General features: G+C 61.0%; 59 protein-coding genes and 1 pseudogene (2 of these 60 cut by a window edge). 38 read left to right on the top strand and 22 right to left on the bottom strand.

Features of this window, described 5'->3' with window-relative positions; translation table 11 throughout:
- Both NCN05_RS02545 and NCN05_RS02540 read right to left on the bottom strand, forming a co-directional pair.
- Positions 1-354, bottom strand: partial view of a hypothetical protein gene (locus NCN05_RS02545; protein ID WP_250396844.1) — the 5' portion only. 75 nt of this gene lie to the left of the window's left edge; the window shows 354 of its 429 coding nt (coding positions 1-354); the start codon lies at positions 352-354; the stop codon falls past the left edge of the window.
- 3 nt (positions 355-357) lie between these two features.
- Positions 358-843 (bottom strand): pentapeptide repeat-containing protein, encoded by a 486-nt coding sequence (locus NCN05_RS02540; RefSeq protein WP_115009256.1) that lies wholly within the window; start codon positions 841-843, stop codon positions 358-360.
- A 78-nt stretch (positions 844-921) separates the two neighbouring features.
- On the opposite strand from NCN05_RS02540, the gene NCN05_RS02535 reads away from it, so the two are divergent.
- The 8 genes from NCN05_RS02535 to NCN05_RS02500 all read left to right on the top strand — a co-directional run bounded on the left by NCN05_RS02535 (position 922) and on the right by NCN05_RS02500 (position 7,230).
- Complete coding sequence (locus tag NCN05_RS02535) at positions 922-1,284, top strand: YraN family protein (protein ID WP_250396843.1); 363 nt, start codon at positions 922-924, stop codon at positions 1,282-1,284.
- Positions 1,285-1,298: 14 nt separating this feature from the next.
- A complete protein-coding gene (gene rsmA, locus NCN05_RS02530; RefSeq protein ID WP_250396842.1) occupies positions 1,299-2,123 on the top strand; it encodes a 16S rRNA (adenine(1518)-N(6)/adenine(1519)-N(6))-dimethyltransferase RsmA in 825 nt (274 codons plus the stop codon).
- Positions 2,124-2,132: 9 nt separating this feature from the next.
- Positions 2,133-3,056, top strand: a complete 924-nt coding sequence (gene ispE, locus NCN05_RS02525; RefSeq protein WP_250396841.1) for a 4-(cytidine 5'-diphospho)-2-C-methyl-D-erythritol kinase — start codon at positions 2,133-2,135, stop codon at positions 3,054-3,056.
- Positions 3,053-3,370 (top strand): DUF3082 domain-containing protein, encoded by a 318-nt coding sequence (locus NCN05_RS02520; RefSeq protein WP_114989036.1) that lies wholly within the window; start codon positions 3,053-3,055, stop codon positions 3,368-3,370. Before ispE ends, NCN05_RS02520 begins: the two co-directional genes overlap by 4 nt.
- Before the next feature lie 182 nt (positions 3,371-3,552).
- Positions 3,553-4,536, top strand: a complete 984-nt coding sequence (locus NCN05_RS02515; RefSeq protein ID WP_250396840.1) for a pyruvate dehydrogenase complex E1 component subunit beta — start codon at positions 3,553-3,555, stop codon at positions 4,534-4,536.
- 5 nt (positions 4,537-4,541) lie between these two features.
- Positions 4,542-6,023: a protein translocase subunit SecD gene (gene secD, locus NCN05_RS02510; protein ID WP_250396839.1), complete on the top strand. Its 1,482-nt coding sequence runs from the start codon at positions 4,542-4,544 to the stop codon at positions 6,021-6,023.
- Positions 6,024-6,026: 3 nt separating this feature from the next.
- On the top strand, positions 6,027-7,016 hold the full coding sequence (gene secF, locus NCN05_RS02505; protein WP_250396838.1) for a protein translocase subunit SecF: 990 nt from the start codon (positions 6,027-6,029) through the stop codon (positions 7,014-7,016).
- On the top strand, positions 7,009-7,230 hold the full coding sequence (locus NCN05_RS02500) for a hypothetical protein (protein WP_250396837.1): 222 nt from the start codon (positions 7,009-7,011) through the stop codon (positions 7,228-7,230). Before secF ends, NCN05_RS02500 begins: the two co-directional genes overlap by 8 nt.
- Here the strand turns inward: NCN05_RS02500 and NCN05_RS02495 are convergent.
- The gene (locus tag NCN05_RS02495) at positions 7,227-7,448 is read right to left on the bottom strand and encodes a hypothetical protein (RefSeq protein WP_250396836.1); all 222 of its coding nucleotides are present in this window, start codon (positions 7,446-7,448) and stop codon (positions 7,227-7,229) included. The genes NCN05_RS02500 and NCN05_RS02495 overlap by 4 nt on opposite strands.
- Positions 7,449-7,577: 129 nt before the next feature.
- On the opposite strand from NCN05_RS02495, the gene NCN05_RS02490 reads away from it, so the two are divergent.
- Complete coding sequence (locus NCN05_RS02490) at positions 7,578-7,757, top strand: hypothetical protein (protein WP_115132528.1); 180 nt, start codon at positions 7,578-7,580, stop codon at positions 7,755-7,757.
- 149 nt (positions 7,758-7,906) lie between these two features.
- On the opposite strand, the gene NCN05_RS02485 is transcribed toward NCN05_RS02490, so the two are convergent.
- The 4 genes from NCN05_RS02485 to mnmH are packed head-to-tail and all read right to left on the bottom strand — an operon-like array spanning position 7,907 to position 11,426.
- Positions 7,907-8,896: an AI-2E family transporter gene (locus NCN05_RS02485; protein ID WP_250396835.1), complete on the bottom strand. Its 990-nt coding sequence runs from the start codon at positions 8,894-8,896 to the stop codon at positions 7,907-7,909.
- Positions 8,893-9,972, bottom strand: coding sequence for an AI-2E family transporter (locus NCN05_RS02480; RefSeq protein WP_250396834.1), 1,080 nt, complete (start codon positions 9,970-9,972; stop codon positions 8,893-8,895). The genes NCN05_RS02485 and NCN05_RS02480 overlap by 4 nt, the downstream gene beginning before the upstream one ends.
- A complete protein-coding gene (gene psb28, locus NCN05_RS02475; RefSeq protein WP_025362320.1) occupies positions 9,969-10,352 on the bottom strand; it encodes a photosystem II reaction center protein Psb28 in 384 nt (127 codons plus the stop codon). The genes NCN05_RS02480 and psb28 overlap by 4 nt, the downstream gene beginning before the upstream one ends.
- A 30-nt stretch (positions 10,353-10,382) precedes the next feature.
- Complete coding sequence (mnmH, locus tag NCN05_RS02470; RefSeq protein ID WP_250396912.1) at positions 10,383-11,426, bottom strand: tRNA 2-selenouridine(34) synthase MnmH; 1,044 nt, start codon at positions 11,424-11,426, stop codon at positions 10,383-10,385.
- Between the two features lie 39 nt (positions 11,427-11,465).
- Here mnmH and NCN05_RS02465 point away from each other — a divergent pair, with 39 nt between their 5' ends.
- Positions 11,466-12,185 (top strand): GUN4 domain-containing protein, encoded by a 720-nt coding sequence (locus NCN05_RS02465; RefSeq protein WP_250396833.1) that lies wholly within the window; start codon positions 11,466-11,468, stop codon positions 12,183-12,185.
- Between the two features lie 53 nt (positions 12,186-12,238).
- Positions 12,239-12,676: an ATP-binding protein gene (locus NCN05_RS02460; RefSeq protein ID WP_250396832.1), complete on the top strand. Its 438-nt coding sequence runs from the start codon at positions 12,239-12,241 to the stop codon at positions 12,674-12,676.
- Here NCN05_RS02460 and NCN05_RS02455 read toward each other — a convergent pair.
- Complete coding sequence (locus NCN05_RS02455; RefSeq protein WP_250396831.1) at positions 12,636-12,890, bottom strand: DUF6439 family protein; 255 nt, start codon at positions 12,888-12,890, stop codon at positions 12,636-12,638. The two genes, NCN05_RS02460 and NCN05_RS02455, sit on opposite strands and share 41 nt — an antisense overlap.
- A gap of 49 nt (positions 12,891-12,939) precedes the next feature.
- On the opposite strand from NCN05_RS02455, the gene NCN05_RS02450 reads away from it, so the two are divergent.
- On the top strand, positions 12,940-13,209 hold the full coding sequence (locus tag NCN05_RS02450) for a hypothetical protein (RefSeq protein ID WP_250396830.1): 270 nt from the start codon (positions 12,940-12,942) through the stop codon (positions 13,207-13,209).
- Positions 13,210-13,222: 13 nt separating this feature from the next.
- Here NCN05_RS02450 and NCN05_RS02445 read toward each other — a convergent pair whose 3' ends face one another.
- From NCN05_RS02445 to glnA, 3 genes are all read right to left on the bottom strand, one after another.
- Entirely contained in the window at positions 13,223-13,537 is a 315-nt protein-coding gene (locus NCN05_RS02445) for a copper-binding protein (RefSeq protein WP_114989051.1), read from the bottom strand.
- A 74-nt stretch (positions 13,538-13,611) separates the two neighbouring features.
- Positions 13,612-14,685, bottom strand: coding sequence for a class I SAM-dependent methyltransferase (locus tag NCN05_RS02440; RefSeq protein ID WP_250396911.1), 1,074 nt, complete (start codon positions 14,683-14,685; stop codon positions 13,612-13,614).
- Between the two features lie 114 nt (positions 14,686-14,799).
- Positions 14,800-16,221: a type I glutamate--ammonia ligase gene (gene glnA / locus NCN05_RS02435; RefSeq protein ID WP_250396829.1), complete on the bottom strand. Its 1,422-nt coding sequence runs from the start codon at positions 16,219-16,221 to the stop codon at positions 14,800-14,802.
- A 206-nt stretch (positions 16,222-16,427) separates the two neighbouring features.
- Here glnA and NCN05_RS02430 point away from each other — a divergent pair, with 206 nt between their 5' ends.
- Positions 16,428-16,952: an allophycocyanin subunit beta gene (locus NCN05_RS02430; RefSeq protein WP_115008950.1), complete on the top strand. Its 525-nt coding sequence runs from the start codon at positions 16,428-16,430 to the stop codon at positions 16,950-16,952.
- Between the two features lie 95 nt (positions 16,953-17,047).
- Complete coding sequence (locus tag NCN05_RS02425; protein ID WP_186542228.1) at positions 17,048-18,244, top strand: pyridoxal-phosphate-dependent aminotransferase family protein; 1,197 nt, start codon at positions 17,048-17,050, stop codon at positions 18,242-18,244.
- On the opposite strand, the gene NCN05_RS02420 is transcribed toward NCN05_RS02425, so the two are convergent.
- On the bottom strand, positions 18,216-18,719 hold the full coding sequence (locus NCN05_RS02420) for a nucleoside deaminase (protein ID WP_188022167.1): 504 nt from the start codon (positions 18,717-18,719) through the stop codon (positions 18,216-18,218). The two genes, NCN05_RS02425 and NCN05_RS02420, sit on opposite strands and share 29 nt — an antisense overlap.
- Before the next feature lie 40 nt (positions 18,720-18,759).
- On the opposite strand from NCN05_RS02420, the gene NCN05_RS02415 reads away from it, so the two are divergent.
- On the top strand, positions 18,760-20,169 hold the full coding sequence (locus tag NCN05_RS02415) for a pyridoxal phosphate-dependent decarboxylase family protein (RefSeq protein WP_250396828.1): 1,410 nt from the start codon (positions 18,760-18,762) through the stop codon (positions 20,167-20,169).
- Between the two features lie 121 nt (positions 20,170-20,290).
- Here the strand turns inward: NCN05_RS02415 and NCN05_RS02410 are convergent, their stop codons facing one another.
- The 3 genes from NCN05_RS02410 to NCN05_RS02400 are packed head-to-tail and all read right to left on the bottom strand — an operon-like array spanning position 20,291 to position 22,987.
- Positions 20,291-21,880: a YcjF family protein gene (locus NCN05_RS02410; protein WP_115162117.1), complete on the bottom strand. Its 1,590-nt coding sequence runs from the start codon at positions 21,878-21,880 to the stop codon at positions 20,291-20,293.
- Between the two features lie 34 nt (positions 21,881-21,914).
- Positions 21,915-22,421, bottom strand: coding sequence for a signal peptidase II (gene lspA, locus NCN05_RS02405; protein ID WP_250396827.1), 507 nt, complete (start codon positions 22,419-22,421; stop codon positions 21,915-21,917).
- The gene (locus NCN05_RS02400; RefSeq protein WP_250396826.1) at positions 22,418-22,987 is read right to left on the bottom strand and encodes a biotin transporter BioY; all 570 of its coding nucleotides are present in this window, start codon (positions 22,985-22,987) and stop codon (positions 22,418-22,420) included. Before NCN05_RS02400 ends, lspA begins: the two co-directional genes overlap by 4 nt.
- Before the next feature lie 56 nt (positions 22,988-23,043).
- On the opposite strand from NCN05_RS02400, the gene NCN05_RS02395 reads away from it, so the two are divergent.
- Positions 23,044-23,271, top strand: coding sequence for a DUF3148 domain-containing protein (locus tag NCN05_RS02395; protein ID WP_006849608.1), 228 nt, complete (start codon positions 23,044-23,046; stop codon positions 23,269-23,271).
- On the opposite strand, the gene NCN05_RS02390 is transcribed toward NCN05_RS02395, so the two are convergent.
- Complete coding sequence (locus NCN05_RS02390; RefSeq protein WP_250396825.1) at positions 23,268-24,524, bottom strand: M16 family metallopeptidase; 1,257 nt, start codon at positions 24,522-24,524, stop codon at positions 23,268-23,270. The genes NCN05_RS02395 and NCN05_RS02390 overlap by 4 nt on opposite strands.
- Positions 24,521-25,804, bottom strand: coding sequence for a M16 family metallopeptidase (locus tag NCN05_RS02385; protein ID WP_250396824.1), 1,284 nt, complete (start codon positions 25,802-25,804; stop codon positions 24,521-24,523). The genes NCN05_RS02390 and NCN05_RS02385 overlap by 4 nt, the downstream gene beginning before the upstream one ends.
- Before the next feature lie 18 nt (positions 25,805-25,822).
- On the opposite strand from NCN05_RS02385, the gene NCN05_RS02380 reads away from it, so the two are divergent.
- From NCN05_RS02380 to NCN05_RS02330, 11 genes are all read left to right on the top strand, one after another.
- Entirely contained in the window at positions 25,823-26,566 is a 744-nt protein-coding gene (locus tag NCN05_RS02380; protein WP_250396823.1) for a phycocyanobilin:ferredoxin oxidoreductase, read from the top strand.
- The gene (locus tag NCN05_RS02375; RefSeq protein ID WP_250396822.1) at positions 26,566-27,462 is read left to right on the top strand and encodes an HlyD family efflux transporter periplasmic adaptor subunit; all 897 of its coding nucleotides are present in this window, start codon (positions 26,566-26,568) and stop codon (positions 27,460-27,462) included. Before NCN05_RS02380 ends, NCN05_RS02375 begins: the two co-directional genes overlap by 1 nt.
- The gene (gene devC / locus NCN05_RS02370) at positions 27,459-28,628 is read left to right on the top strand and encodes an ABC transporter permease DevC (RefSeq protein ID WP_114989062.1); all 1,170 of its coding nucleotides are present in this window, start codon (positions 27,459-27,461) and stop codon (positions 28,626-28,628) included. The genes NCN05_RS02375 and devC overlap by 4 nt, the downstream gene beginning before the upstream one ends.
- Positions 28,628-29,305: a DevA family ABC transporter ATP-binding protein gene (locus tag NCN05_RS02365; protein ID WP_114989063.1), complete on the top strand. Its 678-nt coding sequence runs from the start codon at positions 28,628-28,630 to the stop codon at positions 29,303-29,305. The genes devC and NCN05_RS02365 overlap by 1 nt, the downstream gene beginning before the upstream one ends.
- 36 nt (positions 29,306-29,341) lie before the next feature.
- The gene (locus tag NCN05_RS02360; protein ID WP_006850288.1) at positions 29,342-29,497 is read left to right on the top strand and encodes an Asl3888 family RNA-binding protein; all 156 of its coding nucleotides are present in this window, start codon (positions 29,342-29,344) and stop codon (positions 29,495-29,497) included.
- Between the two features lie 91 nt (positions 29,498-29,588).
- Positions 29,589-30,521, top strand: a complete 933-nt coding sequence (locus NCN05_RS02355) for a glycosyltransferase family 2 protein (protein WP_250396821.1) — start codon at positions 29,589-29,591, stop codon at positions 30,519-30,521.
- A 130-nt stretch (positions 30,522-30,651) separates the two neighbouring features.
- Positions 30,652-31,368 carry a 30S ribosomal protein S2 gene (gene rpsB, locus NCN05_RS02350; RefSeq protein WP_006850376.1) on the top strand — a complete coding sequence of 239 codons (717 nt, stop codon included), beginning with the start codon at positions 30,652-30,654 and terminating at the stop codon, positions 31,366-31,368.
- Positions 31,369-31,452: 84 nt separating this feature from the next.
- Complete coding sequence (gene tsf / locus NCN05_RS02345; RefSeq protein WP_038555235.1) at positions 31,453-32,115, top strand: translation elongation factor Ts; 663 nt, start codon at positions 31,453-31,455, stop codon at positions 32,113-32,115.
- A 5-nt stretch (positions 32,116-32,120) separates the two neighbouring features.
- The gene (locus NCN05_RS02340) at positions 32,121-33,242 is read left to right on the top strand and encodes a hypothetical protein (RefSeq protein WP_250396820.1); all 1,122 of its coding nucleotides are present in this window, start codon (positions 32,121-32,123) and stop codon (positions 33,240-33,242) included.
- Entirely contained in the window at positions 33,197-35,713 is a 2,517-nt protein-coding gene (gene recG / locus NCN05_RS02335; protein ID WP_284500104.1) for an ATP-dependent DNA helicase RecG, read from the top strand. Before NCN05_RS02340 ends, recG begins: the two co-directional genes overlap by 46 nt.
- A gap of 22 nt (positions 35,714-35,735) precedes the next feature.
- The gene (locus NCN05_RS02330) at positions 35,736-36,437 is read left to right on the top strand and encodes a M15 family metallopeptidase (protein WP_250396819.1); all 702 of its coding nucleotides are present in this window, start codon (positions 35,736-35,738) and stop codon (positions 36,435-36,437) included.
- On the opposite strand, the gene NCN05_RS02325 is transcribed toward NCN05_RS02330, so the two are convergent.
- On the bottom strand, positions 36,401-38,143 hold the full coding sequence (locus NCN05_RS02325) for an NADPH-dependent assimilatory sulfite reductase hemoprotein subunit (RefSeq protein ID WP_284500194.1): 1,743 nt from the start codon (positions 38,141-38,143) through the stop codon (positions 36,401-36,403). The two genes, NCN05_RS02330 and NCN05_RS02325, sit on opposite strands and share 37 nt — an antisense overlap.
- Positions 38,144-38,231: 88 nt before the next feature.
- Between NCN05_RS02325 and glyS the strand changes: the two genes are divergently transcribed.
- On the top strand, positions 38,232-40,397 hold the full coding sequence (glyS, locus tag NCN05_RS02320; protein WP_250396817.1) for a glycine--tRNA ligase subunit beta: 2,166 nt from the start codon (positions 38,232-38,234) through the stop codon (positions 40,395-40,397).
- Positions 40,398-40,447: 50 nt separating this feature from the next.
- The gene (locus NCN05_RS02315) at positions 40,448-40,672 is read left to right on the top strand and encodes a hypothetical protein (protein ID WP_250396816.1); all 225 of its coding nucleotides are present in this window, start codon (positions 40,448-40,450) and stop codon (positions 40,670-40,672) included.
- Between the two features lie 49 nt (positions 40,673-40,721).
- Here the strand turns inward: NCN05_RS02315 and chlP are convergent, their stop codons facing one another.
- Positions 40,722-42,104, bottom strand: coding sequence for a geranylgeranyl reductase (gene chlP / locus NCN05_RS02310; RefSeq protein WP_114989068.1), 1,383 nt, complete (start codon positions 42,102-42,104; stop codon positions 40,722-40,724).
- Between the two features lie 108 nt (positions 42,105-42,212).
- Here chlP and NCN05_RS02305 point away from each other — a divergent pair, with 108 nt between their 5' ends.
- The 5 genes from NCN05_RS02305 to NCN05_RS02285 all read left to right on the top strand — a co-directional run bounded on the left by NCN05_RS02305 (position 42,213) and on the right by NCN05_RS02285 (position 48,745).
- A complete protein-coding gene (locus NCN05_RS02305; RefSeq protein WP_250396815.1) occupies positions 42,213-42,965 on the top strand; it encodes a M15 family metallopeptidase in 753 nt (250 codons plus the stop codon).
- Positions 42,962-45,499 carry a peptidase U32 family protein gene (locus NCN05_RS02300; protein WP_250396814.1) on the top strand — a complete coding sequence of 846 codons (2,538 nt, stop codon included), beginning with the start codon at positions 42,962-42,964 and terminating at the stop codon, positions 45,497-45,499. Before NCN05_RS02305 ends, NCN05_RS02300 begins: the two co-directional genes overlap by 4 nt.
- 266 nt (positions 45,500-45,765) lie before the next feature.
- A complete protein-coding gene (locus tag NCN05_RS02295; protein WP_250396813.1) occupies positions 45,766-46,044 on the top strand; it encodes a hypothetical protein in 279 nt (92 codons plus the stop codon).
- A 268-nt stretch (positions 46,045-46,312) separates the two neighbouring features.
- Positions 46,313-48,010, top strand: a complete 1,698-nt coding sequence (locus NCN05_RS02290; protein WP_250396812.1) for a phage major capsid protein — start codon at positions 46,313-46,315, stop codon at positions 48,008-48,010.
- Positions 48,011-48,037: 27 nt separating this feature from the next.
- Positions 48,038-48,745, top strand: a complete 708-nt coding sequence (locus NCN05_RS02285) for a hypothetical protein (protein WP_250396909.1) — start codon at positions 48,038-48,040, stop codon at positions 48,743-48,745.
- Positions 48,746-49,582: 837 nt separating this feature from the next.
- On the opposite strand, the gene NCN05_RS12490 is transcribed toward NCN05_RS02285, so the two are convergent.
- Positions 49,583-49,717 (bottom strand): hypothetical protein, encoded by a 135-nt coding sequence (locus NCN05_RS12490; protein ID WP_284500103.1) that lies wholly within the window; start codon positions 49,715-49,717, stop codon positions 49,583-49,585.
- Between the two features lie 573 nt (positions 49,718-50,290).
- Here NCN05_RS12490 and NCN05_RS02280 point away from each other — a divergent pair.
- Positions 50,291-50,389: pseudogene (locus NCN05_RS02280) on the top strand (DUF1651 domain-containing protein); the annotation flags it as partial.
- A 270-nt stretch (positions 50,390-50,659) separates the two neighbouring features.
- Here NCN05_RS02280 and NCN05_RS02275 read toward each other — a convergent pair.
- Positions 50,660-51,511, bottom strand: a complete 852-nt coding sequence (locus NCN05_RS02275) for a hypothetical protein (protein WP_250396811.1) — start codon at positions 51,509-51,511, stop codon at positions 50,660-50,662.
- A 112-nt stretch (positions 51,512-51,623) separates the two neighbouring features.
- On the bottom strand, positions 51,624-52,493 hold the full coding sequence (locus tag NCN05_RS02270; protein ID WP_284500102.1) for a recombinase family protein: 870 nt from the start codon (positions 52,491-52,493) through the stop codon (positions 51,624-51,626).
- A gap of 201 nt (positions 52,494-52,694) precedes the next feature.
- On the opposite strand from NCN05_RS02270, the gene typA reads away from it, so the two are divergent.
- From typA to NCN05_RS02255, 3 genes are all read left to right on the top strand, one after another.
- Positions 52,695-54,503 (top strand): translational GTPase TypA, encoded by a 1,809-nt coding sequence (typA, locus tag NCN05_RS02265; protein ID WP_250396809.1) that lies wholly within the window; start codon positions 52,695-52,697, stop codon positions 54,501-54,503.
- Positions 54,503-54,859: a DUF309 domain-containing protein gene (locus tag NCN05_RS02260; RefSeq protein ID WP_250396808.1), complete on the top strand. Its 357-nt coding sequence runs from the start codon at positions 54,503-54,505 to the stop codon at positions 54,857-54,859. Before typA ends, NCN05_RS02260 begins: the two co-directional genes overlap by 1 nt.
- A gap of 110 nt (positions 54,860-54,969) precedes the next feature.
- On the top strand, positions 54,970-55,067 hold the 5' portion of the coding sequence (locus NCN05_RS02255; RefSeq protein WP_502988791.1) for a hypothetical protein. Its footprint extends 280 nt past the window's final position; 98 of the gene's 378 nt are visible here — the first part of the coding sequence; its start codon is at positions 54,970-54,972; its stop codon lies off the right edge, out of view.

The raw sequence follows: 55,067 nt of genomic DNA, 5'->3' as shown, positions 1-55,067 counted from the left end.
GTCCACCTTCGGCCGTTTCGGCTGGGTGTTTTTTCCCGGTCCGGGTTGGCTGCGCGCTGGTGCGGCAAGGGCTGGGGTGGTGTCGTTGTCGTTGAACGGCGATGGTTGGGCCGATGGTTTGCGTTGGGCCTCCAACTGTTTGAGGCGGTCCATGAGGTGCTCAGGAACGGTGCCGTCCTGGCTGGCCTTCATCAGTTCCCGGAAGAGCTCCTCGGGGTTCTTCTCCGTTTCAACGCGATGGCGCACCTGGCTGGCTTTGGGAGCTGACGCAGGCTTCTCCGGTTCCGGCAGGCGTGCAGGGAGTTGACGCCCCAACTCACGCAGGCGCTCGAGGCTGCGGGGATCAAAACTCATGGTTCAGGCGCAACCGAGACTTTCACGGGTGCTGCGGCCCGTGACGGAATTCGTTCCGTCGGCAACGGCGCAGAGGCTTTTGAGTTGGTCCCCGCGCATGGGAACGTCGGTGAAGTCAGCCCCCGTGATCAACACATCGCTGAAGCGGGTGTTGAAGGCAAAAGCCCCCTCCAGCACAGCATCCTCAAGGTTGGTGCCTGTCATCACAGCGGCGTCCAGGGTGGCTTCGCGCAGGTCGGTGCCGCTGAGGTCGGCATCCTGCAGCTTGGCGCCGTAGAGGCTGGCTCCCCGCAGATCAGACCCGGACAGGTTGGCTTCGCGCAGGTTGCTGAGGTTGAAGGTGGCCCCCCGCAGGTCCTTGTTGGAATAGTCGGCACCGATCAGCACCTGTTTGGCCACATCCATCGCGGCGTGGGCCGGAGCCGGCATCAGCCACTGGCATGTGAACACCACCAGAGAGATCAGTACGGCCGTGAAGCGTCTGCCCATGATCGGAACCATCACTGCCGAACCCTAGAACCGTTCCAGGGGGGAATGGTTTGAACCAAGACGTAAGGGTTCAAGCCGGTGGGGTCTCAATGCAGCGGTGGCTGGGCGGAGCAGCAGGCCTTGCAGCAGCTGGAAGCGCAGGGATGGCGGTTGCTGGACCGCAGCTGGCACTGCCGCTGGGGCGAGCTCGATCTGGTGCTGGAGCGGCAGCAGCAGCTGCTGGTGGTGGAGGTGAAGGGCCGTCGCACGGGGCATCGGGACCGCCATGGCCTTGATGCCTTTCATTCCGCCAAACGGCGCCGCATGGCCCGCGCGATCAGTTGCTGGAGAGCTGTGCATCCGGCATCCGCTGAGCACCTGCTCCGGGTCAAGCTGGCCCTCGTTCCCTTGATGACGTCCCGCCGAACGATTCGCTGGATTGATGTGGAGCGGCTGTGCTGATGCACAGTTGACCGATGGGTTTCTCCGGACATCGCGCCCGCAAGCGTTTTGGTCAGCACTGGTTGCGGGACGAATCCGTGCTGCAACGAATCATCGAGGCTGCTGACCTGCAGTCGACCGATCGGGTGTTGGAGGTGGGTCCCGGTCGCGGGGCATTAACCGAGCGTCTGCTGGCCGCGGGGCTGAAGGAGGTGCATGCGATTGAGCTCGACCGCGATCTGGTGGATGGTCTTCAGGAACGTTTTGAGGCTCAGCCTGGGTTCAGCCTCCATCAGGGCGATGTTCTTGAAGCCCCACTGGAATTGAGTGATGGCCGCATCGCCGACAAGGTGGTGGCCAACATTCCTTACAACATCACTGGCCCACTGCTGGAGCGGTTGGTGGGCCGACTGGACCGGCCGGTGGATCCGCCCTACCAACGGCTTGTGTTGCTGGTGCAGAAGGAAGTCGCGGAGCGGATTCGTGCCCGACCCGGCCACAGCAGTTTCAGCGCCCTGAGTGTGCGCATGCAGCTGCTGGCCCGGTGCCGTTCGGTGTGTCCGGTGCCGCCGCGCTGTTTCCAGCCGCCGCCAAAGGTGCAATCGGAAGTAATCTGCCTGGAGCCCCTGCCGGCCGCGGAGCGGGTGGAGCCGGCTCTGGCCGCTCGGGTGGAATCGCTGTTGAGGCAGGCGTTTCTGGCGCGGCGCAAGATGTTGCGCAACACCCTGGCGGGTGTGGCTGAGCCAGACCGCTTGAAGGAGCTGGCGGCCTCCTCGGGTTTCAGCCTGCAGCAACGCCCCCAGGAACTCGCGCCCGCCACCTGGGTCGCCCTGGCCAGGGGTTTGAATCGGGGCGACTGAACAACCACCATGATCACGGTGACGGCCCCGGCCAAAGTCAACCTGCACCTGGAGGTCCTGGGGCTGCGCTCGGACGGTTTCCATGAGCTGGCCATGGTGATGCAGAGCATCGACTTGGCGGATCGCCTGAGCTTTCAGAACACCGCTGATGCACAACTCAGCCTCACCTGCGATGACGCCAGCCTCAGCGTCGGCGACGACAACCTGATCCTCCGGGCGGCCCAGTTGCTGCGGGACCGTTCGGGTTTCAGTGAATTGGGGGCGTCCATTCATCTCGAGAAGCGCATCCCCATCGGTGCTGGCCTGGCTGGTGGCTCCAGCGACGGCGCCGCGGCACTGGTTGGTCTGAATGCTTTGTGGGGCTTGGGCCACAGCCCCGCGGATCTGGAGCGAATGGCCGCTGAGCTCGGTTCAGACATGCCCTTCTGTGTGGCCGGAGGATGTCAGCTCTGCTTCGGGCGAGGCGAACAACTGGAAGCTGTGCCACCAACGCCTCAACCCCTGGCCGTGCTCTTGGTCAAAGACCCCACGGTGAGCGTTTCAACGCCCTGGGCCTACAAGCGTTGCCGTGAGCTCAATCAATCCCACTACCTCGCTGATGAGGCGGCTTTTGAACAACGCCGGCAAGCCTTGCGCAGCGTTGATTGGCTCCAGCCATTGCGCAGCGAGCTGCCACCTCCCCTGCGCAATGACCTGCAGGAGGTGGTTGCTCCTGAAACAGCTGCGGTGCGTTCGGCGCTCGATCTGTTGAACAGCGTTCACGAAAGCCTGGCGGTGGCCATGAGTGGTTCTGGACCCAGTTGTTTCGCGCTGTTCTCCGATCTGGCGTCATGTCGCCAGGCGCAGGATCAGCTCACTCCCCAGCTGGACCGCGCCGGCCTGAAGGCCTGGTCTTGCGCCCTTCGCAGCGATGGCGTGAGGATCGAGGCATGACTGATGTCCCCACACCAGAGAGCCCCGAACCACAGGATCCGCGCAAAGGTCCGCTGAGTTTTCTTTCCGGAGCGCTGACGGCCGGGCTGTTGGCCTGGCTAGCCCTGGGCCTGAGTCGGCGGATGGTGGTGTATTTCGCCGTTCATCCCCCGCACTACAGCTCGCCGATTGCCCAGAACATCGCTGTCACCCTGAAGACCCTTCTGGTGGGTTTGTCCTTCTTGGCCACCTTCAGCACGGGTTTTGTGGCCCTTGGCCTGACCCTGGTGTTTCTTCGCAGTCTCTTTACGGCTCGCGATCAGAACCCTGCCTAGCGTCCGCTCATTGCCAGGGTTTGGATGACGCCCCACGACCTCGGCCAGCTGGCGTTGCTGCTGTCTCCGGCCATGCTGCTTTCCGTTTTGTTGTTGTTCACCTTCGCGGCGGGCGGTTGACCCTGCGCTGACTGAGATAGCTTGGCCTCACCACCCGGATTGGCCGGGATCACTGTGACGCCGTGGCAGGAACACTTCTCTTCAACGCCCTCCGGGAAGCCATCGACGAGGAGATGGGGAGAGACCCCCACGTCTGCGTGATGGGGGAGGACGTCGGTCACTACGGCGGTAGTTACAAGGTCACCAAGGATCTGGCGGAGAAATACGGCGATCTCAGGGTGCTCGATACCCCGATTGCTGAGAACGGCTTCACCGGAATGGCGGTTGGTGCCGCGATGACCGGTCTCCGGCCGATCGTTGAGGGCATGAACATGGGCTTCCTGCTCCTGGCCTTCAACCAGATCTCCAACAACATGGGGATGCTCCGCTACACGAGCGGCGGCAACTTCACCATTCCCACCGTGGTGCGCGGCCCCGGCGGTGTGGGTCGTCAGCTTGGCGCTGAGCACAGCCAACGGCTGGAGGCCTACTTCCATGCCGTCCCCGGCATCAAGATCGTGGCCTGCAGCACGCCCACCAATGCCAAAGGCCTGATGAAGGCCGCGATTCGCGACAACAACCCCGTGCTCTTCTTCGAGCACGTTCTGCTCTACAACCTCAGTGAGGAGCTCCCCGAAGGCGACTACACCTGTGCCCTCGACCAGGCGGATCTGGTGAAAGAAGGTACCGATGTGACGATCCTCACCTACTCCCGGATGCGTCACCACTGTCTCAAGGCTGTGGAGCAACTGGAGGCAGAGGGGGTGAGCGTTGAGCTGATCGATCTGATCAGCCTCAAGCCCTTCGACATGGACACGATCAGCCGCTCCATCCGCAAGACCAACAAGGTGATCGTGGTGGAGGAATGCATGAAGACCGGCGGCATCGGGGCCGAGTTGATTGCGCTGATCACCGAGCAGTGCTTCGACGATCTGGATGCCCGGCCTGTGCGTCTTTCCAGTCAGGACATCCCCACCCCCTACAACGGTTCTCTCGAGAACCTCACGATCATTCAGCCGCATCAGATCGTTGAGGCGGCGCAGGCGTTGGTCAACAAGGGCATCTGACGTTGATGGCTCGTTATCAGGGTTGGTTTGCCCTTGTTCTTGCCCTGGTGATCGCCGCCGGGATGTTTTTGGTTCGGACGCCGCTGGAACTGGGCCTCGATCTGCGGGGCGGCAGTCAGCTCACCGTTGAGGTGAAGCCAGCTGGAGAAATCACCCGGGTTGGTGCCGAAGAGATGGAAGCGGTGAAAGCCGTGCTCGATCGACGGATCAACGGTCTTGGTGTGGCTGAGTCCACCCTTCAGACGGTGGGTGAGTCGCAACTCGTGTTGCAGCTCCCAGGTGAGCAGGATCCCACCGCTGCTGCGCGGGTTCTCGGCGACACAGCCCTGTTGGAGTTTCGTGCCCAAAAGGCCGACACCGAAGCAGAGTTCCGAGGTCTGAGGCAGCTCCGTTCCCAGGTGGAAGCGATCCTCAGGTTGCGTGAAGATCAGATCCGCCGTGGTGAGACCCCGGAGCCTCTGGATCTGACTCAGCTGAAGTCAACCCAGCAGACCCTGGGTCTGGATGGGCAGGCCAGCTCGGAAGAGGAGCAGCTCCGCCAGCTTCTGAAGAAGGTTAATGCCGATCTGCTCACGATGCTTGAGCCGGCAGCCCTGACGGGCAAACAGCTGGTGACGGCAGGCCGTCAACCGCTCCAGAACAACCCGAACAGCTGGGAGGTGACCCTCAATTTCGATGGTGAGGGTGCTGAGGCCTTCGCTGACCTCACCAAATCGATTGCCGGTACCGACCGGTTGCTGGCCATCACTCTGGATGATCAGCTGATCAGTGCCGCCAGCGTTGGCCCCCAGTTCAAAAGTGCTGGAATCTCTGGTGGTGCAGCCACCATCAGCGGCAATTTCACTGCGGAAACGGCCCGTGAGCTCGAGGTGAAGCTCCGCGGCGGCTCCCTGCCCCTCCCCGTTGAAGTGATCGAGGTCCGCACCATCGGGCCCACGCTCGGAGCAGAGAACATCCGCCGAAGCCTGGTGGCCGCCCTCTCGGGCCTGGCTCTGGTGGCGGTGTTCATGGTGGTGGCCTATCGCCTGCCAGGGGCGGTGGCTGTGATAGCCCTCAGCCTCTATGCCCTGTTCAACCTGGCGGTGTACGCCTTGATTCCGGTCACCCTCACCCTGCCGGGAATCGCTGGTTTCATCCTCTCGATCGGCATGGCCGTGGATGCCAATGTGCTGATCTTTGAACGGATCAAGGACGAATTGCGGCGGGGCAACACCTTGATCCGCTCGATCGATACAGGCTTCTCCGAGGCCTTTTCATCGATCGTCGATGGTCACCTGACCACGCTGATCAGTTGTGCAGCTCTCTTCTTCCTTGGCACCGGCCTGGTCAAGGGCTTTGCCGCGACCCTGGGCATTGGTGTTCTGCTGAGTTTGTTCACGGCCCTTACCTGCACCCGCACCCTGCTTCGTTTCCTGATGGGCTACGCCGGTCTGCGTCGTGCCAGCAATTTTCTGCCCACCGGGCAACTTCCTTCCCCCACCGCCTGAACCATGACTGAAGCATCGTCATCGGCACAAGCGGCCACGGTCCTCAGATTGCGCTGGTCCCTCAGCAGCATGCGCCGCAAGGTGTGGCTCGTTTCTAGTCTGGTGGTCCTGATCAGCCTGTTGGGCCTGGTGCTCAGCTGGTTGGATCCTGCGATTCGTGCTCCCCTCCGTCCCGGCCTGGATTTCACCGGTGGCACGCAGATTCAACTGGAGCGTCGTTGTGATGACGCCTGCGCCGAGCTCAAGGCGATTCAGGTTTCGGATGTGATCCGCAGCCTGGAGCTGCCCCAGGAGGAGGGTCAACCTCTGCCCAACCTGGGCGCTCCCCGGGTTCAGCTTCTGGATGGCGGTCAGTCGTTGTTGCTGCGCCTACCAACCTTGTCGGCTGCCCAGGGCCAAGCGGTGATTCTGGCGGTTGAATCCGTTGCAGGGCCATTCCTCTCCGGTGGTCAATCGGTCGACACGATCGGGCCGAGCCTGGGCAAACAATTGCTGCGCAGCAGTCTGATTTCTCTGTTGGTGGCCTTCAGCGGTATTGCGGCCTACATCAGCTTCCGCTACGACCGCCGCTACGCGTTTCTCGCTCTGGTGGCGCTGGCCCATGACGTTGCGATCGTCTGTGGAGTTTTTGCCTGGCTCGGGGTTGTGTTCCAGCTGGAGGTGGACAGCCTCTTTGCGGTTTCATTGCTTACCATTGCTGGTTATTCGGTCAACGACACGGTGGTGGTCTTTGATCGCATCCGTGAACGCAGCAAGGATGCTGCCGACCTGCCGCTTTCAGTGCAGGTGGATCAAGCGGTGTCCGCCACCCTGACCCGCACGCTCTACACCAGCGGAACCACCCTGCTGCCTCTCTTGGCGCTCGTGTTTTTCGGTGGAGCAACGCTGTATTGGTTTGCCATCGCCCTCGCCCTCGGTGTTGTTGTTGGTTCCTGGTCGAGCATCGCCCTGGCGCCCTCGTTGCTCACGCTGTGGGACCGCTCCCGTGACTAAATTCAGCGGTAATTCAGAGCGGAGACGCCGTGCTGTTTCGGCCCGTTGGTTTCCAATTCTGTTGATCCTGCTGGCTCTGGCTGATCTGCGCACCGAAGTTCTGCTGCTCAGTGATCAGTTCACGATCACAGGGCTTGGTTATGCCATTCGGCATCATCAGCTTGCTGTGGTGGTCTTGCTGGGTTCCGGCTCTCTCTGGCGTCGTTTCGGTTAGCGCTTGGGGCCGTTGCCGAATTCCCGCCAGATCGAATCCCAGGTGCGTTGTTTTACCTCGGCGTTCCACCGCCCCTGGCTGTGGGTTGAGGCCCACCACGATTCGAACAGATCGTGGGCTTCCTCTTGCAGCAAATCGGGGTCAAGATTCTCGCGAACCAGCTGCATCACGGCCTGCCTCAGTTCCTCGTAACGGGAGAAATTGAAGATGACGTCCAAGCCTGTTCGTCTCAAGATCTCTTGGACACACTATTGGATTGAAGGGCGTGGAGGTGGCTTTTTCGGTATCGCAACGAACGTCAGTTCTTGGGAAGCCTGAGCTACGACATCTTTGGTTGCTCAGGTTCCATGGAGTTGAATCCTGGTCTCAGCGAGGTGGTCTTCGGCTTGCGTGCTGAGGTGGAAGCTCTGAAGACGCGCTTGAACAAGATTGAGCGTGGTCAAGAGGTGGCGGTCTCTGCGGCCTATTGGCAGGCGGTTGAGCGGGAGCGTGATTCGAGCGAAAAAAAGAAACGTCACCTGCTCTGATGCGGTCGAAAAAAATGGGACCCTCTCCCAAGAGTCCCAAGGCTCGACGCGTCGTTCTCACGACTCCGCAAAAATACTCACACAGTGCGGGTCTCAGGTGTGACCCCTGCTACAGGATGTTCCGTGGGTTACATCTTTCGAGGGCGTTGTCAGGCCCAGCGGTCCATGATCTGCTGCACCACCACCCGCTGCATCAACACCTGAAGCACCACCACCAAAGGAAGGGCCAGCAGCACGCCCGGAAGCCCGAGTAGAGCGCCAAGGCTGAGCTGAGCCGTTAAGGCCACCGTTGGCAGCAGATTCACGGTTTTGCGCAGCAGCAATGGTGTGAGCAGAAATGCCTCCAGGTTCTGCAGCACCAGCCGGAACACCAGCACCGACAGCATCAATTGCGGCGACTGCAGCAGGGCCAATCCCGTGGGCAGTAGCGTTGCCGCCGTAGGTCCGATGGTCGGCACGAACGTGAGCAGGCCGCACACCAGGGCGCTCAACAGGGCAAGGGGTGATTTCAGCAGCAACAGGCCGCCCCAGGTGAGCAGAAAAACGGTGGTGGCGGAGAGGGTCATGCCACTGAGCCACCCCCCCAACGCTTGCCTGCACTCGTTGAGCAGGTGTTCCATCCGCTCCCGGGCTGGTCGGGGCGTCATGGCCACCACCATGCGCCGGTGGGCGCTTGGATCCAAGGCCAGCAGGATCGCGAGCAGCACCATCAAGAACAGTTGAATCAGCGAGTTCGCTGCACCTCCTGCGAACCCCAGCAACGGCTGAAGCCCTTTCAGATTGAGGCCCTCCCCCAAAGCGTCATTCAGCTGCGCCAGGCGCGGCTCACTGCTCAGCAGGTCGGACACCTTGCTGACCAACTGCGGCAGATCCCGTCCCAGTTGCTGAAACTGGCTGATCAGTTCCGGCACCAGCAGTTGCCCCAGCAGCCCCCCGGCCAGGATCAAAATCCCCAGCACGGCCGCCAGGGCCTGAGGACGCTCCAGTGGGGTTCGCTTCTGAACCTGAACAATCAGCACATCCAGGGCTATGGCCACCACCACGGCGCCAAAGAGCACCAGTAGCACCCACCGCAGGTGCCAGAGCAACAGCACCAGCACCACCAAGGTGAGTGCAATGAGAAACGTGCCGGCGGTCATCGAACCGGCTCCAGGCGTTTCCAGCGATCCAACACATCGTGGATCACGACTTCACGGATGATCACCTGCAGCACCACCGCCAAAGGCAGCGCCATCAGCAGGCCGAGGGGGCCAAACAGGAGTGTGAACAGGAACTGAGCCGCCAGAGTCAATCCGGGCAGCAGCTTCACCTGGTGGTGCATCACCGATGGTGTGATCACGTAACTCTCGATGTTCTGGATCACCACGTAGGCACCCAGCACCGCAGCGGCCTTCCAGGGGGCATCCAACAGAGCCACCGCCATCGGGAAGATCGTGCTCATGGTTGGCCCCACATTGGGGATCACGTTCAACAGCCCTGCAAGAAGTGCATTGGCCAGAACGAGCTTCACGCCCAACAGCGTTAACGCAATGCTGCAAAGCACAAACACAGCCAGGGAGCTGATCAGCACACCCACCATCCAGCTGCTCAAGGCAGCACCGCACTTATCCAGGATGCGACGCCCCCGGCGTCGATAGAAGGAGGGAATCAACTGCAGGCCAACATTCCGATAGGCCTGGGGCTGAATGCTGATCATCAGAGCCACCGCCACCACGAACAACAGCCGCAGGACGCCGTTGCCGAGGTTGCCTGCCAAACCGAGCAGACCCAGCAAGCCATTGCCCACACCAGCGGCGAGGGATGAACTGTCGGGCACAAGTTGGCGTGGACCGTTCAGGCCCAATTGATCCAGGTCGGGGAATGCATCGGCCCCATAAATGGCCTCACTGATGCTGTCGATCCAACCGAGTCCCAGCCGCACCAGGGTCTGACCCGCTTCGGGCAGCTTCTGCAACAGCAGTGCGAATTCCTCGAGAAACGGGGGGACAACAACACCAGCCGCACCGGCGACCAACAACAACAACCCAACGATGCAGAGCAACAGGGCCAGGGGCCTTTGCATCGGCCGCCGCTCGCGAAGAATGCCCACCAAAGTGCATAGAGCCATGGCAAGAACCACTGCTGCGAAGATCAGCAGCAGCAGCTCACGCAGTGACCACAGCAGAACGATGGCTGCAATGAAGGCTGTCAATAACAGCCACTGGGGCAGTCTCAAGCTTGTTGGTCGTCGGCCCCTTCAGTCTGATTGGAATCCTGGCTTTGTGAATAACCCAAGCCATTGGCATCGGCGTAGCGCTGGGCGAAGCGCATGAACCGCTCGAAGTCCTGCTCGGACTTCCATGAGTAAACGGCTTCAAGGGCACTGGCTGTGCCGTTCACGAATTTGCCATTCACTTCGCGAGTGACCATTTCGCCTTCTTCATCCACCATCCACATTCCGGTGATGTCACCCATGGTTTCGGGAGCAATCGCAGCAGGCTGCTCGAAACGGAAGGTGGCTTGACCGGTGCGGCCGTCGCGGCTGCGGGTCAGACGGATGTCGGGCACCACCGGCTCGTTGACTCCCCGAAAGAACTGAATCGCCGCTTTGCTCATGCCGTTCTCGAACCGTCGATGGGGGCGATCCTAATCGGGGATTTCAACAAACCCGCCGTCGATCAAGGTCTCGGCGGCTTGATCAGCGCTGAGCCCTGAGAGATCGATCGTGTCGCGTTTGGGCGATCGTGCCAGTTCATGGTCGTAACAGCGGTCGTAGTAATCGAGCGTGGCGCGGCAGGCGGTGGCCCAGTCTTCCCTGGCAATCGCTTCCAGGGCTTCCTTGGTGCGCTGGGGCCCCAGGCGACGGCTGATACGTTCGGTCGCCTCAGCCAGAGCGGCTCCCCCCTGGTGGCCGTACACCTGCACCAATTGGTGCACCCGTTCCCCGAGGTCGCGCTGAATCTCCAGCACAGGGGCCTCTTGCATCTGATCGAAAAGGGCCTTGGGAATGCGGCAGCGGCCCACCTGGATGCTTTCCGCTTCCAACCAGATGGCTGTGGCCCCACGGCGTTGGTGTTGATCCAGGGCCTCAGCCAATTGGTTTTCGTAGTGCTCGGTGCTGGGTTGATCCGGCAGACCCAAACCGCCGAAACTGCTGCCGCGGTGGTTGGCCAGCCCTTCCAGATCAACCACGGCTGCACCGCGCGCGGCCATGGCCAACAGCAGATCGGTTTTCCCTGTTCCCGTTCGGCCTCCCATCACGCGAAGGGGCCAGATCTGCTCAAAGCGGCTCTGGGCCCAGCGCCGATAGCTCTTGTAGCCCCCCTCAAGGAGCCTTGGCTTGAGATCGATCTGCTGGGCAAGCCAGGCCACACTGGCCGAGCGCATTCCGCCCCGCCAGCAGTAGATGCGTGGTTCCCCCTGCTGACGCAGGCTCTCCAATTGGCGCGCCAGGCTGCTGAGCTTGGGGCCGGTGAGTTCAAGCCCCAGGTGAATTGCTGGTGTGCGTCCCTGCTGCTTGTAAGCGGTGCCCACCGCGGCACGTTCCTCATCGTTGAACAGCGGCACGTTGATGGCGCCGGGCCAGTGCCCCTTTTCAAATTCGCTGGGGCTGCGAACGTCCACCAGTGGACCTTTCAGCTCGCGAAGCTGCTGGATCTCGATTGAACATGTCTCGCCCATGCCTGACATAGTGGCCAACACCGAGCCAGTTGGGGCCGGTTGCCACTCATGCTCTCCGGTTCCACACCCGCCACAAAACTCAGCATTGATCAGCTGCTGGATCGTTTCGCGAAGGGAACACCTCGCCAGCGACGTCCGCTGATCAAGCAGATCGAAACCCGCGCCGACGAGTTGGCTGCGGTGGGCCCAGACCTTCTTTCTGGCTTTGACCCCGCCGGTGATGACTGGGCTGCAGGTTGGATCTTGCAGGTATTGCAGCGACACCATCCCGATGCAGTCACCGCTCTCATCGCGTCGTCCGATCGAGGCTGGTTGACCACTGATTCCGGGGTTGGCCTGGATTACGGACCGCTGCAGCAGGAGCTGCTCGATCAGAACTTTGAAGAGGCGGATCGCGTCACCAGCCAGTGCCTGCGTGAATTGGCCGGTGATGCCGCCGTGAAACGGGGCTACGTCTACTTCACAGAAGTTGCGCCGATGTCAGGCGTTGATCTGGTCAGTCTTGATCGCCTCTGGACGGTCTATTCCCAAGGTCGCTTCGGCTTCACAGCCCAGTCCCAGTTGCTGTCAGCCCTCGATGGGCGTTACGAACGCCTTTGGCCCCGGATTGGCTGGAAATGTGATGGCGTCTGGACGCGTTATCCCGGTGCCTTCACCTGGTCGATCGAGGCTCCAGAAGGGCACATGCCGTTGATCAACCAGCTCCGTGGCGTTCGCCTGATGGATTCCCTGTTGAATCATCCGGCACTTGTGGCCCGCAGATCCTGACGGGGCTTCCCATCAACGGTAAGTTCGAAACACCGACGTCAACGGGCCCCACTGTGCCGTCCAAGAGGTTTCGCTGGGCTGAGTTCACCTTGCCGTCGACCCTGCAGCTGGCTCCTCTGCTGGAGCTGCTGACCGAGCCCGTCGGTTGTGTTCTCACCAGTCAGCGGATTGAGCTGGGGTTGCATGAAGCCCTGGTCAATGCCGTTCGCCATGGCAATGCCGAGAACCCCGCCAAGAAGCTCCGTGTTCGCCGCATCCTCACGCCCAACTGGATGGTCTGGCAGGTTCAGGATGAGGGTTGCGGCCTCCCACAACAGTCCCGCACAGCCACCCTGCCGCCGGCTCTCGATGCTCCCAGCGGGCGTGGGTTGTTCCTGATCCATCAATGTTTTGATGATGTGCGCTGGAGCCGCCGGGGGAATCGCCTGCAGCTGGCCTGCCGTCGGCCCGTCAGTGACGCGGACAGCCCGGATCCTTCAGCTTTCCTTTGAACCACCCCAGTGCCTGTTGGGTCAGGTTCTCCACGTCGGCGCTGTCCCCTTGGCGGAGCAGTTGCACCATCGCTGCTGCTAGTAACTCAGCTCCACGCCGCTGCCGGTTGCTCTTCAGCTGATGCCAGTCGCGATCGCCGATGCGGAGCAACTGGTGCAGTTCTTCCGCCTTGGCTGTAGCGGAGTCGGGCCATGGGGCGTCAGGTGAAGTCATCCCTGAATCATCAGATCGATCTAGTTTCGGTTGATGTGGGTGCAATGGCGTGGAACAGCGCAAAGGCCAACGACGCGTTCGTGAACTGCGTTGGTTGCACCATGCCTCACGGCTGGTGTTGCAAGGGCAATGTCAGGCCCATGCCCGGTCGGGTGTTGCGGCGCGGCGATGGCTGCAGCGCCGCAAACTTGCTGCGAATCTGATCACGCAACGGCCTGTGGGCTGGACCTTCTCCCCAGTGTCTAGAGAGCGCTTCTGGAGATCCTTACGCTTCGGTGGAGCCGGCTTTACCTTGGCCTGGCTGCTGGCGCAGCTTTGAACGCATCAGAAGATCAGGCCACCCGTTGGCGATGGGCTTGGCCAACCACCACCAGCGAATTCGAGGCCGGTGCTGATTCCTTCGTGGGTGTAACCCCCGCGGGCTGTGCCATGTCCTGACCGCGAAGCCAGGCATTGTGCAGGGCTCGCCTGCGGCGATCTTCAGACAACACCAAACGATCGGCTGCAGCCTGAGGGCTTTCCCCAGGCATCACGGCCGTGCGCAGGCAGATGCCGAACCCATGGGCTTCGACCTGCACATGGCCTTCCATCAGCACCACCTGGAATGTCCAGCCCTGAAGCCAACGCAGCCTGAAGGGATTGGTCATGACGTTCCCTTCGGGATTCAGCACACCCTATGGCTCGCAGCCGTTCGTGCAAGGGACGCTGTCAGGGAATCCCCTCAGCTGGCCTCTGGGATGGGTTTGCGTGCCGACCAGACCCGCGTCATGAAGTGGGTTTCCGCGGTGATGCCTTCGAACCCTGCAGCTGAGAGGCGGGTGTCGATGTCGTCGCCGATGTAGTCGCGGTAGTAGGGCTCATGGAAGACGCGCCTGAAATTCTCCATCACGGAGGCGAACTTGGCTGAATCGGCCATCTGCACAGAGTCGGCAAGCACGAACACACCACCGGGTTCAAGCACCCGCCAGGCCTCGTTGAGCACGTTCTGGCGGGCATCCGCCGGAAGTTCGTGCAGCAGGAACACACTGGTGACGGCCTGAACCGATTCATCAGCCAAGGGCAGTGATTCCCCGTTGGCACGGATCAGCTGAACCAGCGATGCATCGCCGTCATTCAGCCAGCGGTTGGCTTGACGCAGGTACGACTCGGAGAGATCGGTTCCGATCAGTTGCGCGTGGGGAACGGCGGCGCGGATCTGCTGCAGGGTCCGGCCGGTGCCGGTAGCCACATCGAGAATTTTGAGGGAACCCGGAGCACGGTCTGCGAAGTGCTTCAAGCCGCGTTTCAGGGGAGCCAAAACCCTGCGTCGCATGGCATCGGCGGTGCCATTGAAGAGGATCTCCACCTGCAGGTCGTAAAGACCAGCCGAATGGTCACTCAGGTAGCCGTCGGTTTGATGGTGAAAATTCTGGAGGTAGTACTCGGGGTAGAGCGCTTTTTCGGTTTCCTTGGGCAGATCCCGCACATTGCGCTCGCGGCGTCGATCCCAGGTGGAGGGAAGATCCATCCAAACCTGCGGGTAGCGGCTGACCCAGTCGAGCCAGGGTGCATCAAACAACAACTGCTCGGGGTAGATCCCCTGTTCGGCGTCCTGCCAGTCCTGTTCCTGGAGTTTCCTCATATCCAGCTGCAGCTCTCCAAGAACTTCGGCGGACACGGGCTCGGTTTTCGGCACCGCATCTGGCGCCAACAGCTCCATCAGCTTGGTGCTCAGCTCCTTGTGGGCCAGGCCCGCGATGCTTTTGCCTTGCTGAAGCGTTTGGTACGCAAGCTTGCTCAGGGGCGTTGACGCCATCGCGGATTCAGACAACAAACCCATTCCAACGAATGAGGCGCACAATCGCGTGGCCAGCAGTCCACAAAAAAACCCGCCTCCTTGGAGGCGGGTCGTGGGATGCACGGGCGCTGATCAAGCGTCGTAGTACATGGTGAATTCGTGGGGGTGAGGCCGCTGGCGCAGCTGCTGCACCTCCTCGTACTTCAGGTCGATCCAGTTGTCGATGAAGTCGTCGCTGAACACACCGCCAGCGGTGAGGAAGCCGCGATCAGCATTCAACGCTTCCAGGGCACCGTTGAGGGATGCGGGGACCGTGGCGATCTTCGAGAGCTCTTCAGCCGGAAGTTCGAACAGGTCGCGATCTTCGCCATCGCCGGGATCGATCTGGTTCTTGATGCCGTCCAGACCAGCCATCATCATGGCGCTGAAGGCCAGATAGGGGTTGGCGAGGGCATCGCCGGAGCGGAACTCGAGGCGCTTGGCCTTCGGGCTCGGGCCGGTGAGCGGGATCCGCACGGCGGCAGAGCGGTTGCCCTCGGAGTAGACGAGGTTCACCGGGGCTTCGAAACCGGGCACCAGTCGCTTGTAGCTGTTGGTGGTGGGGTTGGTGAAGGCCAGGAAGGCGGGGGCGTGCTTGAGGATGCCGCCGATGTACCAGCGTGCCGTCTGCGAGAGGTTGGCGTAGGTGCCTTCGCCGAAGAACAGGGGCTGACCGCCTTTCCAGAGGCTCTGGTGCACGTGCATGCCGGAGCCGTTGTCGTTGAAGACCGGCTTGGGCATGAAGGTGGCCGTTTTGCCGTACTTCCTGGCCACGTTGCGCACGACGTACTTGTAAGTCATCACGTTGTCGGCGGCCTGGATCAGCTCAGCAAATTTCATGCCGAGTTCGTGCTGACCCGCGCCTGCTACCTCGTGGTGGTGCTTCTCGGTGGGAATGCCCAGCTGACCCATCAGCAGGAGCATCTCGGAGCGGATGTCCTGGGCGGTGTCGTTGGGAGCGACAGGGAAGTAGCCCTCCTTCTCCTGAATCTTGTAGGCGAGGTTGCCGCCTTCTTCGATCCGTCCGGTGTTCCAGCCCGCTTCGATCGTGTCGACGCTGTAGAAGGAACCCCCTTCAGCCGAGTTGTAGCGGACGTCGTCGAAGAGGAAGAACTCCGGCTCAGGACCGAAGAAGGCCATATCGGCCAGGCCGGTGCTGGCCAGATGATTCAGTGCCCGCTGGGCCAGGGCGCGGGGGCAGCGCTCGTAGGGCTGGCCGGTGCGTGGCTCCTGAATCGAGCAGATCATGCTCAGGGTTTTGTGCCGGTAGAAGGGGTCCACCCAGGCCGTGTTGGCGTCCGGCACCATGGCCATGTCGGAGGCCTGGATGCCTTTCCAGCCGCGGATGGATGAGCCGTCAAAAGCCAGGCCCTCCGTGAAGGATTCTTCCTCCAGCAGATCGGTGCACACCGTCAGGTGCTGCCACTTGCCGTGCAGATCGGTGAATTTGAGGTCGATCAGTTCGATGCCTTCGTCCTTGATCTGGCGCAGGACGTCCTGGGGGGATTTCGACATAAGAAGGGACTGCTCGACTGAATTGTGCAGTGATGTGACCGTATACAGCCACAAGACACCATTTTGTATCAAGGGGTACGTTTCAGCTGCTGGAAGGCGACTGCGTAACCGTTTCTGTCAACTTGGCTGAAATGCAGGCATGCCAAAGGATCTGCCCGCCTCAACGGTGTTAGCTTCCGCTGGGGATCCTCTGGAGATTCAGGGACATGCGCGATGCAATCAGCGGTCTGATCGGTCGTTACGACCAGCTGGGTCGCTATTTCGACCGCCCGGCGATCGACAGCATCAATGTGTATCTGGATGAATCTGCACTGCGGATTCAGGCCGTAGAGCTAATCAACGGATCCTCGGCCGAGATTGTGCGTGAGGCCAGCCAGCGCCTGTTCCGGGATGAACCCGACCTGTTGCTGCCTGGCGGCAACGCCTACACCACCCGTCGGCTCGCCGCCTGCCTGCGGGATATGGACTATTTCCTGCGTTACGCCAGCTACGCCCTGGTGGCCGGTGACAGCACGATCCTCAATGAGCGTGTGCTGAACGGACTCGACGACACCTACAAGAGTCTCGGCGTTCCCACTGGCCCAACGGTCCGCAGCATCGTTCTGCTGGGAGAGGTTGTTTCCGAGATGCTTCTGGCCAACGGTGCTGCATCCGATCAGCTCGCCACCGTTCTTCAGCCGTTCGATCACCTGGCCAAGGGCCTGGGTGAAACCAATGTGCGCCAGCGCTGATCCAGCACGCTCAACGCAAGACCTGAACAGATTGCAATCAAGCCTCCCTCACCCCTTCCAAGGGGCGTGACTGCGTAGGCTCAACACTCGAACCAATGAACAGGGCTTTGGCGACGACGAACTCACTCCTCTCTGTTGACGATCGTCACCGCAAAGCCTTTGCACCGATCGGCACACCCGACCGCCTCCTGCTTGGACCAGGCCCCTCCAACGCCCATCCAACAGTTCTGAAGGCTCTGTCGCGAACCCCGATTGGTCACCTTGATCCTCTCTATGTGGATCTGATGGGCGAAGTGCAGGAACTGCTGCGTTACGCCTGGCAGACCGACAACCGCCTCACGCTTCCGATGAGCGGCACCGGCAGTGCTGCCATGGAGGCAACCATCGCCAACACCGTCGAGCCTGGAGACACCGTTTTGGTGGCGGTGAAGGGATACTTCGGCCTGCGTCTGGCTGACATGGCCGGCCGCTATCGCGCTGAGGTGAAAACCATTGAAAAACCCTGGGGTGAGTGGTTTTCCCTCGATGAGCTGGAAGCTGCCCTGATTGAGCACAAGCCCGCCATCTTGGCGATGGTCCATGCCGAAACCTCAACGGGTGTCTGCCAACCCATGGAGGGCATCGGCGACCTCTGCCGGAAGCATGATTGCCTTCTGCTGCTCGACACCGTCACTTCTCTGGGGGGCGTTCCGCTCTACATCGATGAGTGGAAAGTCGATCTTGCCTACAGCTGCAGCCAGAAGGGCCTGAGCTGCCCTCCCGGACTCGGACCCTTCACCATGGGCCCCCGTGCTGAGGCCAAGATGACAGCCCGTCAGGGCAAGGTGCCCAACTGGTATCTGGATGTTTCCTTGTTGAACCAGTACTGGGGCAGCGATCGCGTCTATCACCACACCGCGCCGGTCAACATGAATTTCGGCATGCGTGAGGCCCTGCGTCTCCTGGCTGAAGAAGGTCTCGACCAGGCCTGGGCACGCCATCGCAGCAATGCGGAGATGCTCTGGAACGGGCTGGAAAGTCTCGGCCTTTCGATGCATGTGCCGGCCGAGCGCCGACTGCCCACCCTCACCACAGTTCGCATCCCTGAAGGTGTGGATGGCAAGGCCTTCAGTCAGCACCTGCTCAACAACCACGGCATTGAAGTTGGTGGTGGACTCGGCAGCCTGGCCGGCAAAATCTGGCGCATCGGCCTGATGGGCTACAACTCCACCCCTGAAAACGTGAACCGTCTGCTCAACCTGTTTGAGACAGAGCTGCCTCGCTTCAGCGGTTCCGTCGCCGCCGCCGCCTGAACCAGCGTTCCAGCTGCTCCCTCGCCTCGGGTTCGCGCACGCCCTGAATCACGTTCATGTGGTGATGGGCACTGGCATGGGTGGAGAGGTCAAGGCTTCCCCCCAGGCCACCGCGCTTGGGATCTGACGCCGCAAAAATCACGGTTCCCATGCGGGCCTGCACCAGGGCCCCCGCACACATGGGGCAGGGTTCGAGGGTGACGATCAGGGTGCAACTGTTGAATCTCCAGTCGTTCTGAACGATCGCTGCCTGTTGCAAGGCCACCAGTTCGGCATGCCCGAGGGGATCCCTGTCGTTCTGGCGCCGGTTCCGCCCATGACCGATGGCTCGGCCCTGTCCATCCAGGATCACTGCTGCCACCGGAACTTCTCCTTCCGCTCCAGCCTCCTCCGCGCGCTGGAGCAGAACATCCATCCAGCGAGTGAACTCATCCCGCTGATCCACTGCTGTTCCACGTTGTCCTTTGAGCACCATCCCACGAGACGCGAAGATCGGTGCAGTTCACGGGTCTCCGTTGCAAGCCTGTTCCGAGTCTCAGCACCCACCGGATCGGCTTGCTCCGTTCGCCATCCCCTCGGCCGAAGACCCGGTGCTGAGGAACTTCCTGCATCGCAGTTCGGATCTGCTCTGCCGTTGGATCGGCTCCGCTGATCGATCAAGCCCGGTCCCCGTCATGCGGCCCTTGCCTGACGTGGCACCAGGGCTTGATGGGGCCAGCGTTGAATCGCTGCTCAGTGATCTTCAGCAGGTGATGGATGGGGCGTATCAGCCGTCCCATCCCGGTGCTCTCGCCCATCTCGATCCGCCCCCGCTGACCGCGTCCATTGCAGCGGAATTGGTCTGTGCAGGTCTCAACAACAACCTCCTGGCCGAGGAGCTTTCGCCTGGTCTGACCGGCCTGGAACATGACCTCTGCCGCTGGTTCTGCCACAGGATTGGCTTGCCTGCCGGTTCCGGAGGGGTGCTGGCCAGCGGCGGGACCCTGAGCAATCTCATGGCCCTGGTGGCCGCACGGGCGGCGTTGAAGGCCAGCCATCGGGATCCTGTGCTGCTATGCAGCCAAGACGCTCACGTCTCGATCAACAAGGCGGCAAAGGTGATGGGGCTGGCGGATGATGCCCTTCAGACGCTTCCCGTGGCCGCGGATGGTGGGCTTTGCCTCGAGGCTTTGGCCAAGCGTTTGAGAGCTCTGCAAGCGGAGGGGCGGCCTTGTCTGGCGGTGGTGGCCACGGCCGGCACCACAGTGCGTGGAGCCATTGATCCTCTGTCGGATCTGGCAACCCTCTGCCGTGATGCTGGGGTCTGGTTGCACGTTGATGCGGCCATCGGCGGTGTGTTCGCCCTCACGGCCCGCCATGCCTCTCTGATGGATGGCATGGAATCTGCCGATTCGATCACGCTGAATCCCCAGAAATTGCTGGGCATCACCAAGGCGTCATCCCTGCTGTTGCTTCGGGATCGAACCCATCTGCGTCAGGCCTTTTCAACAGGATTGCCCTACATGGAGGTGCCAAAGGGGATGGATCATGGCGGGGAGATCGGCTTGCAAGGCACCCGACCTGCGGAGATCCTCAAGCTTTGGCTGGGCCTTCGCCAGTTGGGCGAGGCGGGCATCGAAGCAACGCTCAGCGGAGCTTTGCAACGGCGAACCGCCTTCGCAGCCCAATTGGACCCGGAGAAGTTCACGTTGCTGCCGGGTGACCTGCACCTGCTGGCCTTTCATCCCAAACATGGAGATGCTGCTGCAGCCGGCCGTTGGAGTGAAGACACCCGGCAAATGCTGCTGTCTCACGGCTACATGCTGTCGCGACCCTTTTACGGCGACCGTTTCTGCCTCAAGGCGGTTTTTGGAAACCCCCACACCACGGCTCAGCACCTCAGCGACCTGTCGGGACGACTGAATCAATCGCTGGCTCCAGCCTGATCGTTCACAATCGCCATCGTTCGAGACGCTCCGATGCCGGAACAGCAGCAGGGTTCACGCTGGGTTGCCATCGTCACCGGGGCGATCTCCGTGGCGATTGGTGTGCTCTATCTGCTTCTGATCACCGTTCTGGATGCCCGGGGGCCGATGCTTCCCCCTCCTGCTGAGGCCCTGGCCGGGGGGGAAGACGTCCCGCCGCCGACTGCTGAAGCGGTTCAACCACTTGCCGCATGGCACTGGCCAGAAAGCGCTGCAGTGAGAGTTCCCGTCGGTTGAGCTCAAAGGCCTGTTGAACCACGGTCTGCATGCCACCGTCACCCCAGTCCTGGTCCTGTTCGAAGTAGCGCATGAAACTGCTTCCGGCGATTCGGGTGAGCCATGCGGTCACCACCCCCTGGAGCACCTGCCCCAGCACCAGAGTGGGCAAGCTCAGGCTCAGGCTGGTGCCCAGCAAGCTCATGGCACCTTTGACGATGCCCAACTTGCCCAGGGTCTGTCCAAGGGACAGGGCCAGATCCTTGGCGCGATCACGGGACATCTCGACCCCATAGATCTTGGCCATCTCCAGGATCATCTGGGCATTCACCGCTGCTGTGCTCAACAGATCCACCCCGGGCAGCGGATTGGCAGCGACAATCCCCGCTCCCATCCAGCTGTAGCGGTCAATGCAGCGTTTGGCTTCCCGAGACCGCTGGTCGTTCAAGAGGTCACGCCCGCGACTGTCGAGGGATCGGCACTGCAGAAGGATGTTGTCGGCAATCAATTCCTCCCCCTCGGCGTGCAGCACAACGGCGAGACGCTGCAGCAGATCGCTGACGTCAGGCAGCGGCTGCAGCGGGCGACGGCCGGGTTGAGGAATCGATTGAGGAGAGGCGCTGCAGGCCACCACATCAGCAGCGTTGAGCTGTCCCTGGCAACGGGAGCGAAGCACCTGCAGGAGCCTTTTCTCCTCGTCAACTCCGCGTAAATCCCGCTTGTTCAGCACCAGGAGCAGCCGCTTGCCGAGCCCGGCGAGCGAGGTCACGACGGCGTATTCCGAGGCTCTGAGGTCCCCGTCCACCACCACGATCAAAAGATCGGCACGAACCGCCCGACGACGGGCTGTTTCCTCCCGGCTGAGTCCTTCGTCTCCGGCTTCCAGGATTCCTGGGGTGTCCACGAGCTGAAGACCACGCTCCAGGCCTTTCAAACGCAGCCGGTAGGCGCGGCTGGTTTTGGTCACGCCCATGGGCGCTCCCACATCGCCGACCATTTCATTGAGCAGGGCACGGATCAGTGATGTCTTCCCACTGGATCCAGTGCCGAACACCACAACCACCAGATCGCCTCGCTTCAGTTCCTCGGCGACCCGGTCGCGTTCGTTCTGAAGGCTGCGGCGACTGATGTCGTCCTGAATGCGTTCGATCAGACGATCCACATGGCCGAGGCTGGTGGTCGCGGCATCCCTCCGGTTCTGTGGAGCCGGGGTGGCTTGGCGTGGGTGTTGGCTTGGGCGTGATTTCAGGCGTTTCCACATCGGCCAACCCACCTGCACCGCCAGGGTGGCCACCAGCGCGAACCCCAGCAGCAGCACCGGCGTGAGCAACCAGGGAGGCAGGAAGTAACTCAGATCCCACAGCAGGCTGCGGATGGTCTGAACGGCAGCGCCGATCAGCACGAGTGCCACAAAGGCAACGGCGAGACCGATCAGCAACCGGGTTTGGCGTTTCATGCCTGCGTCACACCAGCCTCAGGGCAAGTTTGGGTCAGCCACGGCTGTTGTCACGAAGGCTGTTGTCACGAAGGCTGCTGTCCCCCCGGCGGGTCCAGAGGTCGATGGCAAAGCAGAGCACGGCGAGATTGATGGCGACATCCGCCCCGTTGAAGATCGGGAAATCGATCGGTTCGAGGGCCAGAAAATCCACCACATGGCCTAGGCGCCAACGGTCGATCCCATTGCCCACGGTTCCACCCAGAAGCGCAGCAGCGGCGAGGGCCTGCCAGAACGGCAGCACCCGTTCACGCCAGATCCATAGGATCAGCCCGATGCCCACCCCCAAGCTGAGCAGCCCAAGCAGGGCAGTGGAGCCCTGCAGAACACTGAAGGCCGCGCCGGTGTTGTGCACCAATTGCAGCGAGAGCAGATGTGGCAGCAGGGGTAGGGATTGACCCTCTCGCAAAGCGCTCGAGGCCGCCGCCTTGCTCAACTGATCCACCACCACGATCACCAGGGCAATCAGCAGGGTTGAGCGACGTGGAAGTGGTCTCGTCATGGCTCGATGATCAGCAACCGACGCAGCACAATTGAAAGCAATCCTGCACCGATGCAGAGCAGCATCTGAGCCGGTAGCGGACCGATTGAAAACTGCATCAGCAGCTCGGGGAAACCAAGGCTCCATCGCCCCAGCAGTGCCCCGAGGGTGAGATTCAGCACCCCGCAGATCTGGAGAACGAGCAGCCCTGCCAGGGCACAGAGCGACTGTCTGGGCAGGTCATCCATGCCGTCCTGCTGGGCCAGTCGACCGGTGAGCCAGGCTGCGGGCACGAAGCCCGCGAGATAGCCGAAACCCGGTTCAAGCACGTAGTTCAGCCCTCCACCGCCATGGAACACCGGCAGACTGAACAACCCCAAGCTCAGATAGCCAACAGCGGCCATCACGCCGGCACGCGGGCCACTGACCATGGCGCAGAGAAGCAGCGCTGGCACCTGCCACGTGACCGGCAGGGGGAGAAGGACCGGCTCGGGAGCAGGCAGGAACAATGCGGCCGGCACAAGACCACCGATGAGGATGGCCAGCAGACCCGCCAGGGCACCACACCAGGAGGCGAGAGCCCTCACATCACTCACTCAACTCGGCCCATCCTGCTCGACAATGCAGATCCTGCCCAGTTCAGATGTCGGTATCCATTGGTGATCAGCTGCGCCTGTCGCAGCAGCTTCCGTACCTCAAGTCGGCGGATCCGATGCCGATGCTGCGACCGCCGGATCTGGTGGCCGCCGGTGAAGTGGGCGAGGTGGTTGCCCTTCATCCGATGGACACGGTTGCTGTGCGTTTTCGCCGGGGCACGTTTCTGATCCCCCTCGATCGGCTGGATCCGGTGGATGCCGCTGAGGTGGACTAAGCAGCGTCCCGCCGATCCCAGCGCCGTTCAAGCTGCTTCAGTGCAGCGAAGGTTCCGCACAGGCTGAGTCGTGGTTCCCTCAGCCAACGTTGGGCGGCATGGAGCACATCCGTCGGTGTCAGTGCCGCAAGAGCCCGCACACAGCGCTGGTCATGATCGTCGGGGAGCCCTTGGGCCTTCAGCTGAACCCGTCGCTCTGCCCGTTGGGAGCAGGTCTGCAGGCCCTGGGCGAGCTGACCGATGTACTTAGCCCGTGCGAGCTCGAGTGCGGCCTCACTGAGGGGTTGCTCACTCAGCTCGTCCCAGATGTTCAGCAGCAAGTCCAGCGCGAGCTCTGAGCGCTCCTCCACGCTCGAGGCCATCAGCACAAAGGGCGCCGGTCCTGCCAGGGCAGGGAAGTGCGCGGCCACGTCGTAGGCCACGCCATGGTCTTCCCGCAGGCGCTGGAACAGCAGGCTCGACATCCCCACGCCCAGATGGCACTGCAACAGGCGCAACGCCAGTTCATCCGGGTGTCCATGCCCCAGCGTCGCCTGCCCAAGCATCAAAACCACCTGTTCGGTGTCCATTGCTTCGAGCTGGATCGTTTCGGTTCCTACCGCTTCGGCGAAGGGACGACGGCCTGAGCGATCGTTGCCGCTCCCTTCTGGCCAGTCGCGAAAGTCCTCAAGTGAGCCAATCGTGTCGATGATTTGCGGTGGGACGCTGCCCGCCAGGGCGAGAACGCTCGATGCCCTCGGTAGCCGCTCGGCCAGGGGGAGAAGTGCCTCCCGATCCAGATCATCCAGCTCTTCAGCGATGCCCATCGGGTCGTGGCCGTAGCCCCCGTTGCCATAGGTCAGCTGCCGCCATCCGGTCGTGGCGCAATGGAAGGGATCCTCCCGCTGCCGTTGCAAGGCCTGAATCGTGAGCGAACGTTCAAGGGCCACCTGGCCAGGCTCAAGCCGGGGGGAACGAACCATCTGGGCCAGCAGGGGCAGGAGCTGCTCCGCGTCTTCCACCGTGCAGCGCAGGCTCAGCACGAGCGCATCTTCCTGGGCATCGCAGCGCAGACCTGCTCCGCATCCCTCAACAAGGTCCGCCAGGTCAACGTGGTTGTGTCGTCCACAGCCGCGGCTGAGCAGTGATGCCAGCAGGTCATGGGCACCCCGTGTTCCTGCAGGGTCGTCGGCGCTGCCGAAAGGAAGCAGCAGTTTCGCGGCCAGAATCCCCGGGCTTGAGACCGGTTCGATCAGCAGTTCGGGGTTGCTCATCCGTCTTTCGTCTTTGCCTGGGCGGTCAGCACAAACGCCTGTTCGGGTTGAAGCCTTGGGAACAGGTCTGAGCGAAGCCGCTCGGCCGTCCATGGCGGCAGGAAAGCAAGAGGATGGAGCAGATCCTGCTGCCGGTCCCAGAGGGTCTGGCTGGCGCTGAGCCCAGACACCTGGCCCGTCGATTCCAAGGCATAGCGCAGTCCGTTGCTCACCAGCTGCTGGCCCCGTTTCAGCTCCTGATCGCTGACGAGCTCTTCCGCCATGGCGCGCAGCTGCCGGTTCACCTCGTCTTCCACAGCCTCCAGATGCTCGTCTGGACAGATCACCTCCAGCGTGATCAGGCTTCCCTGCTCCAGAACCGAGAGGTCCATCGACACGCTTTCAACGATTTGCAGTTCCTCCCTCAAGCGGTTCACGAGACGACTGCGTCGTCCTTCCCCCAGCAGGGTTGTGGCGAGATCAGCGGCCATCACGCCTGTTTGATCCTGGGCCCGTGGAGCTTCCCAGAGCATCAGCAGTCGGGCGGATTCGAGCCGGTCCACAACAACGCTTTCGCGTCCAGGACGCACGCTCAGGGGCGATGACGGTGATGAGGGCTCAGGCGCATCCAGGAGGTCCGCCAGAGCCGAGGAACCCAGGGCACTGCGCAGCTCCGCTGACGAAGGCCCGGCCATCGCCAGACAGCAGTTGGAACCGCGGTACTGCCGCTGATGAAACGCCCGCATGGCCTCGGGCGTCATGGCCTCCAGGCTGCGGGGGGTACCCAGGATGGGTCGGCCGTAGGGGTGCTGGTCACAGCCCTTGCTCAACAGCAGTTGCAGCACCTGCTCATTGGGTTGATCGGCGTACTGAGCGATCTCTTCAAGCACCACCCCCCGTTCCGTGTTGAACCCGTCAGGCTCGAGGCTTGGCTGCAACACCAGTTCCAACAACAGATCCAACGCTTCGCGGGCTCGATCCGGGGGTGTCAGCACGTGGAAGTGAACGTCATCAAAGCCTGTGGCGGCATTGCTGCTGCCCCCCAGAGCTTCGATGGCTTCATCGAATGCCCCTGCGGCCAGCCGCTCACTTCCCTTGAACACCATGTGCTCCAGGAAATGGGCCATGCCCTCTTCCCCTGGCTGCTCACTGGCACTGCCGGCACGGCACCAGAGATCGAGACAGGTCAGGGGTGCATCCGGCATGTCCGCCGTCACGCAGCGCACTCCGTTGGGGAGGGTCCAATGGTCCAGTGGGGGACCGGAGAACGGAAGGTTCAGAACTGCGTGGCAAAGTTCCATTCTGTGCCTGCCCCTTCGATGCAGCCCAAGCCGCTGGCGCCACCGCCAGGACAGCATCCCCTCGTGCAGGCCTTGGCGGCGTCGATCCGTAGTGCCTGGGCGGGATTGCCCGGATTGGAGATCCTCCCCTGCGATGAGGATTTGCGCTTCATCCAGGGGCAACTCGATGGCGAGGGCCTATCGATCGGCAACGAGCTTTTTCGCTGCATCGGCCTTCGCAAACTTCATTTGGAGGTTGCGCGACTCGGCAACGGCCTGCAGATCCTCCATAGCGTCTGGTTCCCCGATCCCCACTACGACCTGCCGATCTTCGGGGCCGACATCGTGGCCGGCCCGGCAGGCATCTCCGCCGCGATCGTCGATCTGTCCCCCACCTCCGATGACTTGCCGGAGCAGCTGATCCAGCGGCTTGAGGCCAGGCCATGGCCGGCGTTCCGTCAGGTTCGGGAGCTGCCGGCCTGGGGATCAGCCATCTTCTCGAACAAGGTGTGCTTCATCCGCCCCGATGGTGCTGACGAGGAAGCAGCCTTTCAGGAACTGGTGAGCCATTACCTGCAGGTGATGGCCACCAGCGTGATCGAGGCGACTCCCGAACCGTCCACGGCTCTCACTACAGTCCGCCGGTACGAGGGTCAGTTGAACTATTGCCTTCAGCAGAAACGCAACGACAAGACCCGCCGCGTGCTCGAGAAGGCCTTCGATTCAGCCTGGGCCGATCGCTATATCGACATGCTTCTGTTCGACAACCCTCCGGAACTCTGATGACCCCCAAGCGCTGGTCTGTTCTGGCTGGAAGTTTGGTCATTGCGGTCATTGGCGGCTGGTTGCTGCGGCCGACGCCCGAACCCAAGCCGGTTGAACCGACGCCTGCACCCACGGTTCTTCCCGAAGCGGTCGCGGCCCTGGGGCAGCTGGAGCCCGCCGGGGACATCCGCAATCTGGCGGCTCCCAATGCGGGGATGGCGGGGACACCCCGGGTGGCAGCCCTCAATGTGAATGAGGGTGATCTGATCAAGACCGGCCAGGTGTTGGCGTCCTTCGATCACCGGGATGGACTGCTCGCTGATCTGGAGCGCGTCGATGCGCAGCTGCGCAGCCTCGATCAGGAGATACAGCTTCAGGCCCTTGAGGTAGAGCGCTTCAGCAGAGCCGCCGATTGGGGTGCGGCCGAATTGACTCTGGTGGACAACAAGCGTGAAGAGCTGGTGCGTCTTCAGGGACAGCGGGATCAGGCCCTGGCGGAGCGCAAAGGGCTTCAGGCCGACCTCGTGCTCAGTCAGCTGATCTCGCCCCTGGATGGTGTTGTGCTCAAGCTGCATGCCCGTGCAGGCGAGCGCCCTGGTGCAGAGGGGGTGATGGATGTGGGGGCCAATCAGGCGATGCAGGCCAGCATCGAGGTCTACGAATCCGACATCTCCCTGATCCGCCTCGACCAGTCCGTGCGCCTCATCAGCGAGAACGGTGGTTTCCGAGGTGAACTCGTCGGGCGCGTCCTGCGCATCAGCCCGCAGGTGGAACAACGGTCTGTTCTCTCCACCGATCCCACCGGCGATGCCGACGCCCGCGTTGTGATGGTTGATGTGGTGCTGAACCCTGAAGATGCCGCCAAGGTCAGTCGTCTGGCGGGTTTGAAGGTGATCGCCCGCTTCGATCCATGAACCGGTTCTGGCGGGGGCGTCGGATTCCCCTCTCCTGGCTGTTGCTGACGCGCCAGCCTGTTCGCTTGCTGGTGGCGCTTGCTGGCATCAGTTTCGCGGGAATTCTGATGTTCATGCAGCTTGGATTCCGTGATGGCCTCTTTGACGCCAGCGTCACAGCGCACCGGCTGTTCGATGCTGATGTTGTTCTGATCAGTCCCCGCTCTGCCAGCTCCGTGAGCATGGAGGCCTTTCCAAGGCGGCGGTTGGTTCAGACCCTGGCTGATCCAGACGTCGATGGGGTGACCCCGGTGCATTGGGGGCTGATGCTGTGGCGGAACCCGGAAACGCGGCGCAACCGGTCGATCCTGGCCTTGGGTTTCAATCCCGACGACCCCTTTTTTGTCGATCCTTCCCTGGCTGAGAAAACTGACGCTCTCAAGCAGAAGGGGCGGATCCTCTTCGATCAGCTGTCACGTCCTGAATTCGGACCCATTGCCGATTGGTATCGCGATGGCCGTGTGGTGGAAACCGAGATCGCTGGCAACCGCGTCCGGGTGGCGGGTCTGGTGAGCCTGGGCACCAGCTTCGGTGCCGACGGCAACCTGCTCACGAGCACGGAGACGTTCCTCGATCTGATGCCTCAGAAGCCGCCTGGGGCGATCGAAGTGGGTCTGGTGCGGTTGAAGCCCGGCGCGGATCCTGAGCAGGTGGTGTCCCGATTGAGACAGCGACTGCCCAAGGATGTTTCGGTGCTGACCAAGCAGGGCTTCATCGATTTCGAGCAGAACTATTGGAAGAGCAGCACCTCCATCGGTTTCATCTTCACGCTCGGCGCCGCCATGGGCTTCGTGGTGGGCTGCGTGATCGTGTATCAGGTGCTGTACACCGATGTGAGTGATCACCTGCCGGAGTACGCCACTTTGATGGCCATGGGCTATCGCCTCAGCCATCTGCTGGGAGTGGTGGTTCGTGAGGGCTTCTATCTGGCGGCGATGGGGTACGTCCCCGCCTACATGGCCGGTCAGGGGCTGTACTGGTTCGTTCGTGACGCCACCAAGCTGCCCGTCGGCATGGATCTGTCCCGTGCGTTGACCGTTCTGGTGATGATCCTGGTGATGTGCATGTTGTCGTCGTTCCTGGCCATGCGTCGTCTCATCGATGCAGACCCTGCGGAGATCTTCTGATGGCAGCTGTTGTTGTCGACAACCTCTCCCACGCTTTCGGCCAAGGGGAGATGCGCCGCGCGGTTCTTCAGAACATCAGCTTCAGCATCGAGCCGGGCGAAGTGGTGTTGCTGACCGGTCCTTCAGGCTGTGGCAAGACGACACTGCTCACTTTGATCGGCGCCTTGCGGACGGTTCAGCAGGGTGAGGTGTCGGTGCTTGGTGAGTCCCTGCATGGTGCAGGCCGCCGGCGCCGCCAGCAGGTGCGCCGGCGCATTGGAATGATTTTTCAGGGGCACAACCTTCTGCGCTGCCTCACGGCTGAACAGAACGTGCAGATGGGCGCCGATCTTCTGCCTGATCTCAGTTACAGGGCGCGCCGGGATGAGGCTCGTCAGTGGCTCCGTGCCGTTGGCCTGGAGGACCACATGGCCAAAGTCCCCCATGACTTGTCCGGTGGACAGAAGCAGCGGGTCGCCATTGCCCGTGCCCTTGCCGCAAACCCCCGCCTTCTCCTGGCTGACGAACCCACCGCTGCCCTGGACAGCCGTACGGGCCGGGAGGTGGTGGAGCTGCTTCGCCGACTCGCCCGTGAACAATCCTGCGCGGTGCTGATGGTGACCCATGACCCGCGCATCGTTGATGTGGCCGATCGCCTGCTTCAGATGGAGGACGGGCGATTAAAGAATGCTGTTTAGTACGATGAAAGTTGACATCAGAGCCCGCAGTTCCGCATGGCCAAGCGCAGAAACCTGAAGAAAGAAAAGCAGGAGCGGAACCGCGCCTACGCCCGCAAGTTCAAGAAGCGCAAGATGCGGAACGATGGCCGTGGTGAAGGCGCTGGTAACGGTGTGACCGGAACCGCCAACAACGGTGGTGCCGCCGACTGATCAACGGATCAGACCATGCATCAAAAAGGGGGCCTGCGGGCCCCTTTTTTGTTGTTCGTAGGGTGGGTGGCCATTTGCATCGGCCGTCGCGATGTTCGTCAGCATCGTTATTCCGACCTACAACCGACGCCCGATCCTCGAGAAATGCCTCTCGGCACTGGAAGATCAGCAGCTTGCTGGAGCTCTTCAGGACTACGAGGTTGTTGTAGTTGACGACGGTTCCACCGATGGAACTCCGTCATGGCTGAGCGAGCAGTCCCAGCGTTTTCCCCATGTGCGCCTGATCGAGCAGGTGCACGGTGGTCCTGCCGAGGGCCGAAACCGCGGTGTGGATCACGCCCGTGGCGATGTGATCGTCTTCATCGACAGCGATCTGGTGGTCACAGAAACCTTTCTGGCCACCCATGCACGGGCGTTGCAGCAGTGCTGGCAACGGCGCGGTGATCGGCTCTGCTTCACCTACGGCGCTGTCATTAACACCGCCAACTTCGAAGCACCCTGCTCGGAGCGCCACAAATTACGAGACTTGTCCTGGGCTTATTTCGCCACTGGAAATGTGGCCATCGATCGGCAGGTGCTGGAGCGCTCAGGCCTGTTTGATACCGGTTTCCGCCTCTACGGCTGGGAGGACCTGGAACTGGGTGAGCGTCTGCGGCGGATGGGGGTTGAGTTGGTGAAGTGCCCGGACGCTGTCGGCTATCACTGGCACCCCGCCCTGAGTCTCGACCAGATCCCCCGACTTGTGGAAGTGGAGGGTGAACGGGCCCGTATGGGGCTTGTTTTTTACCGCAAACATCCCACCAGGCGGGTGCGCTTGATCATCCAGTTCACCTGGTTCCATCGCATCCTTTGGGAAGTGCTCACCCTCGGTGGGCTGATCAATCCCTCAAGTCTTCGCCCGCTGCTCCGTTGGCTGATCCGGCATGGCTATCCCGGAACGGCGATGGAGTTGCTTCGTTTGCCCCTTAATCGCATCGGTGTGCGTGCCCTGTTCCGTGAAGCCAGAGCGGCAGGGCTTCGCTGATCAACGTTTTGATACCTTCTATAGGTCCTTTCACACCGCACACCTGCCCGTTTCGGGTGCACCGTGAGACCAGCTCCTGCTGGTTGTTCAGGTCCCTGGCAGGTGGAGGCGAACCCGAAACCCTCAAACCATGGCTGTCGTCACCCTCGCCGAGATGATGGAGGCTGGTGCCCACTTTGGGCACCAGACCCGTCGTTGGAACCCCAAGATGTCGCGCTACATCTATTGCGCGCGCAACGGCGTTCACATCATCGACCTTGTGCAGACCGCCGTCTGCATGAACAACGCCTACAAGTGGACCCGTTCTGCGGCACGCAGCGGCAAGCGTTTCCTCTTCGTTGGCACCAAGAAGCAAGCCTCTGAAGTTGTGGCGCTGGAAGCCGCCCGCTGCGGAGCCTCCTACGTGAACCAGCGCTGGTTGGGCGGCATGCTCACCAACTGGACCACCATGAAGGCGCGGATCGACCGTCTCAAGGATCTGGAGCGGATGGAGTCCAGCGGCGCCATCGCCATGCGCCCCAAGAAGGAAGGTGCGGTGCTGCGTCGCGAACTCGAGCGTCTTCAGAAGTATCTGGGTGGCCTCAAGAACATGCGTCGCCTTCCCGATGTTGTGGTCCTGGTGGACCAGCGTCGTGAGTCGAATGCGGTGCTCGAAGCCCGCAAGCTCGACATCCCCCTGGTTTCCATGTTGGACACCAACTGTGATCCGGACCTCTGTGAGGTGCCGATTCCCTGCAACGACGACGCCGTTCGTTCTGTACAACTGATCCTGGGCCGTCTGGCCGATGCGATCAATGAGGGCCGCCACGGTTCCAACGATCAGCGTGGTGGCGACAGCGAAGGCTGATCTCCTCTCACCGCTAAGTTCACGCCGCTGATTCCAATCAGGGAATCGGCGGCGACTCAATTTCCCTTCTCACTGCTCCGACCGATGGCTGCTGCCGTATCCGCCAAGCTTGTCAAAGAACTGCGCGACAAGACCGGCGCGGGGATGATGGATTGCAAAAAGGCCCTGGCCGCCACGGAAGGCGATGCCAACAAGGCCGTTGAGTGGCTTCGCCAGAAAGGCATCGCCAGCGCTGAAAAGAAATCCGGCCGCACCGCCGCCGAGGGTGCCATCGGCAGCTACATCCACACCGGTGCCCGCGTGGGTGTGCTGGTTGAGGTGAACTGCGAAACCGACTTCGTGGCCCGGGGCGACATGTTCCAGTCGCTGCTGCGTGATGTCTCCATGCAGGTGGCGGCATGCCCCAACGTTGAGTACGTCACCACCGACGAGATTCCCGACGAGATCCGTGAGCGGGAAAAGGCGATCGAGATGGGTCGTGACGATCTCGAGGGCAAGCCTGAGCAGATGAAGGAAAAGATCGTTGAGGGCCGCATCGGCAAGCGCCTCAAGGAACTCGCCCTCATGGAGCAGCCCTTCATCAAGGACAGCTCCATCACCGTTGCTGACCTCGTCAAGCAAACCGCTGGCAAGATCGGCGAGAACGTGAAAGTTCGTCGCTTCACCCGTTACACCCTGGGCGAGGGCATCGAGGTGGAAGAGAACGATTTCGCTGCTGAAGTGGCGTCCATGCAGAACGCCGGCTGATTCCCTTGTCCGACCCGGACGTCAGGCCTGCTTACGACCCGTCAGAACAGCTGGCACGCCTTCAACGGTTGTGCCGGCTGCGGGCCGTCGCCCTGTACAGGGAGCAGGCTCTATATCTTCAGGTGCTGCGGGAACTGCTGGAAGGAGCCACCCGTCAGGCCCTGTTCAATCTTCTCGGTGAGGTTGATCCCTCCCGTTTTGGTCGGCTGCCGGAGTCGACCCGTCAGAATTTCCATGCAGCGGTCACAGACCTGATCGACCGCTGCAGTGTTCTGCTCACAGTTGAGCAGCTGATGCAGCTGGTGCGGCAGATGCAGCAGGAGCAACGGCGCCAGCAGGCCCATGCCAGCAGAAGCATGCTGCAGATGCTCAGTCGCCAGTCCCAGGAGAGTGCGCCTGAACCCGAGCCACCCACCTCTGAGCTCCCACGGGAAGAACCGAGCGGATCCATTCAGTTGAGCTTGGCTTCACCGCTTGAATCCCCCCCGAGGACGGCTTCCCCGGATCCCGTTAAAGAACCCGTCCCTGAACCCGCAGACAACAAATCCTCGGGTGATTTGGATGTGCTCCGCTCACTGTTCGAGCTGGCCGGTGATGCGATGCAGCAGGCCCAACAGCCCCTTGATCCCGGTGCTGTTCTTGATCCTTCGCTGGACGGCAACGACCACTTTCTTCCGAATGAACCGGATGCGCTGTTGCACTGGATCCAGGCCATGGATCAGGCGCTTGAGCGACGCCTTCGCAACCTGTCCCATGCGGTGAATGTGCAGATGCTGCGGTCAGGACTGGCCCAGACCCTCCTTCCCATCAGCCTTCTGGATGCTGTCCTGAAGGGGCAGGTCGAAACGCAGCCAACCGCCACGAACGTGCTTCGCCTGCGCCTCCCTCTGGCCGTCGGTGAGCTCGACCAGGGCATGGATGTGCTCTGTGTGCTCTTACGCAGCAACGATCTGGAGTTCGACAGCCTACGTCTGCGTCAGTGCCGCAAACGATTGCGCGCTCACCACCATGCTCTGCTCACAATGGTGCGGCAGCAGCGTCATTGGCAGCGTCGCTCCCTGGATCGTGAGGCCCGGACCCATTGGCAGACCCCATCGGATTCAACGCAGCAGCTGAGCGGGGACTGACCAGCGAGCAGCTGTCGCTGCTCCTCACCTGGATGCTTCCCCTTCAGCGCTCGCTGGGGTTGGAGGCCGATCGTGGTTTTCAGAATCTGCAGGGTCGCCAGCAGCGCTTTCACGCGTTTCTGCAGCAGCAACTCGCAGCGCCTCCGGCCGTTCCCTTCCCCCAGGGGGTCAGTGAACGCATGTCCAAGCTCAGCTCTGGCTTTGCCGACTATCCGGAGCTCTCTGATCCTGCCCGCCGTCGCTTGGTCACCGATGCCCGTCAGTGGCTGCATGAGCTGCGCCATCGCCTGGAACCCTCGGCTCCGATGGCACCGCCACGCCTCAAGGTTCAGGCGTCGCCCCAGCAGCTTGCTAGCTCACCACTGCAGCTCGATAGTCCCATCACCCAGATCCGTGGTGTGGGTCCGAAATTCGCGGCACGGCTGGCTTCGATCGGCCTGCTTCTGGTCCGCGACTTGCTCCGCTATTACCCCCGTGATCATGTCGATTACTCCGCGATGCGCCGCATTGAGGCGCTGGTGTCGGGGGAAACAGCCACGATTGTCGCCACGATTCGCCGTTGCAACGGATTCGTCAGCCCACGGAACACCAACCTCGCCATCATTGAGCTCCAGCTGCAGGACCCGACCGGTCGCCTGAAGGTAAGCCGTTTCCTGGCGGGCAAACGCTTCAGTTCTCCGGCTTACCTCAAAGGCCAGCAGCGTCTCTACCCCGTTGGTGCCACCGTGGCCGTCAGTGGTCTGGTGAAAGACGGCCCCTACGGCATCACCTTTCAGGATCCGTTGATCGAGGTGCTGGACAGCCCCTCGTCTCCGGTCAAATCCCCCAGCATCGGCCGGCTTCTCCCGGTGTATCCCCTCACCGAAGGAGTTGGCGCGGATCGGTTCCGCAGTCTGATCGATCAGGTCCTGCCCCTCGCCGCATCGTGGCCTGATCCTCTCCCCGCAGTGATGCAGCGGCAATTCCAGCTGCCGGCATTGTCGGAGGCCCTGCAGGCCCTGCATGCGCCCAAGGATCGCGAGAGCCTCGATCGGGGACGGCGCCGGCTGGTGTTCGATGAGTTTCTGCTCCTGCAGCTCGGTCTGTTGCGCCGACGCCAGGCGCTGCGCTCTCGGACGGGCCCGGACCTGGATCTCCAATCCAGTGCCAATGGGCTTGTGGGGGAGTTCATGGATCTTCTGCCCTTCCGCTTCACCGCAGCCCAACAACGGGTGTTTCAGGAGATCGAAGCCGATCTGGCGCGCAGCGAACCCATGGCCCGTCTGGTGCAGGGGGACGTGGGCTCGGGCAAAACGGTGGTTGCCATTGCGGCGTTGCTCAGCACCATTGCCTCGGGCTGGCAGGGGGCCCTGATGGCCCCAACGGAGGTGTTGGCCGAGCAGCATTACCGCAACCTCTGTCAGTGGCTGCCGCAGCTCCATGTGAGCGTCGCCTTGCTGACGGGATCCACGCCGCGGCCCCGCCGTCGGGAGCTGCTGGATGACCTTGCCAACGGGTCGCTGAAGGTGCTGGTGGGCACCCATGCCTTGCTCGAGGATCCTGTCGTTTTCAACCGCCTGGGGCTGGTGGTGGTGGATGAACAGCACCGTTTCGGTGTGCATCAACGGGATCGCCTGCTCAACAAGGGCTTGCAGCCCCATCTGCTCACCATGACGGCAACACCGATCCCTCGGACCCTGGCGCTCTCGATGCATGGGGATCTCGATGTCAGCCAGATCGATGAATTGCCGCCAGGGCGAACACCGATTCGCACCCGCATGCTCACGGCCGCAAAGCGCGAGAAGGCCTATGAGTTGATCCGTGAGGAGGTGCAGCTGGGCCAGCGGGCCTATGTCGTTCTGCCTCTGGTGGACGAGTCTGAAAAGCTCGAGCTTCGCTCAGCCGTTGAAGTTCACGCTGAATTGGCTTCGGAGGTCTTCCCAGATCTGGCCGTTGGTTTGCTGCATGGGCGTCTTTCCAGTGCTGAAAAGCAGGCGGTGCTGACCGATTTCGCTGCTGGCACGACTCAGGTGCTGGTGTCGACCACGGTGGTGGAAGTGGGCGTGGACGTGCCCGAAGCCAGCGTGATGGTGATCGACCATGCCGAACGTTTCGGCCTGGCGCAGCTGCATCAGTTGCGGGGGCGCGTTGGCCGTGGCGCCGCTGCCTCCCATTGCCTGTTGATCAATGGCAGCTCCAATCCCCTGGCCCGCCAGCGTCTGGATGTGCTGGTGCGCTCCACCGATGGCTTCGAGATCGCCGAGATGGATCTGCGCTTGCGGGGGCCTGGCCAGGTGCTGGGAACCCGACAATCGGGCCTGCCTGATCTGGCCCTGGCCAGCCTTGCCGATGATGGTGCTGTGCTGGAGGACGCACGAACAGCCGCCCAGGAGCTGTTGAACAACGATCCTGAGCTCGCGCAGCACCCGTTGCTGCGCGAGACCCTGGAGGCCCAGCAGCGTCGCCTCAGCGGTGGCACCCCCTTGAACTGATCCATCCCGTTGCCGCGATTCGATGCGCCCCTGGAGTTCAATTCCGATCGAAGATTGCGGCGAGCCTTTGCAAGCGCTGCCTCCTGCTTTGTTGCGGATGGAACCTCACCCGTACATGGCGCTGGGGGCGCCCTATGGGACGTCGGGGAATCCCTTTCAATTGCGCCTGGGGGTCGTTCAGCACCTTCTTGATGCTCAGCAGCAGCTGGTCGAGCACGATCCCCGCCTGCGCTTGAGCATTTTTGATGCCTGGCGGCCGATCGCCGTGCAGGCCTTCATGGTGGACCACAGCATTGCGGAACTCTGCCGTGAACGCGGCGTGGAAGCGCGCTCAGGGCACGCCTTCGATCAGGTGGTGGCCGATGTGGGGCGCTTCTGGGCTGCTCCCAGTCGGGATCCTGCGACCCCGCCTCCCCACAGCACCGGTGCGGCTGTTGATCTCACCCTCAGCAGCAGCGATGGAACGCCGCTGGCCATGGGGGGAGAGATTGATGCCATTGGTGCGGTGTCTGAACCGCAGCACTACGCCGGTCGGGAGGATTCCGAAGCTCGGTGCTGGCATCAACGCCGGCAGTTGCTGGCTGAAGTGATGGGAGCAGCCGGCTTTGCCCAGCATCCGAACGAGTGGTGGCACTTCTCGTTCGGTGATCAGCTCTGGGCCTGGCGAAAAGGTGCAGCTGTGGCGGTCTACGCCGAGGCCGTCAACAGCGCGCTCACTTCCTGATCACCAAGCTTCTCGATGTGGTCCCCGAAGCTGCGACGTCCACCGGCGGCTTTCCAGCTGAGGAGGAGCGGTTCAATGGTTGTCTCCAGATCATCCAAGGGCAGTTTTTCCAGGTAAGGGCGCGCCAGACGCTGGAGATTGGGGGTGCCGCCGAGCCACAGCTGGTACTGGTTAACACCGTTGCCCACCAAGCCCAGCTCCGCCATGTAGGGGCGGGCACAGCCGTTGGGGCAGCCGGTCATCCTCACAAGCAGGGACTTCTCAATCTCGAGGCGTCGCAGCTGGGCATCGAGGCGATCCAGAACATCCGGAAGGATGCGCTCAGATTCGGTGATGGCGAGCCCGCAGGTGGGTAGAGCTGGGCAGGCGATGGCATGCCTGGCCAGAGGTGCTGGGGCTTCAGGCACCTCAAACCCGAGGGCTTCCAGCTGGGTACGAATGCTGGCTCGCTGGGAGGTGCCGATGTTGCACAGCAGCAGGTCTTGGTTGGCGGTGAGGCGAATCTCCAGCTGGTAGGTCTCCACCAGCTCCCTCAGCCCTGCCTTGAGAGCTCCGTTCAGGCGGCCACAGAGCAGGGGAAGTCCCACGAACCACATCCCTGCCTTCTGGCGATGCCAGCCGAGATAGTCCAAAAGCTTGGCCTTGGGCTCATTGCGCAGCCCCTTGAGGCTTCCCTTGAAGTAGGTCGCGCACAGGGTGTCGCGGAACCACTGGATTCCCTTGTCGTGCAGCAGATACTTCATGCGGGCGTGCTTGCGCACCTCCCGATCACCGTGATCCCGTTGCAGCGCCAGGATCGCCTGAACCACATCCAGAACGTCGGCAGCATCGACGTAACCCAAAGGATCCGCCGTGCGGGCGAAGGTCTCCTCCTTGTTGTGGGTGCGGCCCATGCCACCGCCCACGTAGACGTTGCAGCCCCGCAGATCGCCGGAGGGGTCGGTGAAGGCCACCAGGCCGATGTCCTGGGTGAGCAGGTCAACAGAGTTGTCCCCCGGCACGGTGACGGCCACCTTGAATTTCCGTGGTAAGTAGGTGTCTCCGTAGAGAGGTTCCTCAGTGCTGCCGGAAAAAACGCCGCCCTCGCTCTGGCGCTTTCTGGCCTTCTGAACGGCTCGGCTGGGCTTGAAGCGATAACTCAGGTCACCATCCACCCAGAGGTCCAGATAGGCCCCCTCGGCCGCTTCGGGGCTGAGCAGATCAGCAATTTCATCGGCCAGGCGCCGTGCCACGGGATAGCCGCCTTTCTCAAAAGGAGCTGGTGGTGCCATCACATTGCGGTTGATGTCCCCGCAGGCCGCCAGGGTCGAGCCCATGTTGCGAACGATGGTGCCGATCACCTCTTTCAGGTCGGCTTTAGCGATGCCGTGCATCTGGAAGGCCTGACGGGTGGTGGCCCGCAGAGTTCCGTCCCCAAGGCGGTTGGAGAGGTCATCGAGTGCGAGGAACAGTCGGGCAGGGATGCGTCCGCCCGGACTGCGCAGCCTCAGCATCATCTGCCAGCTGCGAACCTTGTCCGTCTTGCGCAGTTCGCGGTGGTGCTGTTGGTAGCTGCCGTGAAACTTCAGCAGTTGAACGGCATCTTCCGTGAAGCGCACATCGTCGTTGCTGAGCTCGCTCAACAACGGGTCGCGTAGATGGTCGCTGTCCAGCTTGCGCTGCTCCGCCTTGGACAGCGATTGAGTTCTTGTTTCCGCCACTGCCAAGGAGCCTTCCCCCACCCCGAAAAGGATTTCTTGATTTGAACGTAGCGAAACGGCTTCCAATACAGTCGCTTCCGGCTCTGACCTTGGCGTGACGGCAACCTTTCTTCTGGAAATCGGCACCGAGGAGCTTCCTGCCGATTTCGTCAGGCAAGCGCTTGACCAGCTGCAGCAACGGGTGAGCCGTGATCTGCGTGAGGCAAGGCTTGGCCATGGAGCGGTGTCGGTGTTCGGCACCCCCCGGCGTCTGGTGGTCTCCGTCGCTGATCTGGAGGACCGCCAACCCGATCTTGAGGAAGACCGCAAGGGCCCTCCCGTGGCTCAGGCTTTTAAGGACGGCATCCCAGGGCCAGCGGCGATCGGTTTCGCCAAGCGCTGCGGGGTTGATCCCTCAGCACTTGAACAGCGTGACACTCCCAAGGGGCCTTGTGTCTTCGCAACCGTGCTCACCCCCGGTCAAGCCTGCGTTGACCTGCTCCAGGGGCTGATCCCCCAATGGATTGATGCGTTGCAGGGTCGGCGGTTCATGCGCTGGGGCACCGGAGCCCAGCGCTTCAGCCGCCCCATTCGCTGGCTGCTGGCGCTGAAGGGTTCAGAGGTGATCCCGGTGGTGCTGGGCGGCGCTGACCCTGAGGTCCGCAGCGATCGTTTCAGCCGTTCCCACCGTCTCCATGGTGACGAGCCCCTCTCCATCGCATCAGCGGAGCAGTTTGGAGAGACCCTTGCCGCCGCTGGCGTTGTTGTCGATCGTGCGGAGCGGGCCAAACGAATTCGCACCAGCCTGGACCAGTCGGCACAGGCCGCCAACGGAACTCCCGACTGTCCGGAGTCGCTGTTTGAGGAACTGGTGGACCTGGTTGAAGACCCCAGGATTCTCGAGGGAACCATTGCTGAGCGGTTCCTGCAGCTTCCTCCGGAGGTGATCAGCACGGTGATGCAGGCTCACCAGCGTTATGTGCCGCTGCAGGTGCCTGGTCTGGAAGCAGACCCGCTCCGACTCACCGCTGAGGCTGTGCTTCGGCCCCAGTTCCTTTTGGTGGGCAATGGCCTGGCCCCGGCGTCGTCCTTGATTGTTCGCGGCAATGAACGCGTGCTTGGAGCTCGCCTGGCGGATGCTGAATTTTTCCTCGATGTTGACCGGCGTCAGTCCAGCGAATCCCGGCGTGAAGCCCTCGACCGTGTCACCTTCGCCGAAGGCCTGGGAAGTCTTCTGGACCGCTCCGAGCGAATCGAGCGGCTCACGGGCCTGCTGTTGAAGCAACTCGGTCTGGATCAGGGCGTGGTGGATGCGGCCCAGCGTGCCGCTCATTTCTGCAAGAACGATCTGGTCAGCCAGATGGTGGGTGAGTTCCCTGAACTTCAGGGCCTGATGGGGGGCAAATACCTCCTGGAGGAGGGAGAACCGCGCGATGTTGCTCTCGCTGTGGTGGAGCACTATCTGCCTCGGGGAGCCGGTGATGCTCTGCCCACAACCCCCGCGGGAGCCGTTGTGGCCTTGGCGGAACGGCTCGAGCTGCTGCTCAGCATCTTTGCCAAGGGAGAGCGACCAACCGGATCCTCCGACCCCTATGCCCTGCGGCGGGCCGGCAATGGTGTTGTGCAGATTCTCTGGGGCATGGCCTGGCGCCTAGACCTCATGGCCTTCCTCAGTCACGCCGTGGAGGAGTGGGCTGCTCTCTTCCCGGCCTTTGCGGTGGATGCCAGCCAACTGCATAACGACCTCTGTCAGCTGATGCGGCAGCGGATCGTGTCTCAACTGGAAGACGACGGCTTTGCGCCTGATCTGGTGCAGGCTGTGGCTGGTGATGCTGTCTCCAGTCAGCGTCTGCTCAGTGATCCCCTGGATGTCAAGCAGCGGATTCAACTGTTGCGTGACCTTCGGGACAGCGGTCAGCTGGATGCCGTCCAGGCGGTGGTGCAGCGGGCAGCGAAGCTTGCCGAAAAAGGTGATCTGGCACGCGATCAGCTTGTGGCCGGCGATGTGGTTGAGGCCGAACGGTTCGAGTCCGCCAGTGAGAAGGATCTGTTCGCAGCTCTCGAGCAGCTACAGCCATTGGCTCAGCGGCGGTCTTATCAGGCCCTTGCCGATGCGCTCGTCGCGGCAACCCCGGCGCTCCAGGCCTTCTTTGATGGTGACACCAGCGTGATGGTGATGGTCGACGATGCCGCGCTGAGGCTCAATCGCCTCAACCTGTTGGCGGTCCTGCGCAATCAGGCTTCGGTCTTGGCCGAATTTGAATCGATTCAATCCAAATGAAGGCAGCCCTGGCCCCTGCGGCTAAGCAGGGGCCAGCCGCAGGGGCCGCAATGTCTGATCAACAGACGACCACCACCCAGCAGCCTGTGGTGATCCGCCAGGGAGGCAATGGTCTGGGCAGCGTGATTGCGGCGCTGATCTTGGCTGCTGCCGCCGTTTATGCCATCACCGTCTGGTCGACGACCAAGAAAGACAAATCCCCCGCCAAGAACATTGAGCAGGGGATTGAGCGGATCAAGGATGCCGCTGGCAAGGCGATCGAGTCACGCAACTGACCAGCAGCATTGTTGTGGGTGTTGGAGTGATGTTGAGGGCCGGCCTCCCTCAGGAGACGCCGGCCTTTTCCTTCGACTCGGAACCTTTGGAGTTCCCCTCCTTGGATTCGCCAGCTTGAGCCTTGATCTGCTGGGCCGCTTCCTCCGCCAGGAAATCACCGTCGGAACGGCCAACGGCCGAAGGAACAGGGTTGTAGACGGATGGCGCCAGAGCCTCGCCCCGGATCAGGCTGCCCAGGGTGCGGAGGGTGAGCTTGATCTGCTGCCAGGGGTTCATCATCACCACCCGTTTGTACAGGTAGCTGTCAAACGTCAGCTTCTGCACGTCCTTGTCGTCGCACATCTCGACGAAGGCTTCCCGGGCAGCGTCGTTGCGGTAGAAGATCCGCTGCAGGATGTCGAGCACCGCATAGGTGGCACCGTATTTGCGGTCCCAGCGCTTGAGGTAGGTCGACTTGATCTGCTTTTCGGTGGGGATGGAGGCGCCGTTGTTGGAAATTTCCACAATCGCTTCGGCACACATCCGGCCGCTCTTGGCAGCGAAATAAATGCCTTCCCCGGAGCTCTTGGTGACGTAGCCCGCTGCATCGCCCACCAAGGCCATGCGGCCCACAACCCGTCGCGGACGGGGGTGCTCAGGAATTGGGTGGGCTTCCACCTTGATCACTTCGCCCTGGAACAGGCGCTTGTTGGCCCGCTCACGAATGCCCCTTTGCAGACCCTTGATCAGGCTCTGGTTCTGCTGCATGGTTCCCGTTCCCACGGCCACGTGGTCGTATTTGGGAAACACCCAGGCATAGAAGTCGGGAGAGACGTCTGTTCCGACGTACATCTCAGCCAGATCTTCGTAGTAGGTCATCTCCTCAGCAGGAAGCTTGATCCGTTCCTGGAAGGCGATGGCCACGTTGTAATCCCCGGCGTCCATGGCTTTCGCCACCCGGGAGTTGGCGCCATCGGCACCGATGATTAGATCCACAGCCAGAGTCTTCTGCTCACCGGTGGGGCCCCCACCGCTGTAGTCGGCGTAATGAATGGTGTAAGGGCCCTGACGGTCTGCACCGGTGTCGATCTTCTGCACCAGACCGTTGATCAGAGTTGTGCCCAGATCGGCGGCGCGGTTGCGCAGGAAGGCATCGAACACCTCACGACGGCACATGCCGATGTAGGCGTTTTCGTCGTAACCGAGGGGATCGAGCTTGATGTCCACCTCCCGGTTGGAAGGGGAGATCATCTTCATGTTGCGGACCTTGCGGTCGATGATTTCGTCAGGCAGGTCGAACTCTTCGACCATGCAAAGAGGAATGGCTCCACCACAGGGTTTGGCGTTGTCGAGTTTGCGCTCGAACAGCCAGGTTTCAATTCCCGCCTTGGCCAGAATTTCGGCAGCACAGGAGCCACTTGGGCCACCGCCGATCACCGCAACTCGCAACATCTCAGCCCGTCTCCGCTGGATTGTTTTGTGAAGCTATCACTGTCACAACAACCATTGTGGGTTGAGCTGGCTGCTGCCTTTACGATCGAAACAACACGCATCAGCGCCTTGGTTCGGGCCTCCTCTGCGCGACGCATCGAGCGGGAGGACATTCCGGTCGCTCGACGAACACGGCAGCCGCGTCAACGCAAGGGAAATGGCGCAGCTGGATTGCTGTTCGGGCTCGTTCTCGTCTGTGCCGGAAGCCTGGCTGTGGTGATGCTTGTTCCCACGCTGCTGTCACGGCGCCAGCCCACGCAGAGCCTTGAGATTTCAGGCTTTCGCGAACGTCCTGACGCCGATGGCCGACTCCTGGGCCACTTCCCCTACGGAGAGGCTGACGCTGATCAACTCATTGTCTTTGAACCGGGGATCGAGCTGAATGTGAAAGCCGCCGAGGCCCTCGACACGATGATGCGTTCCGCCTTGGCTGACGGGATCGATCTGCGTCTGCTCAGTGGATTCCGCTCCCTGGCCCTTCAGGAATCGATCTTCTTTGATGTGGCCTCCGAACGGAACCAGACCGCCGAAGAGCGAGCCCAGGTGTCAGCTCCACCGGGCTACTCCGAGCACAGCACGGGTTACGCCGTCGATCTAGGCGATGGCCGTTTCCCTGAGACCAACCTCTCCCAGAGCTTTCAAGACACCGCCGCCTTTCGCTGGTTGCAGGACCATGCGGCGAGATATCACTTCGTGTTGTCCTTCCCTGAGGGCAACAAACAGGGTGTGATGTACGAGCCCTGGCATTGGCGCTACGAGGGCAATGCGGATGCACTGCGTTTGTTCGAGCCGGCCAGTCGGTTCTCCAGGCGCGACCCTTGACCGTTCCCGAACTGCTGTCACCTGCCGGCGACTGGGCTGCGATGAAGGCGGCCGCTGCCTCCGGTGCCGATGCGGTGTATTTCGGCGTTGATGCCTTCAACGCCCGCCAGCGGGCTGAAAATTTCCGACTGCAAGACCTTCCTGAAGTGATGCAGTGGCTGCATCAGCGGGGGGTGAAGGGATTCCTCACTTTCAACGTGTTGGTGTTCAGCGATGAACTGGAGGCAGCGGCTCAGTTGCTGATCGCTGCAGATCGAGCCGGTGTGGATGCGGTGATCGTCCAGGACGTGGGGCTCTGTCGCCTGGCCCAGCGTCTGGTGCCGAACCTCTGTGTGCATGGCTCAACCCAGATGTCGATCACCAGTGCCGCGGGTATTGCCCAGGCTGCCGCGCTCGGTTGCCGGCGGGTGGTGCTGGCCCGTGAGCTGGCCCTGCGTGATCTCGAGCGACTGCAGACACAACTGGTTCAGCGGAACCTTGCGATGCCGTTGGAGGTGTTTGTGCATGGCGCCCTTTGCGTCGCCTATTCCGGTCAATGTCTGACCAGTGAATCCCTCGGGCAGCGCAGTGCTAATCGAGGTGAGTGTGCCCAGGCCTGTCGCCTGCCCTACGAAATGGTGGTGGATGGGCAACCCCACCCCCTTGAAGACCAGCGCTACCTCCTCTCGCCCCAGGATCTGGCGGCCTGGGAGCTGCTGCCGGAGTTGCAGCGCATCGGCGTGGCCAGCCTCAAGATCGAAGGGCGTCTGAAGGATGCTGCCTACGTGGCTGCTGTCACCGACGCCTATCGCCAGCGCCTGGATCAAACCCCCGCTTCGGCGCCGCAGGTGCAACGCCAGCTTGAGCTGGCCTTTTCCCGAGGCCTTTCCACCGGTTGGCTTGAAGGGGTGAACCATCGCCGTCTGGTGCATGGCCGCTGGAGCAAGAAGCGGGGCCCGCTACTGGGGCAGTTGCTGCGGGTGGAGCGGGGTGGTTGGTTGCATCTGCGCAGCCGGGAACAGCTGCATCCCGGGCAGGGCCTTGTGCTGGAACAACTGTCGTCCGACCCGCTGCAGCCGCCTCGGGAGATCGGTGGCCGGATCATGGTGTGTGAGCGGATGGGCGACGAACGCTGGAAGCTGCGCCTGGGGCCCGATCGTGTGGATGGCTCTGGCTTGAGAGCTGGCGCCTCGGTCTGGCTCACCAGTGATCCCGATTGGCAGTCCCGTTGGCAGCGTGCCGCCCGTCGCACGGTGGAGGCTCGGTCCAGGGATCTGGCGCTGCGGGTGTCCGGTCGGCTGGATGCCCCGCTGGAGTTGCAGGTGCTGGAGCCCCAGGAATTTGAGCTGAAGCTCTGCAGCACCATGCCGCTGCAGAGTGCTTCGCAGCGCCCCCTTGACCGGGAACGGCTTGAGCAGCAATTGGGACGCCTGGGGGGAACCGGTTGGTCGCTTCAGCATTTGGAGATCGAACTGGAGGGCGATCTTTTTCTGCCCGTGGCGGAACTGAACCGCATGCGCAGGGCTCTGCTGGAGCAGTTGGAGGCCACAGGGGACTGCAGCACCGATTCAGGGCCTGTCCCTGCAGCCACCAAAACGGCAGACCCAACGGAGCTGCTGGCTCAGATGTGCCCACCAGCTGTCGCTCCCCTCAGCGAGACCAAGCCAGGCTTGGTGGTGCTGGTGCGCAGCCTGGAGCAGCTGCAGGCCTTGGTGGATCTCTCCGGCACGGACCTGCCGATTCGCTCGGTGGTGGCGGATCTCGAGCAGCCTCGGGAGCTGCGGGAAGCGGTGGCGATCGGTCGAGGCTGCTGGCCTGAGGGTGTATGGCTGGCCGGTGCACGGATCACACGGCCTGATGAACGCTGGTCGCTTGAGCCACTGATTCGGGCCCGTCCTGACGGTTTCCTGGTGCGAAATGCCGATCAGCTGGAGGTGCTGACGCCGCTGGCCCCCTGCATTGGTGACTTTTCCCTCAACACCGCCAACCCCCTGAGTTTCCACTGGTATCGCGACCATTGGGCGCTGCAGCGACTCACGGCCAGTTACGACCTCAACCTTCAGCAACTGCTGGATCTGGCCGCCGCCGTTGATCCAGCGCTGCTGGAGGTCACCCTGCACCAGAACATGCCGTTGTTCCACATGGAGCATTGCTTGTTCTGTGCATTCCTCTCGGACGGCAAGGACCACACCGATTGCGGTCGTCCCTGTGAGAAGCACCACGTCACTCTGCGGGATCGCAGTGGCGTTGAACACCCACTGCGGGCTGATCTGGGTTGTCGGAACACCCTTTTCAATGGGATGGCGCAATCGGGCGTTGAAGCGCTTCCGTCGCTGCTGCGGGCAGGCGTGCGCAGGATCCGGCTCGAACTTCTAGATGAGGATGCCGCTGCGACGCAACGGCGCGTCAGCCTTTACTCCGAGGCTCTGGCGGGTCGGATGGCCACCCAGGAGGTCTGGTCCCAGGAGCAGATCCACCACCAGCTGGGCGTCACCCGCGGCAGCCTGAAAGTGTCAACTGGGCGTACTGAGCCAAATCGCCCTAAACGTCGCTGAGATCTCAGTCGTAGACAGGAGTCTCATCTCCTGTCAGAACCGTGTCGTCCACCGTTTTGACGACATGTCAATTCATATTCACAGCGATCCGCAGCAAATGATCTGCTGCAAAGCCCCCACTGATTTGGTGGAGCGGCTCGAGAGGGCCTGCAGGGATTACAGCTGCACCAAGAGCAGCCTGATGCGCCAACTTCTCCACCACGGCCTAAATCAACTTTCAGTCGCCTCATCGACTGAAATCCACGCATCTGCAGGAGCCAAAGCAGATGCCTGAAATTCAGTGGACCTCAGAGGCCGTTGAGGCCAAGGCCAAGGAAATGATCGGCATGTGGGAGCCGCACTGCGCTTCCAACATGGAAACGGCGCTGGCCCACCACGTGGCTTACCTGACCGCTTCTTTCCTGCAATTGCAGGAGGCGTACCAGGTCAATGTCTGCTCAGTGATCCGCACCAACGACAAAGCGGAGCTGACGCAGGAGATCACCAAGGTGGCCGTCGCAGGCCTCAGCGAGCGCCTCGAGGCTGTGGAGGGTGCACAGCCATGAAAAAACCCCCTGCGCCAACAGGGGGCCAAGAGCAAAAGACTGACTTCAACGTACCTGCGGCATCCAGCAATGGATGGCCCCTGGCGTCGGAGTTCAGGACAGCTTGGCCCTGGCAAGACATCGATGTCTCGACCACCAGCGCGTTGCTGCGGCAAGGGTGCGAAGGCGGCTGGTCTGCTGACCATTGCCGACGCATCGCTGACCTTCATGCCCATCACTTTCCCTTGGGCTGCTTGCTCTGGGAACGCGAGGCGAGGAGGGCTCGGCGATGACGAGTGCTCGGATCTACGACTCCTGGGAGGAGGAGCAGGCCGCAACCAAGAAGGTGGCGGCCCTTGCTCGACGCTCTAACCCTGATGACCTGCTGAGCGAACTACTGCCAGCCCGGTCGCCGCAAAGAGCCAATGCGGCGACGGTGATGCAGGTGCTGTCTGAGAGCGCAGCACAAGGGCATGGAACGCTGCGCTGGAACCTGATGACCCATGAGGTGGAGGTGGAGGGCATGGCCCTCTCCCCCACCGCGCACGACTGCTTTTACGTGCTCTGTCAGAGCCGCGGATATGACATCGCCAAGGGTGAAGCCATCGATGCTTTGGACCTTGCAGCGCAGGGTGATGCGTATCACCCGGTGCAGGACTGGTTGCTGAGCTGCAGGGACAGCGAGCCGTACGACATTTGCCGTCTCGCCTCAGAGTTCCTCCGCCCTGCTGACCTTCCTGGACAGGAGACGATCTACGACCGGATGCTGGTCAAAACCTTGGTCGGCGCAGTGCGTCGTGCCTTTGAGCCGGGCTGTCAGCACGACACTTGTTTGGTCCTGCAGGGAGAGGGAGGCAGCCGGAAGACATCGTTCTGGCGCACGCTGTTCGACCCGTGGTTCACAACGTTCCGAGGGCGCATCGGCAGCAAGGACGCGATGCTCACGGTCCATCGTTTCTGGGGGCTGGAGCTGGGGGAGCTGGATGGGATCACCAGCCAGACCCATGCCGGTCATCTCAAGAACTTTCTGAGCACCAACGTCGACAGCTTCCGCACCCCGTACGGACGAAAGGTGTCGCCCGTTCCACGCCATTCCGTTTTCCTCGGCACCTGCAACGAGGGCACGTTCCTGGTCGCCACCGACCTGCTCGCCGGCAATTTCGTCGAGGCGCTGCGTGACCGTCTCGCCGTTGCTGAACTCGGCGCCACCATGCTCACCGGCTTGGTTGGTGATGTCTCAATCCCTAAGCGCACGGGGACTGCGACTGCCTATTGGTTCGGTGCTGATAACGCCGATGCCGTGACCGAATCAACCGGCACGATCGGCACCATCTCAATGAGCCCAAAGACCGTCGGTGCTTACAGCAAGTTCTCCCGCTTGATGGAGCTGCAGTCGACACCGGACATTGAGCAGCTCATCCGCGCTGACTTCGTTGCCCTGTTGGCCGACGCGATCGACACCGCTGCCATCAATGGTTCTGGCAGCAGCAGCCAACCCACCGGCATCCTGCAAACGTCAGGTATCGGCTCGGTAGCTGGCGGCACAAACGGTTTAGCCCCAACGCTCGATCATCTCCTCGACCTCAAGAAAGAGGTCGCTGTAGATAACGCTGACGTCAGTACCTGTGGCTTCCTCACGAACGCGAAAGTCGAGTCCGTTCTTGCCAAAGCCAAGGACTCCCAGAACCAGTACCTCCTCAGCCCTTATGGAGCTGAACTTGGCCGTAGCCAAATTGCAGGGCGGCGTCTTGAGGTCAGTAACAACGTCCCCTCAAATCTCACGAAGGGCACAGGGACCAACCTGTCCGCTGTTATTTACGGGAACTTTGCAGACCTGTTGATCAGCATGTTCGGCCAGCTGGAGATCCTGGTTGATCTCTACACCGACTTCGCTAAGGGCACCGTTGGTGTCCGGGCTCTGCAGTCGATCGATATCGCTGTTCGTCACGCTGAATCATTCGCTGCCATGCAGGACGCGATCGCATAACCGCGATCGTTGCCTGCCCTGGTGCAGATGGTGCCCGGGGCTTGGACACCCCGGGCTTTTTTGTTTATATGTTCGAAACTGGTTGATGAAGCAATGTCACTTATTGATCGGCTAAAAAGCCCTGGAGAGATTTATGTGTTGCTTGTTACTTTTATTTTTACCGAGCAATTTGACAGAAATTTAAACCTGGAAGCGGTCGAAGAAAGTGCAATTAGAGATTTTCTTGAAATATCTCATTCATTCTTGGACGCACTCACTAATCATATGAAGCCAATAGGGGCTGCATTTTTTGTATACACATTTATCCTACTAGTGCTAAGACTGTTGGGGAATAAGTCGCGAAGATTGATTGATGTGCTAGCAATTTTCCTTACAGCCTGCTGGATGGTTGAGCTTGTCATTATTAATCTGCTTCTTGTTGCTCCTATCAAAAGCCCCGTTCTTTTAATTGTTGAGCTTTTGCTTTTCATCCCAATTATCTTGATTTGCTTTTCGTGGTGGTATTGGCGAATAAACCATGGGCGATTTGAAAGAAATTTGTCGCCTGCAATTGTAGTAACAGATGGGCCAGGTCCTCTTGAATATTTTTTCTTTGCTGCAGAGGTTTGCTTTGACTACTCTCAAGATTCATGTAAAACTTCTGTTTCAAAAATGGTACGACTTGTAAATGGATTTGTTGTGCTTGACGTTTTTGGTTTGACTCTTTCAAGAGCAGTAGATTTAGCAATAGGGTGACTTCAGGGCCCTTACTTGAACATCGGCCTCGGGTCATCCGAAGGCGCGTTGTTTATCTAGCCTGTGGTTGTCAAAACAGTAGACAGATAGGGACAGCTAGATGGAGTTAATGACGATTAGCGAGGCTGCAAGACGCCTCGGATATAAGTCCAGATCTCAGCTCTACAGACTGATCAACGATGGCTACCTCCACGAGCATGTCCATGTGCAGCAACACACCGGACAGCGATTGGTTGACATAGAGGGGCTGCGGGAGAAGTTGCAATGCATCTGCCAGTGGCGTCCCTACAGCGTGTTCCTCAGGCGTTAGCGACAGAGCTGCAGTGGGCGACGCTGCGCAACGTGATTGAGCTGGCTGAGGACAGCTAACGCATTACCTGTTCCCTCTGAGAGGTTACGCCTGTGGCGTTGGGCTAGTAGGAGTTAGGTGGACACACGACGACTTTCTGTAGTCATCGCGACCTGATTATCGGACTGTCACGGAAGAAATCCTTGATCCCAAAGGTCTTCGAAAAATGGTGTGCAGAGCCACTAGCGAGCACCTATCAAGGAGACCTGCGGTACTTCCTCTTACGGCTGAGTGAGCCATCGCAGCAGCACGGGAGAGCGACCCGTTAGCTGGCAGACAATCCAGTCCCCATCCCACGGCAACTGTGGATGGGGCTGGCTTTCTGCGCTTAACCCCGTCTTCCAATAACGGTAAAGATTCAGTGCATTGCACTGGATTGCAGAACTCGTCGGCAGCGTTATGGAACGGACCGCATCGCTCGGGGCGAACGAGTTTCTCCTCGCGGTTCCGTAGTCCCGCATCTTTGATTCGGTAACGGCTGTTGGAAGTCAGCCCCGCCGATAGAGGGGGCTGTGGTCGCAGATGTCGTAGAGAATATTGGCCATCTTCAGGTTATGCGTGCGCAGAGCATTGCTGGCGTTGTTGGTGCTGATAGCACTGCCCGCAAGGGGGGCGGAGCCCATTCGCCTGCAGGTGATTCCATATCAAGTGAGGAAGCAAGAGATACCTGTCCTGCCGTTCTTGCTACCGCCACCTCCCTTGCTTTTAGAACCAGCCAAACCCAAGAAGCGCAGGCGACATAGCGGTAGGCACCAGGTCTGGAAGGACGATTTTGATTGGCTGATGGATTAGTCATCCCCTGGTATCAGCCACGTCGGTGCCAAGAGCTTTGATTCAACATGCAGTGGGTGACGCTGCGAAACGTGATTGAGCTGGCTCAGATTGCTGACTGACTTGCGACTACTGGAAAGTTGTCTGACCTACATCGCTGAACTGGTAGCTCTCTCTGCGTAGGTCTTCTTCAAGCCTTTGCAGTTTTGCGGTCAAGGCGGCAACTTTCGTGCTGTGACCAATGGACGAGAAGTAGGCAAGCCGACAGGCCTCCCACCGAAGACCGAACTCCAGCCTTTCTATTGGAGTTTTGGCAGGTCGCATCTCACTCCTTATCAACGGAGTAAAAAACTAAAAAGAAAAAAATGGTCGACGTAGGGAATGTGACTGCGAGCCTTTAGTGATTACCGCCCCGCCCGCGTGAGCCGATGCCTCGTCGGCGGATGCTGCGGCACAACGCCATTGAGGCTTGGCAGACGATGCAGAAGACGGGCTGGAGGCGCTGCCCTCCTCCTGTGCGCTGAGCAGACGGACCCAACACTGTCAGGCATGGGTCCGCGTCCTGAGGAGTTTTCGCGTCACCTCTAGGACTTTTTTTTTGTACTCAAGTCATACCAGTCGATTCAGCGAAATTTGCTACCAAACGCCTGAGGTGAATTGAGCAAAAAAACTCAGGTTTGTGGGGAAAGAGCTGGCATAGAACCTTTTCAGGCACGGCCCACGACTCAGGGCTTCGATGCCTTGGGGGCGGACATGAGACGCCGCCCCCCCCCCCTTTTTTTCTCAAACATTGGCTATTGCTGCTGCTGACTGAGGGCTGAAGGCTGCCAGGTCGGAGATGTAATGCGTTTTGGCACTGGGAGGGATGCTTCCTTCTTTTTCCGTTGCTCTTCAATTACATCGGCCTCAAAACCGAGGCGGGCCATGTTGGCGATTGTCTGATCCATAACCAGTTCATCGCCACGGCGGTACAAATAAAACTCCTCAACGCGGTTCTTCAACTGTTCGTCTGTTACGTCAGGCCGCAACTCACGCCACCAAAAATCCGTCGGCAAATCAGAGCAGGTCCAACGCACTCGTAGTGGCTGCGTGCTCATAAAGACGATGCGAGCCCCGGTTGTTTTGACCCAGTCGTTAAACGTATTTCGTGCTTCCCGGTCACTTCTGTTAGGCAAGGCCAGGAATGCCTCTACCTTCTCCCGAATTTGTTTCTGCATGTGCTCGCCACTTGGTTGTGACTGCAGAGCCTGAATTTCTGCCCCGGTCTCTCTGGTCTGATTCTCGGCCTCTTCGGCTTGCTTCTCAGCCTTGCAGACGATTTCGCCAAGCATTTTGAGCAGGTCTAGATCAGCGTCTTTCTGCTCCACAGCCCGTTGAAGATTGGCGCGGGAATCATTTGCTGTCGTCCGGTATTGCCCTGCGACGCGCTGCTCCTCCAAAAGTCGTTCCTCAAGCTCCCTGATGCGCGGACCTGTTGCCGGGTTTTTGAAAAATCGTTCCCATCGCCGGTGCATAAACGCCTCAAGGAGAAGCTCTTCGTCCACCTTCCAGCACTGTCTTGTTGGGACTTTGCACTCCCTGCCACTGTTCTGAGCCGAGCACACGAGATCTAGATATTTGCCGCTGTGGCTGGTGGTGTCGGTCATCGCAGCACCGCACTGGTAAAAGGTGATGCCCTTCAGGATGTTGTTGCAGGGACCTAGTTGGCCTCCCTTGGCAGTTGTGGTGCGTCCCAGGGCCGGGTTTGCTTTGCGCCGTTCAGCGAGTTCCCGGGCTTTTGACCTTTTCGGGTTTAACGATCACCGGGTAATAACCCTCGCTGACATGACCGTCTGGCCATGCCTTACGACCCATCACCTGGTCGTTCTTGATCACCTTTGACACGTTGGCGTTAGTCCAGACCGCCCCGCTAGGCGTCTTGAGATCTCGCTTGTTCAGTTCTCTTGCAACGCCAACGCCAGACAGACCTTGGTCAACCGTCAAATCAAAAATCAGCTTGATGACGTCTGCCCCGGGACCTGGTGTGAAATCGCCGTTTTCTATGACCAACCACTTAGGGGCGTCGGACATTGAGAGGAATTTCTCACCCGTCTCCCGGTAACGCTCCCAGCGTTCTCGCCAGACGGCTTTGATTCGCCTGGATTTTTTGGCGCTGTCTTCGTTGGCCTCATTTTGAAGGACCTTAAGAAGCACCGACTGACCAATATTTGCGTTGTAGGACTGCTCAGTGATGATCACGTCCTGGCTGACCACGCCAAGAGCCAGGTCCAGCTCCCACATCTCGTGGAGCATTCGTTCGCTGACGCTGGCCTTGCGTCTGGAGAACCGATCCCACTCCTCCACGACCAGGACTGCACCTGCTGGTATCAAGCCATCTCTCCGGGCCTGCAGGAACATCCCCAGGCTCCCTTTCTTGTGATGAAGGCCGTGATATGCCGACAGCCCTTGATCAATGACTCGGTCCTTGTTGGGCATCAGGCCGTGCCTTTCGCAGAAAGGCTCAAAAAGATTTTCCTGTCTCTTCAAGCCAACCCCTTGGACTTGGTCAGGGGTTGAAACCCTCTGGTAACTGAAGGCAACCCTTCGTTCTGGGATCAGTTTGTCAATCGTCCTGTTTGCACCGTCCAATCCCTGCGATGCATTGCTCTGCTTGAGGTCAGAGATGGGTCCAGAACCGAGTTCTGGGCTGAAATTAACTGCTTACGCCTTGCTGTGCCACGTAGGAGCCTGCGCAGCAAGGGTCCGGAGCGCACCAGTCGATTCTCACGTTGAGATAACCTGTCGCACTGCGCCTTTGGCGTTCTTCACAAATACTTACGGTCAGCCCGCATGAGCGCCAACAACAAGGCGATCCGCAACATCGCGATCATCGCCCACGTTGACCACGGCAAGACGACTCTGGTCGATTCGCTGTTGGCGCAGTCAGGAATTTTCCGCGACAACGAGGCCGTCCCCACCTGTGTGATGGACTCCAACGACCTGGAGCGTGAGCGGGGCATCACGATCCTGTCGAAAAACACGGCTGTCACCTACAACGACACCCGGATCAACATCGTTGACACCCCTGGTCACGCCGATTTCGGTGGAGAAGTGGAGCGGGTGCTGGGCATGGTTGACGGTTGCCTGCTGATCGTGGATGCCAACGAGGGGCCGATGCCCCAGACCCGTTTTGTGTTGAAGAAGGCCCTCGAGCAGGGCCTGCGTCCGATCGTGTTCGTTAACAAGATCGACCGGGCCCGGGTGGATCCCGAGACCGCCGTCGACAAGGTGCTCGACCTCTTCATCGAACTCGGCGCTGACGATGATCAGTGCGATTTCCCCTACCTGTTCGGCAGCGGTCTCGGAGGCTTCGCCAAGCCCGACATGAAGACCGACAGCGACAACATGCGTCCGCTGTTCGATGCCATCCTGCGCCACGTTCCGCCCCCGGTTGGTGATCCGGCGAAGCCCCTCCAGCTGCAAATCACCACCCTTGACTATTCCGACTTCCTCGGCCGGATCATCATTGGCCGCGTTCACAACGGAAAAATCAAACAGGGTCAGAACGCTGCGCTGATCAAGGACGACGGCAGCATCAAGAAGGGCCGCATCAGCAAGCTGCTGGGCTTCGAGGGGCTGCAGCGCGTCGAGATCGAAGAGGCGTCTGCCGGTGATCTGGTGGCCGTGGCTGGCTTTGACGACGTCAACATCGGCGAAACCATCGCCTGCCCCGATGAGCCCACCGCTCTGCCGCTGATCAAGGTGGATGAGCCCACCCTGCAGATGACCTTCGTCGTCAACGATTCACCCTTTGCGGGCAAGGAAGGCAAGTTCGTCACCAGCCGTCAGGTGCGTGACCGCCTGCAGCGTGAGTTGCTCACCAACGTTGCCCTGCGTGTGGAAGACACCGATTCACCGGACCGGTTTGCGGTGAGTGGTCGCGGTGAGCTGCACCTCGGCATCCTGATCGAGACCATGCGCCGTGAGGGCTATGAGTTCCAGGTGTCCCAGCCGCAGGTGATTTACCGCACCATCGATGGCACCCCCTGCGAGCCGGTGGAAACCCTGGTGATGGATGTGCCTGAACCAGCGGTGGGCAGCTGCATCGAAAAACTGGGCACCCGCAAGGGCGAGATGCAGAACATGGAAACCAGCGCTGATGGCCGCACCCAGCTGGAGTTCATCGTTCCCTCCCGCGGTCTGATCGGTTTCCGCGGTGAATTCATCCGGGCCACCCGCGGCGAAGGAATCATGAGCCATTCCTTCTATGAATACCGGCCGATGATGGGTGAATTCGACACCCGCCGGAACGGTGTGCTGATCGCCTTCGAAGAAGGAACAGCAACGTTCTATGCCCTCAAGAACGCCGAGGATCGTGGCCAGTTCTTCATCAGCCCGGGCACCAAGGTCTACAAGGGAATGATCATCGGGGAATACAACCGGCCTCAGGACCTCGAGATCAACGTCTGCAAGACCAAGCAGCTCACCAACATGCGTTCCGCGGGCGCTGAGGAACTGGACACGCTGCAAGCACCGGTGCAGATGACGCTGGAGCGCGCGCTGGAATACATCGGTCCCGATGAGATGCTCGAAGTCACGCCCGAGTCGATCCGTCTGCGCAAACTTCCCGGCAAGAAGCCGGCCAAGTCCAAGCGCTGATGCCTCAGGCAGACCCTCGCTTTCAGCAGGGCGTGGAGCTCTTCAATGCGGGTGAGTGGTACGCCGCTCATGATCTGTTTGAGGAGCTCTGGCATGAAACAGCTGATCCGGAACGACGCAGCCTTCAGGGGATCCTGCAGGTGGCAGTAGCGCAGTTGCACCTGCAACGGGGCAACCGGCGCGGTGCCACGATTCTTTTCGGTGAAGCTCTGGGGCGTCTCAAACGTCAGGGAACTCCGGATCTTGGCTTGGATCTTGCGTCTCTGTGCCGTGCTGCGCAACAGCGGCTCGAGGCGCTTCAGCAGGATGGGGATCCCGAGTCATGCACTGTCCCTGTTCTTGAGTTCATGCGCTGAAGCGCCGGTAATCTCGACCAACTTGGGCAGGTGGTGTGGCAGTGAAAGCAATGCTCCGTTTTCGGGGGCTTCTTTTAGCTCTGTCCCTTCTGGCCACTCTGTTGCCCCTGTTGTCGGTCCAGGCTCAGCAAACAGCTGACGCAGGCGTCATCACGATTGAGTCTGATCTTCAATCGGCCGACAACGTAACGGGTGTGATCACCGCCAG

Source organism: Synechococcus sp. MU1651 (genome assembly GCF_023630635.1).
Classification (GTDB): Bacteria; Cyanobacteriota; Cyanobacteriia; order PCC-6307; family Cyanobiaceae; genus Parasynechococcus.
This window is presented reverse-complemented; position numbering and strand designations above follow the sequence as displayed.

What these genes read in the sequence shown, in the direction of transcription:
- NCN05_RS02395 (WP_006849608.1), top strand. Translation starts at nt 23,044, where the DNA reads ATGTCGGTATCCATTGGTGATCAGCTGCGCCTGTCGCAGCAGCTTCCG.
- glnA (WP_250396829.1), bottom strand. Translation starts at nt 16,221, where the DNA reads ATGTCGAAATCCCCCCAGGACGTCCTGCGCCAGATCAAGGACGAAGGC.
- NCN05_RS02420 (WP_188022167.1), bottom strand. Translation starts at nt 18,719, where the DNA reads ATGGTGCTCAAAGGACAACGTGGAACAGCAGTGGATCAGCGGGATGAG.
- NCN05_RS02455 (WP_250396831.1), bottom strand. Translation starts at nt 12,890, where the DNA reads ATGACTTCACCTGACGCCCCATGGCCCGACTCCGCTACAGCCAAGGCG.
- mnmH (WP_250396912.1), bottom strand. Translation starts at nt 11,426, where the DNA reads ATGTCAGGCATGGGCGAGACATGTTCAATCGAGATCCAGCAGCTTCGC.
- NCN05_RS02485 (WP_250396835.1), bottom strand. Translation starts at nt 8,896, where the DNA reads ATGACCGCCGGCACGTTTCTCATTGCACTCACCTTGGTGGTGCTGGTG.
- NCN05_RS02365 (WP_114989063.1), top strand. Translation starts at nt 28,628, where the DNA reads ATGGCAGCTGTTGTTGTCGACAACCTCTCCCACGCTTTCGGCCAAGGG.
- NCN05_RS02490 (WP_115132528.1), top strand. Translation starts at nt 7,578, where the DNA reads ATGGAGTTGAATCCTGGTCTCAGCGAGGTGGTCTTCGGCTTGCGTGCT.
- secF (WP_250396838.1), top strand. Translation starts at nt 6,027, where the DNA reads ATGACTGAAGCATCGTCATCGGCACAAGCGGCCACGGTCCTCAGATTG.
- NCN05_RS02260 (WP_250396808.1), top strand. Translation starts at nt 54,503, where the DNA reads ATGCCTCAGGCAGACCCTCGCTTTCAGCAGGGCGTGGAGCTCTTCAAT.
- typA (WP_250396809.1), top strand. Translation starts at nt 52,695, where the DNA reads ATGAGCGCCAACAACAAGGCGATCCGCAACATCGCGATCATCGCCCAC.
- ispE (WP_250396841.1), top strand. Translation starts at nt 2,133, where the DNA reads ATGATCACGGTGACGGCCCCGGCCAAAGTCAACCTGCACCTGGAGGTC.
- secD (WP_250396839.1), top strand. Translation starts at nt 4,542, where the DNA reads ATGGCTCGTTATCAGGGTTGGTTTGCCCTTGTTCTTGCCCTGGTGATC.
- devC (WP_114989062.1), top strand. Translation starts at nt 27,459, where the DNA reads ATGAACCGGTTCTGGCGGGGGCGTCGGATTCCCCTCTCCTGGCTGTTG.
- NCN05_RS02295 (WP_250396813.1), top strand. Translation starts at nt 45,766, where the DNA reads ATGCCTGAAATTCAGTGGACCTCAGAGGCCGTTGAGGCCAAGGCCAAG.
- NCN05_RS02355 (WP_250396821.1), top strand. Translation starts at nt 29,589, where the DNA reads ATGTTCGTCAGCATCGTTATTCCGACCTACAACCGACGCCCGATCCTC.
- NCN05_RS02440 (WP_250396911.1), bottom strand. Translation starts at nt 14,685, where the DNA reads ATGGCGTCAACGCCCCTGAGCAAGCTTGCGTACCAAACGCTTCAGCAA.
- NCN05_RS02520 (WP_114989036.1), top strand. Translation starts at nt 3,053, where the DNA reads ATGACTGATGTCCCCACACCAGAGAGCCCCGAACCACAGGATCCGCGC.
- NCN05_RS02425 (WP_186542228.1), top strand. Translation starts at nt 17,048, where the DNA reads ATGAACAGGGCTTTGGCGACGACGAACTCACTCCTCTCTGTTGACGAT.
- psb28 (WP_025362320.1), bottom strand. Translation starts at nt 10,352, where the DNA reads ATGAGCAAAGCGGCGATTCAGTTCTTTCGGGGAGTCAACGAGCCGGTG.
- NCN05_RS02290 (WP_250396812.1), top strand. Translation starts at nt 46,313, where the DNA reads ATGACGAGTGCTCGGATCTACGACTCCTGGGAGGAGGAGCAGGCCGCA.
- lspA (WP_250396827.1), bottom strand. Translation starts at nt 22,421, where the DNA reads ATGACGAGACCACTTCCACGTCGCTCAACCCTGCTGATTGCCCTGGTG.
- NCN05_RS02360 (WP_006850288.1), top strand. Translation starts at nt 29,342, where the DNA reads ATGGCCAAGCGCAGAAACCTGAAGAAAGAAAAGCAGGAGCGGAACCGC.
- NCN05_RS02275 (WP_250396811.1), bottom strand. Translation starts at nt 51,511, where the DNA reads ATGACCGACACCACCAGCCACAGCGGCAAATATCTAGATCTCGTGTGC.
- NCN05_RS02330 (WP_250396819.1), top strand. Translation starts at nt 35,736, where the DNA reads ATGCGCCCCTGGAGTTCAATTCCGATCGAAGATTGCGGCGAGCCTTTG.
- rpsB (WP_006850376.1), top strand. Translation starts at nt 30,652, where the DNA reads ATGGCTGTCGTCACCCTCGCCGAGATGATGGAGGCTGGTGCCCACTTT.
- NCN05_RS02390 (WP_250396825.1), bottom strand. Translation starts at nt 24,524, where the DNA reads ATGAGCAACCCCGAACTGCTGATCGAACCGGTCTCAAGCCCGGGGATT.
- rsmA (WP_250396842.1), top strand. Translation starts at nt 1,299, where the DNA reads ATGGGTTTCTCCGGACATCGCGCCCGCAAGCGTTTTGGTCAGCACTGG.
- tsf (WP_038555235.1), top strand. Translation starts at nt 31,453, where the DNA reads ATGGCTGCTGCCGTATCCGCCAAGCTTGTCAAAGAACTGCGCGACAAG.
- NCN05_RS02285 (WP_250396909.1), top strand. Translation starts at nt 48,038, where the DNA reads ATGGTGCCCGGGGCTTGGACACCCCGGGCTTTTTTGTTTATATGTTCG.
- NCN05_RS02540 (WP_115009256.1), bottom strand. Translation starts at nt 843, where the DNA reads ATGGGCAGACGCTTCACGGCCGTACTGATCTCTCTGGTGGTGTTCACA.
- NCN05_RS02380 (WP_250396823.1), top strand. Translation starts at nt 25,823, where the DNA reads ATGCAGCCCAAGCCGCTGGCGCCACCGCCAGGACAGCATCCCCTCGTG.
- NCN05_RS02445 (WP_114989051.1), bottom strand. Translation starts at nt 13,537, where the DNA reads ATGACCAATCCCTTCAGGCTGCGTTGGCTTCAGGGCTGGACATTCCAG.
- NCN05_RS02385 (WP_250396824.1), bottom strand. Translation starts at nt 25,804, where the DNA reads ATGGAACTTTGCCACGCAGTTCTGAACCTTCCGTTCTCCGGTCCCCCA.
- chlP (WP_114989068.1), bottom strand. Translation starts at nt 42,104, where the DNA reads ATGTTGCGAGTTGCGGTGATCGGCGGTGGCCCAAGTGGCTCCTGTGCT.
- NCN05_RS12490 (WP_284500103.1), bottom strand. Translation starts at nt 49,717, where the DNA reads ATGGGCTCCGCCCCCCTTGCGGGCAGTGCTATCAGCACCAACAACGCC.
- NCN05_RS02430 (WP_115008950.1), top strand. Translation starts at nt 16,428, where the DNA reads ATGCGCGATGCAATCAGCGGTCTGATCGGTCGTTACGACCAGCTGGGT.
- NCN05_RS02315 (WP_250396816.1), top strand. Translation starts at nt 40,448, where the DNA reads ATGTCTGATCAACAGACGACCACCACCCAGCAGCCTGTGGTGATCCGC.
- NCN05_RS02410 (WP_115162117.1), bottom strand. Translation starts at nt 21,880, where the DNA reads ATGAAACGCCAAACCCGGTTGCTGATCGGTCTCGCCGTTGCCTTTGTG.
- NCN05_RS02375 (WP_250396822.1), top strand. Translation starts at nt 26,566, where the DNA reads ATGACCCCCAAGCGCTGGTCTGTTCTGGCTGGAAGTTTGGTCATTGCG.
- NCN05_RS02465 (WP_250396833.1), top strand. Translation starts at nt 11,466, where the DNA reads ATGCTCTCCGGTTCCACACCCGCCACAAAACTCAGCATTGATCAGCTG.